This window comes from Streptomyces sp. NPDC045967, from assembly GCF_056430495.1.
Genome location: NZ_JBWKLE010000008.1, coordinates 57,672 through 112,359, shown reverse-complemented (window position 1 = coordinate 112,359; position 54,688 = coordinate 57,672). Strand labels below are relative to the sequence as shown.

Below are 54,688 nucleotides of genomic sequence, written 5' to 3'. Positions count from 1 at the left end.
GGCCGCGGCGGATGCCGCGGCCCCCTCCGCCGTGTGCGGGGACCGGACGCGCGGCAGCGGGCCCGCGCCACGTGAAACGGCGGGTGCCGGGAGCCTCCTGGGCTCCCGGCACCCGCCGGTAAACGTTTCTGCTGTGCCGCAGCCGGACGACCGGACTAGATGTCCTCGTGCGCCACGGCGCGCCGTGCGTCGGCGTCCAGCACGCCCCAGCTGATCAGCTGCTCGGTCAGGACCGAGGGGGACTGGTCGTAGATGACGGCGAGGGTGCGCAGGTCGTCCTGGCGGATCGAGAGCACCTTGCCGTTGTAGTCGCCGCGCTGGCTCTGGATCGTCGCCGCGTAGCGCTGGAGCGGGCCGGCCTTCTCGGCGGGCACGCCCGCGAGGCGCTCCAGGTCCAGACGCAGCTTCGGCGGCGGCTCGGCCGCTCCGCCCGGAGTGGTGCCCGGCAGCAGCTCCTGCACCGGCACCCCGTAGAAGTCCGCCAGCTCGGCAAGGCGCTGGACGGTCACCGCACGGTCTCCGCGCTCGTAGGAGCCGACCACCACGGCCTTCCACCGGCCCTGGGACTTCTCCTCGACACCATGGAGGGAGAGGCCCTGCTGGGTGCGGATGGCACGGAGCTTGGCCCCGAGCTGTTTGGCGTATTCGCTGGACATAACGCTCCCGGACGCTGTGACGCTGTGACTGCTTGGGACACTGCGACTACACGACTACGTGCGGCTCCGCCGCGCGGCTGGTAACTCACTGTGAGGTTACGCAGCGTTACTTGGATGCGTCAAGCCGAAGGGGCTCCCCGGCCCCCTCCCGGGCGGTCCGCGCAGGTCCCGCCGCACCCATGCCCGCCGCCCGGGTGCGGCCCGGGCGGGAGCCCCTGGTACCGTGGGACCCGTACATCCGACGTCCTTTAAGAACCGTCCCGTGAGGCGGAGAAGGAGGTCCTTTCCATGGACGCTCAGAACGCCCAGGCCCAGCCCGGTGACAGCGCCGACGCGGCGCGCCCCGTGCTCGAGGCGCAGGACATCGCCCGGGTCCTGACCCGCATCGCCCACGAGATCGTCGAACGCGCCAAGGGCGCCGACGACGTGGTGCTCCTCGGCATCCCCACCCGCGGCGTGTACCTCGCCCGCCGGCTGGCCGCCAAGCTCGCGGAGATCACCGGCACGAAGATCCCGGTCGGCTCCCTCGACATCACCATGTACCGCGACGACCTGCGGATGAAGCCCGCCCGGGCGATCGGCCGCACCGAGATCCCCGGCGACGACCTCGACGGCCGCCTCGTCGTCCTCGTCGACGACGTGCTCTTCTCCGGCCGCACCATCCGCGCCGCCCTCGACGCCCTCGGCGACCTCGGCCGCCCGCGCGCCGTGCAGCTCGCGGTCCTCGTCGACCGCGGCCACCGCGAGCTCCCCATCCGCGCGGACTACGTCGGCAAGAACCTGCCCACGTCGCTGCGCGAGACCGTCAAGGTCCAGCTCCAGGAGGAGGACGGCCGCGACGCCGTGCTGCTCGGCCAGCGGACCGCCCAGGCAGCCGGGCAGTAGCCCGCACCCGTGTACGGGCCCCCGCCGGGCCCGTGCCGACGCCTGCCCTGCCCCGACCCCGCCTGCCCTCCTGACCTACGGAGCCATCCAGATGAAGCGCCACCTCATCTCGGCCGCCGACCTCACCCGCGACGACGCCGTCCTGATCCTCGACACCGCCGAGGAGATGGCCCGCGTCGCGGACCGGCCGATCAAGAAGCTGCCCACCCTGCGCGGCCTCACCGTCGTCAACCTCTTCTTCGAGGACTCCACCCGCACCCGGATCTCCTTCGAGGCGGCCGCCAAGCGGCTCTCCGCCGACGTCATCAACTTCTCCGCCAAGGGCTCCTCCGTCTCCAAGGGCGAATCCCTGAAGGACACCGCGCTCACCCTGGAGGCGATGGGCGCCGACGCCGTCGTCATCCGCCACCACGCCTCCGGCGCCCCCTACCGGCTCGCGACCTCCGGCTGGATCGACTCCGCCGTGGTCAACGCCGGCGACGGCACCCACGAGCACCCCACCCAGGCCCTGCTGGACGCCTTCACCATGCGCCGCCGCCTCGTCGGTCGGGACGCGGGCCTCGGCAAGGACCTGAACGGCCGCCGCATCACCATCGTCGGAGACGTCCTCCACAGCCGGGTCGCCCGCTCCAACGTCCAGCTGCTGCACACCCTGGGCGCCGAGGTCACCGTGGTGGCCCCGCCGACGCTGGTCCCGATCGGCGTCGAGAGCTGGCCGTGCGAGGTCTCCTACAACCTCGACGAGGTGCTGCCGAAGTCCGATGCGGTGATGATGCTGCGTGTGCAGCGCGAACGCATGAACGCCGCCTTCTTCCCGACCGAGCGGGAGTACTCCCGCCGCTACGGGCTCGACGGCGACCGCATGGCGAAGATGCCCGAGCACGCCATCGTGATGCACCCCGGCCCGATGAACCGCGGCATGGAGATCACCGCCGAGGTCGCCGACTCCGACCGCTGCACGGCCGTCGAGCAGGTCGCCAACGGCGTCTCCACCCGCATGGCCGTCCTGTACCTGCTGCTCGGAGGTTCCGAGCCCGCCGTCACCCCCACCCCCGCCGCGCGCACCGAGGAGACCAAGTAACCATGAGCAAGATCCTTATCCGCGGCGCGAAGGTCCTCGGCGGCGACGCGCAGGACGTCCTGATCGACGGCGAGACCATCGCCGAGGTCGGCCGGGGCCTGTCCGCCGACGGTGCGACCGTCATCGAGGCCGAGGGCCAGGTCCTCCTCCCCGGCCTCGTCGACCTGCACACCCACCTGCGCGAGCCCGGCCGCGAGGACTCCGAGACCGTCCTGACCGGCACCCGCGCCGCCGCCTCCGGCGGATACACCGCCGTCTTCGCCATGGCGAACACCTTCCCCGTCGCCGACACCGCCGGCGTCGTCGAGCAGGTCTGGCGCCTGGGCAAGGAGTCCGGCTACTGCGACGTGCAGCCCATCGGCGCCGTCACCGTCGGCCTCGAGGGCAAGCAGCTCGCCGAGCTGGGCGCCATGCACGACTCCGCCGCCGCCGTCACCGTCTTCTCCGACGACGGCAAGTGCGTCGACGACGCCGTGATCATGCGCCGCGCCCTGGAGTACGTGAAGGCCTTCGGCGGGGTCGTCGCCCAGCACGCCCAGGAGCCCCGGCTGACCGAGGGCGCCCAGATGAACGAGGGCGTCGTCTCCGCCGAGCTGGGGCTGGGCGGCTGGCCGGCCGTCGCCGAGGAGTCGATCATCGCCCGGGACGTCCTGCTCGCCGAGCACGTCGGCTCCCGCGTGCACATCTGCCACCTCTCCACCGCCGGCTCCGTCGAGATCGTCCGCTGGGCCAAGTCCCGCGGCATCGACGTCACCGCCGAGGTCACCCCCCACCACCTGCTCCTCACCGACGAGCTCGTCCGCTCCTACAACGCGGTCTACAAGGTCAACCCGCCGCTGCGCACGGAAGCCGATGTCACGGCCCTGCGCGAGGCGCTCGCCGACGGCACGATCGACATCGTCGCCACCGACCACGCCCCGCACCCGCACGAGGACAAGGACTGCGAGTGGGCCGCCGCGGCCATGGGCATGGTCGGACTGGAGACCGCGCTCTCCGTCGTCCAGCAGACGATGGTCGAGACGGGGCTGCTCGACTGGGCGGGCGTCGCCGAACGGATGTCCTTCGCCCCGGCGCGCATCGGCAGCCTGGCGAACCACGGCCGTCCCGTCTCGGCAGGTGAACCCGCGAACCTGACCTTGGTCGATACCTCGTACCGTGGTGTCGTGGACCCCGCACACTTCGCCTCCCGCAGCCGCAACACGCCCTACGAGGGCCGCGAGCTGCCGGGGCGCGTCACTCACACCTTCCTGCGGGGCCGGGCAACGGTCGTGGACGGGAAACTGGCGTGACACCTGCAGTGATCCAACTGGCCGCCGAGGCCGCGGAGCGACAGTCGGCGGAGGTGACCAGCGTCGGCGCCCGCATCGCCTGGGTGATCGGCCTGATCGTCTTCATCGCGTTCGTGTACTGGCTGATGCGGCAGGGCTGGAAATGGCGCGGCGCCCTGCAGAACGACCTGCCGGAGCTGCCCGCCGCCCCCGAGGGCCTGCCCGCCCACCGGCTGGCCCTGACCGGCCGCTACCACGGGTCGACCACCGCCGGGCAGTGGCTCGACCGGATCGTCGCCCACGGTCTGGGCCTGCGCAGCCGGGTCGAGCTCACGCTCACCGACGCGGGCCTCGACGTGGTCCGTCCGGGGGCCGGCGACTTCTTCGTACCGGCCGCGCAGCTGCGCGGCGCCCGCCTCGACAAGGGAATCGCGGGCAAGGTACTCACCGAGGGCGGTCTGCTCGTCGTCACCTGGGCGCACGGCGACAAGCTGATCGACTCCGGATTCCGCTCCGACCGCGCGGCCGAGCACGCCGCCTGGGTCGAGGCGATCAACCTCATGAACTCATCCGACTCATCCATCACGACGGAAGGCGCCGAACGATGACGACCTCCACCAGGGGAGCAGCCAAAGCTCCCGCCGTACTCGTCCTGGAGGACGGTCGGATCTTCCGCGGCCGTGCCTACGGTGCCCAGGGGGAGACCTTCGGCGAGGCCGTGTTCTCCACCGGCATGACCGGCTACCAGGAGACCCTCACCGACCCGTCGTACCACCGCCAGGTCGTCGTGATGACCGCCCCGCACGTGGGCAACACCGGCGTCAACGACGAGGACCACGAGTCCTCCCGCATCTGGGTGGCCGGCTACGTCGTGCGGGACCCCGCCCGCGTCCCCTCCAACTGGCGCTCCCGGCGGTCGCTGGACGAGGAGCTGGCCGCGCAGGGCGTCGTCGGCATCTGCGGGGTCGACACCCGCGCCCTGACCCGCCACCTGCGCGAGCGCGGCGCCATGCGCGTCGGCATCTTCTCGGGCGGGGCCGTCGCCGACGACGCGACGCTGCTGGCCCGCGTCCAGGACGCCCCGCAGATGAAGGGCGCCCACCTCTCCGCCGAGGTCTCCACCAAGGAGGCGTACGTCGTCCCCGCGATCGGCGAGAAGAAGTTCACCGTCGCCGCCGTGGACCTCGGCATCAAGGGCATGACCCCGCACCGGATGGCCGAGCGCGGCATCGAGGTGCACGTGCTGCCCGCCACCGCCACCGTCGAGGACGTCTACGCGGTCCGGCCGGACGGCGTGTTCTTCTCCAACGGCCCGGGCGACCCGGCCACCGCCGACCACGCCGTCTCCGTCATGCGGGGCGTGCTGGAACGCAAGACGCCCCTGTTCGGCATCTGCTTCGGCAACCAGATCCTGGGCCGCGCGCTCGGCTTCGGCACCTACAAGCTGAAGTACGGCCACCGCGGCATCAACCAGCCGGTCCAGGACCGCACCACCGGCAAGGTCGAGATCACGGCGCACAACCACGGCTTCGCCGTCGACGCGCCCCTCGACAAGGTCTCCGAGACCCCCTACGGCCGCGCCGAGGTCTCCCACGTCTGCCTGAACGACAACGTCGTCGAAGGCCTCCAGCTGCTCGACCAGCCGGCCTTCTCCGTCCAGTACCACCCCGAAGCGGCTGCCGGCCCGCACGACGCCGCCTACCTCTTCGACCGCTTCACGTCTTTGATGAACACCGCCCCGATGGAGGCCGAGCGTGCCTAAGCGCACCGATATCCAGTCCGTCCTGGTCATCGGCTCCGGCCCGATCGTCATCGGTCAGGCCGCCGAGTTCGACTACTCCGGCACCCAGGCCTGCCGCATCCTCAAGGCCGAGGGCCTGCGGGTCATCCTGGTGAACTCCAACCCCGCGACGATCATGACCGACCCGGAGATCGCCGACGCCACGTACGTCGAGCCGATCACCCCCGAGTTCGTCGAGAAGATCATCGCGAAGGAGCGCCCCGACGCGCTGCTCCCGACCCTCGGCGGCCAGACCGCGCTCAACACCGCCATCTCCATGCACGAGCAGGGCGTGCTGGAGAAGTACGGGGTCGAGCTCATCGGCGCCAACGTCGAGGCCATCAACAAGGGCGAGGACCGCGACCTCTTCAAGGGCGTGGTCGAGGCCGTCAAGGCCAAGATCGGCTACGGCGAGTCCGCCCGCTCGGTCATCTGCCACTCGATGGATGACGTCATCAAGGGCGTCGACACCCTGGGCGGCTACCCCGTCGTCGTGCGCCCCTCCTTCACCATGGGCGGCGCCGGCTCCGGCTTCGCCCACGACGAGGAGGAGCTGCGCCGCATCGCCGGCCAGGGCCTCACGCTCTCCCCGACCACCGAGGTGCTCCTGGAGGAGTCCATCCTCGGCTGGAAGGAGTACGAGCTGGAGCTGATGCGCGACACCAAGGACAACGTGGTCGTCGTCTGCTCCATCGAGAACTTCGACCCGATGGGCGTCCACACCGGCGACTCGATCACCGTCGCCCCGGCCATGACGCTGACCGACCGCGAGTACCAGCGGCTGCGCGACATCGGCATCGCGATCATCCGCGAGGTCGGCGTCGACACCGGCGGCTGCAACATCCAGTTCGCGATCGACCCGGCCGACGGCCGCGTCATCGTGATCGAGATGAACCCGCGCGTCTCGCGCTCCTCGGCGCTCGCCTCCAAGGCGACCGGCTTCCCGATCGCCAAGATTGCAGCCAAGCTGGCCATCGGCTACACGCTCGACGAGGTCCCGAACGACATCACCGAGAAGACCCCGGCCTCCTTCGAGCCGACCCTCGACTACGTCGTCGTCAAGGCCCCGCGCTTCGCGTTCGAGAAGTTCCCGGCCGCCGACGCCACCCTCACCACCACCATGAAGTCGGTGGGCGAGGCCATGGCCATCGGCCGCAACTTCACCGAGGCCCTCCAGAAGGCCCTGCGCTCCCTGGAGAAGAAGGGCTCGCAGTTCACCTTCGTCGGCGAGCCCGGCGACAAGGCCGAGCTGCTCGCCACCGCCGTCCGCCCGACCGACGGCCGCATCAACACCGTCATGCAGGCCATCCGCGCCGGCGCCACCCAGGAAGAGGTCTTCGAGTCCACGAAGATCGACCCCTGGTTCGTCGACCAGCTCTTCCTCATCAAGGAGATCGCGGACGAGCTGGCCGCCGCCGACAAGCTCCACCCCGAGCTGCTCGCGGAGGCCAAGCGCCACGGCTTCTCCGACGCCCAGATCGCCGAGATCCGCGGCCTGCGCGAAGACGTCGTGCGCGAGGTCCGCCACGCGCTCGGCGTCCGCCCGGTCTACAAGACGGTCGACACCTGCGCCGCCGAGTTCGCCGCGAAGACCCCGTACTTCTACTCCTCCTACGACGAGGAGTCCGAGGTCGCCCCCCGCGAGAAGCCCGCGGTCATCATCCTGGGCTCCGGCCCGAACCGCATCGGCCAGGGCATCGAGTTCGACTACTCCTGCGTCCACGCCTCCTTCGCGCTCAGCGACGCCGGCTACGAGACCGTGATGGTCAACTGCAACCCGGAGACCGTCTCCACCGACTACGACACCTCCGACCGCCTGTACTTCGAGCCCCTGACGCTCGAGGACGTGCTGGAGATCGTCCACGCCGAGTCGCTGGCCGGCCCCATCGCCGGTGTCATCGTCCAGCTCGGCGGCCAGACCCCGCTCGGCCTGGCCCAGGCGCTCAAGGACAACGGCGTGCCCGTCGTCGGCACCTCGCCGGAGGCCATCCACGCCGCCGAGGACCGCGGCGCCTTCGGCCGGGTCCTCGCCGAGGCGGGGCTGCCCGCCCCCAAGCACGGCACCGCCACCACCTTCACGGGTGCGAAGGCGATCGCCGACGAGATCGGCTACCCGGTCCTGGTCCGCCCCTCGTACGTGCTCGGTGGCCGCGGCATGGAGATCGTCTACGACGAGACCCGGCTGGAGGCGTACATCGCCGAGTCCACCGAGATCTCCCCGACCCGCCCCGTGCTGGTCGACCGCTTCCTCGACGACGCCATCGAGATCGACGTCGACGCCCTGTACGACGGCACCGAGCTCTACCTCGGCGGCGTCATGGAGCACATCGAGGAAGCCGGCATCCACTCCGGCGACTCCGCCTGCGCGCTGCCCCCGATCACCCTCGGCGGCTTCGACATCAAGCGCCTGCGCGCCTCCACCGAGGCCATCGCCAAGGGCGTCGGCGTACGCGGCCTGATCAACATCCAGTTCGCGATGGCCGGTGACATCCTCTACGTCCTGGAGGCCAACCCGCGCGCCTCCCGGACCGTCCCCTTCACCTCGAAGGCGACCGCCGTCCCGCTCGCGAAGGCCGCCGCCCGCATCTCGCTCGGCACCACCATCGCCGAGCTGCGCGCCGAGGGCCTGCTGCCGAAGACCGGCGACGGCGGCACCCTGCCGATCGACGCGCCGATCTCCGTCAAGGAGGCCGTCATGCCGTGGTCGCGCTTCCGCGACATCCACGGGCGGGGCGTGGACACCGTCCTCGGCCCGGAGATGCGCTCCACCGGCGAGGTCATGGGCATCGACGCCGTCTTCGGCACGGCGTACGCCAAGTCGCAGGCCGGCGCCTACGGCCCGCTGCCCACCAAGGGCCGCGCCTTCATCTCCGTCGCCAACCGCGACAAGCGCTCGATGATCTTCCCGGCGCGCGAGCTCGTCGCCCACGGCTTCGAGCTGATGGCCACCTCCGGCACCGCCGAGGTGCTGCGCCGCAACGGCATCAACGCCACGGTCGTGCGCAAGCTCAGCGAGGGCGAGGGCCCCGACGGCGAGAAGACCATCGTCCAGCTGATCCACGACGGGCAGGTCGACCTGATCGTCAACACCCCGTACGGCACCGGCGGCCGCCTCGACGGCTACGAGATCCGCACGGCGGCCGTGGCGCGCAGCGTCCCGTGCCTGACGACGGTCCAGGCGCTCGCCGCGGCCGTCCAGGGCATCGAGGCCCTGAGCCACGGCGGCGTGGGCGTCCGCTCCCTCCAGGAGCACGCGGAGCACCTGACCGCAGCCCGCGACTGACCGCCCGAACAGCCCGGATGACACGGGGAGGGGGACACCGGCTTCACCGCGGTGTCCCCCTTTCCATGAGCGCTAGGGGATCCTCCCGACGATGTACAAACTCTTCTTCCACCTGGTCTTCAAGCGGATGGACCCGGAGCAGGCGCACCACCTCGCCTTCCGCTGGATCCGCCTGGCCGCCCGCGTCCCCGTGCTGCGCACCTTCGCCGCGGCATGGCTCGCCCCGCGCTTCTGCGAACTGCGCACCGAGGCCCTCGGCCTGCGCATGCACGGCCCCTTCGGCCTCGCGGCCGGCTTCGACAAGAACGCCGTCGCCATCGACGGCATGTCGATGCTCGGCTTCGACCACGTCGAGATCGGCACCGTCACCGCCGAGGCGCAGCCGGGCAACCCCAGGAAGCGGCTGTTCCGGCTGGTCGCGGACCGCGCGCTGATCAACCGGATGGGCTTCAACAACGAGGGCTCGGCGGCCGTCGCCGCCCGCCTGGCCGCCCGTAGCCCGGTCTTCAGGACGGTCGTCGGCGTCAACATCGGCAAGACGAAGGTCGTGCCCGAGGAGGAGGCGGTGGCGGACTACGTCGCCTCTACCGAGCGCCTCGCCCGGCACGCCGACTACCTCGTCGTCAACGTCTCCTCCCCGAACACCCCGGGGCTGCGCAACCTCCAGGCCACGGAGTCCCTGCGGCCTCTGCTGGCGGCCGTGCGCGAGGCCGCGGACCGCGTGGTGACCGACCGCCGGGTGCCGTTGCTGGTCAAGATCGCCCCGGACCTGGCGGACGAGGACGTCGACGCGGTCGCCGACCTGGCCCTGGAGCTCGGCCTGGACGGCATCATCGCGACCAACACCACGATCGCCCGCGAGGGCCTCGGGCTGACCTCCCCGCCCGAGCTGGTCAAGGAGACCGGCGGCCTGTCCGGCGCCCCGGTCAAGCAGCGCTCGCTGGAGGTCCTGCGCCGCCTGTACGCCCGTGTGGGGGACCGGCTGGTCCTCGTCGGCGTCGGGGGCATCGAGAACGCCGAGGACGCCTGGCAGCGGATCCTCGCCGGCGCCACCCTGGTCCAGGGCTACAGCGCCTTCATCTACGAGGGCCCGTTCTACGCCCGGGCCATCCACAAGGGTCTGGCGGCGCGCCTGGCCGCAAGCCCGTACGCGACGCTCGCCGAAGCGGTGGGCGCCGAGACCCGAAAGGCCGCGAAGTGAGCCCTGTGACCCCGTTCGGTACCCGCCTGCGCGAGGCGATGGACTCCCGCGGCCCGCTGTGCGTGGGCATCGACCCGCACGCGGCGCTGCTGGCCCAGTGGGGCCTGGACGACGACGTGGCGGGCCTGGAGCGCTTCTCCCGCACGGTCGTCGAGGCGCTCGCGGACTCGGTGGCGGTCTTCAAGCCGCAGGCCGCCTTCTTCGAGCGCTTCGGCTCGCGGGGCGTGGCGGTACTGGAGCGTGCGGTCGCGGACGCCCGCGCCGCGGGCGCGCTGGTCGTGATGGACGCCAAGCGCGGCGACATCGGCTCGACCATGGCCGCGTACGCCTCGGCCTTCCTGGACCCGGCCTCCCCGCTCTTCTCCGACGCGCTGACGGTCTCGCCGTACCTGGGCTACGGCTCGCTGCAGCCCGCCGTGGCGCTGGCGCGGGAGTCCGGGTCGGGACTGTTCGTGCTGGCCCTGACCTCGAACCCGGAAGGGGCCGAGGTCCAGCGGGCGGTCCGCGCGGACGGCCGGTCGGTCGGGGCGACGATACTGGCGCACCTGGCGGCCGAGAACGCGGGCGCCGAGCCGATGGGCTCCTTCGGCGCCGTCGTCGGAGCCACGCTGGGCGACCTGTCCTCCTTCGACCTGGACATCAACGGGCCGCTGCTGGCGCCGGGGATCGGGGCGCAGGGGGCGACGGCGGCGGACCTGCCGGCCGTCTTCGGCAAGGCCGTGCGCAACGTCGTGCCGAACGTGTCGCGGGGCGTGCTGAAGCACGGGCCGGACGGCGCGGCGCTGCGGGCCGCCGCGGCCGCCTTCGCGCAGGAGATCCGGGCCGTCGTGTCGGCGTAGCGGCGCCGCATCGCGTGACGTGCGTCACCATCGGCGCCGTCCGCACGGGGAGCTCCCGGAAGCTTTGACGAAAATCGAACGGCTTTCACCGGACAAAACAGGGGTATTTTGTCCGTGATGTACGGTTCAGTGGAGGCTGACCAGGACTTTTCGTCCGTTCTCGCTGACTGGAGCGGTGTTGGCCGCTAGTCTCCGAGCAGAGTGAACGAGCAGCGAACGAGCAAGACCGCTGTTCGGGAGCTTGCCAGGTGGGGTGCCCATGGGTTGCCCACCGGTCCGTATCCGACAGTTCGACATCCGAGGTGACGTAGGCGTGGCTCTTCCGCCCCTTACCCCTGAACAGCGCGCAGCCGCGCTCGAAAAGGCCGCCGCGGCTCGCCGGGAGCGGGCCGAGGTGAAGAATCGACTCAAGCACTCCGGCGCCTCCCTCCAGGAGGTCATCAAGACGGGCCAGGAGAACGACGTCATCGGCAAGATGAAGGTCTCCGCCCTGCTGGAGTCCCTGCCTGGCGTGGGCAAGGTGCGCGCCAAGCAGATCATGGAGCGCCTCGGCATCTCCGAGTCCCGGCGTGTTCGAGGTCTCGGCTCCAACCAGATCGCCTCTCTGGAGCGTGAGTTCGGCACTCCTGCCGGCTGACGCGTCGCCCGGAGTGCTTCCGGCGTTCTCAGGCAGTCTCTGGAACCTGGATAATCGCTCTATGGCAGCAGAGGTTCGTCCGCGGCTGACCGTGCTCTCCGGCCCTTCGGGGGTCGGCAAGAGCACGGTCGTCGCGCATATGCGCAAGGTCCACCCCGAGGTCTGGCTCTCGGTGTCGGCCACCACCCGCAAGCCGCGGCCCGGTGAGCGACACGGAGTCCAGTACTTCTTCGTCAACGACGACGAGTTCGACAAGCTGATCGCCAACGGCGAGCTGCTGGAGTGGGCCGAGTTTGCGGGCAACCGCTACGGCACACCGCGCGGCGCGGTGCTGGAACGCCTCGACAAGGGCGAGCCGGTCCTGCTGGAGATCGACCTCCAGGGCGCACGACTCGTCCGCGCGTCGATGCCCGACGCCCAGCTCGTCTTCCTGGCCCCTCCCGGCTGGGACGAACTGGTCCGCCGGCTCACGGGCCGGGGCACCGAATCGGCCGAGGTCATCGAGCGCAGGCTCGCGGCGGCCAAGACCGAACTCGCTGCCGAATCCGAGTTCGACACCACCCTTGTCAACACCTCCGTCGAGGACGTGGCCCGTGAGCTGCTAGCCTTGATGAATGTTGTCTGACCGTCGATCGATGTTCCTGAGTCATCAGTAGCCGATCGGCCCGGTCTTTCCCCCATCTTCGGAAGGTAGAGCGTGTCCTCTTCCATTACTGCGCCCGAGGGCATCATCAACCCGCCGATCGACGAGCTGCTCGAGGCCACGGACTCGAAGTACAGCCTCGTGATCTACGCGGCCAAGCGCGCGCGTCAGATCAACGCGTACTACTCGCAGCTCGGTGAGGGCCTGCTCGAGTACGTCGGCCCGCTGGTGGACACCCACGTCCACGAGAAGCCGCTTTCGATCGCGCTGCGCGAGATCAACGCGGGTCTGCTGACCTCCGAGGCCATCGAGGCCCCGGCCCAGTAAGCACCGATCATTCCTTGTCCCACAGGCCCGGCAGACCATCTGCCGGGCCTGTGGTGTGTCATGGGTACTGTCGAGCTTGTTCGAGCTTGTCGAAGGGATGTGTACGGATGGCCAAGCCCAAGGTCGTGCTGGGGGTGAGCGGCGGAATCGCCGCCTACAAGGCGTGCGAGCTGCTGCGCCGGCTGACCGAGTCCGGACACGAGGTGCGGGTGGTGCCCACGGCGGCCTCCCTGAACTTCGTCGGCGAGGCCACCTGGGCCGCCCTGTCCGGCAACCCCGCCTCCACCGCCGTGTGGGAGACCGTCCACGAGGTGCCGCACGTGCGCATCGGGCAGTCCGCCGACCTGGTCGTGGTCGCCCCGGCCACCGCCGACATGCTGGCGAAGGCGGCCCACGGGCTCGCCGACGACCTGCTGACCAACACCCTGCTCACGGCCCGCTGCCCGGTGGTCTTCGCGCCCGCCATGCACACCGAGATGTGGGAGCACCCGGCCACCCAGGAGAACGTGGCCACCCTGCGCCGCCGCGGAGCCGTGGTCGTCGAGCCCGCCGTGGGCCGGCTGACCGGCAAGGACACCGGCAAGGGCCGGCTGCCCGACCCCGAGGAGATCTTCGAGGTGTGCCGGAGCGTCCTGGCCCGCGGAGCGGCCGCACCGGACCTCGCCGGACGGCACGTGGTGATCAGCGCGGGCGGCACCCGCGAGCCCCTGGACCCCGTGCGCTTCCTCGGCAACCGCTCCTCCGGCAAGCAGGGGTACGCCCTCGCCCGCACCGCCGTGGCGCGCGGCGCCCGGGTCACCCTGGTGGCGGCCAACACCGCGCTGGCCGACCCGGCCGGGGTGGACGTCGTACGCGTGGGCACGGCCGTGCAGCTGCGGGAGGCGGTCCTGAAGGCCGCGGCGGACGCGGACGCCGTGGTCATGGCCGCGGCCGTGGCCGACTTCCGGCCCGCCCGGTACGCGGGCGGGAAGATCAAGAAGAAGGACGGGGAGGAGCCCGAGCCCGTCGCCCTGGTGCGCAATCCCGACGTCCTGGCGGAGATCTCCGCCGACCGTGCCCGGGAGGGGCAGGTCGTCGTGGGCTTCGCCGCCGAGACCGACGACGTGCTGGCGAACGGCCGGGCCAAGCTCCGGCGCAAGGGCTGCGATCTCCTCGTCGTCAATGAGGTGGGGGAGAGCAAGACCTTCGGTTCGGAGGATAACGAGGCTGTGATCCTTGCCTCGGACGGCTCCGAACTTCCTGTTCCCCATGGTCCGAAGGAAGCTCTGGCGGATCTGGTGTGGGACCAGGTCGGAGCCCGCCTGCCGGTACGACGCGCCTGACACGCCTCCCTTCTCCTCGCCACCCCGGTACGCCAGAATGGAGTGCCGCAGGTCACACGGCTCCCATAAGGCGAGACGGGTGGACCGCCGAACGGTGGCAACCGATAAACTGCATCCGGAACGTGATCAGGCGCAGCCTCTGGTGCGGTTCCACCACATGATCAGCCAGCAGCCGCTGCAACCCCAGGGAGCGTTGTGTCCCGTCGTCTGTTCACCTCGGAGTCCGTCACCGAGGGCCACCCCGACAAGATCGCTGACCAGATCAGCGACACGATCCTCGACGCCCTCCTCACCGAGGACCCCACCTCGCGAGTCGCGGTGGAGACCCTCATCACCACGGGTCTCGTGCACATCGCGGGAGAGGTGACGACGAAGGCCTACGCGCCGATCGCGCAGCTCGTCCGCGACAAGATCCTCGAGATCGGCTACGACTCCTCGAAGAAGGGCTTCGACGGCGCCTCCTGCGGCGTCTCCGTCTCCATCGGCGCGCAGTCCCCCGACATCGCGCAGGGCGTCGACACCGCCTACGAGAAGCGGGTCGAGGGCGATGAGGACGAGCTCGACAAGCAGGGCGCCGGCGACCAGGGCCTGATGTTCGGCTACGCCTGCGACGAGACCCCCGAGCTGATGCCGCTGCCGATCCACCTGGCGCACCGGCTCTCCAAGCGGCTCTCCGAGGTCCGCAAGAACGGGACCATCCCCTACCTGCGCCCCGACGGCAAGACCCAGGTCACCATCGAGTACGACGGCGACAAGGCCGTCCGCCTCGACACGGTGGTCGTCTCCTCGCAGCACGCCTCCGACATCGACCTGGACTCGCTGCTCGCTCCCGACATCCGCGAGTTCGTCGTCGAGCACGTGCTGGCCCAGCTCATCGAGGACGGCATCAAGCTGGACACCGAGGGCTACCGGCTGCTGGTGAACCCCACCGGCCGCTTCGAGATCGGCGGCCCGATGGGCGACGCCGGCCTCACCGGCCGCAAGATCATCATCGACACCTACGGCGGCATGGCCCGCCACGGCGGCGGCGCCTTCTCCGGCAAGGACCCCTCGAAGGTCGACCGCTCCGCCGCCTACGCCATGCGCTGGGTCGCCAAGAACGTCGTCGCCGCGGGCCTCGCCTCGCGCTGCGAGGTCCAGGTCGCCTACGCCATCGGCAAGGCCGAGCCCGTCGGCCTGTTCGTCGAGACGTTCGGCACCGCCAAGGTCGAGACCCAGAAGATCGAGGAAGCCATCGCCGAGGTCTTCGACCTCCGCCCGGCCGCCATCATCCGCGACCTCGACCTGCTGCGCCCGATCTACGCCCAGACCGCCGCCTACGGCCACTTCGGCCGAGAGCTGCCGGACTTCACCTGGGAGCGCACCGACCGCGTGGACGCACTGCGCGCGGCCGCGGGCCTCTAGGCCCCACCGCTCGCGACGGACGGCCCCGGACCCCTGTGGTCCGGGGCCGTCCGCATGCCCTGCCTGTCAGAGGTCTTTGGTAAGAATGCTGATGTGAGCAGCGCGAACGATTCCCCGCCGGAGCAGCTGGCGCTGATCCGGGAGATGGTCGCCGAGGCGAAGGCCAAGGCGCCCAAGGCGAAGCCCCGCACCTGGCGCGGCGCCGCCCTCGCCGAGGAACGTCCCGTGGCCCGCGTCCTCGTGAACAAGGGCGTGCTCCACCTCGACCAGCTCTGGGACTACGCGGTCCCGGCCGAACTCTCGGAGGCCGCGCAGCCCGGCGTGCGCGTCCGGGTCCGCTTCGGGGCAGGCGCCCACCAGGTGCACGGCGGCCGGCGCGAGGGCGGCGGCCTGATCGACGGCTTCATCGTCGAACGGCGTGCCGAGTCCGACTACAACGGGGCGCTGGCCGCCCTCGCCCACGTCGTGTCGCCCGAGGTGGTGCTCACCCCGCGCATGCTCGCCCTCGCCCGGGCCGTCGCCGACCGGTACGCGGGCAGCCTGGCCGACGTACTCCAGCTCGCGCTGCCCGCGCGCAGCGCCCGCGCCGAGGCCAAGCCGTCACCCGAGCCGCTGCCCCCGCCCGCCGCCCCCGAACCGGCCGGCTGGCAGCGCTACGGCGCGGGCCCCGCCTTCCTGCGGGCCCTCGCCACCGGCGCCGCACCGCGCGCCGTGTGGACCGCCCTGCCCGGCCCCGGCTGGGCCGACGAGCTGGCCCGCGCCATGGCCGCGACCCTCGCCTCCGGACGGGGAGCCCTCGCCGTCGTACCCGACGGACGCACCGCCGCGCGCGTGGACTCCGCGCTCACGGCGCTGCTCGGCACGGGACGGCACGCGCTGCTGACCGCCGAGTCCGGGCCGGAGAAGCGCTACCGGCAGTGGCTCGCCGTGAGCCGGGGCTCGGTGCGGGCCGTCGTCGGCACGCGCGCGGCCATGTTCGCGCCCGTACGGGACCTCGGACTGGTCGCCGTCTGGGACGACGGGGATTCCAGCCACAGCGACGACCGCGCCCCCTTCCCGCACGTCCGCGAGGTCCTGGAACTGCGCGCCGTCAGCGACGGCTGCGGCTTCCTGGCCGGGAGCACGAGCTGCACCGTGGAGGCCGCCCAGCTCGTCGAGACAGGGTGGGCGCGGCCGCTGGTCGCCGACCGGGAGACGGTGCGGCAGTACGCCCCGCGGATCAGGACGGTGGGCGACGAACTGCTGGCCCGCGACGAGGCGGCCCGGGCCGCGCGCCTGCCCAGCCTGGCGTGGGAGACCGTACGCGAGGGCCTGAAGACCGGGCCGGTCCTGGTCCAGGTGCCGCGGCGCGGCTACGTGCCCCGGCTGGCGTGCGAGCGGTGCCGCACGCCGGCCCGCTGCACGGCCTGCGCGGGGCCGCTGGAGGCGCCCGACGCGCAGGACCTCACCTGCGGCTGGTGCGGGCGGCCCGAACCCTCCTGGCACTGCGAGGAGTGCGGCTCTTTCCGGCTGCGGGCCCAGGTCGTCGGCGCCCGGCGGACCGCCGAGGAACTGGGCCGGGCCTTCCCGGCCGTGCCCGTACGGACCTCCGGGCGCGACCACGTCCTGGACGAGGTGCCGGACCGGCCGGCGCTGGTGGTGAGCACTCCCGGCGCCGAACCGGTCGCGGCCGGCGCCGGGTATGCGGCGGCCCTGCTGCTGGACGGCTGGGCCATGCTGTCCCGCCCCGATCTGCGGGCCGGGGAGGACGCGCTGCGGCGCTGGATCGCCGCCGCCTCGCTGGTACGGGGGGAAGGGCAGGTCGTGGTCGTCGCCGAGCCGACGCTGCGGCCGGTCCAGGCGCTGGTGCGGTGGGACCCGGTCGGACACGCCGTCCGGGAACTCGCGGAGCGGGCCGAGCTCGGGTTCCCGCCGGTGTCCAGGATGGCGGCGGTGGCCGGCCGGGGCGAGGCGGTGGAGGCGTTCCTCGCCGGAGCCGGACTGCCGCCGGACGCGGAGATCCTGGGCCCGGTGCCGTTGCCGGGGCGGCGCGGCGAGCCGTCGCCGGGGGAGCGGGCGCTGGTGCGGGTACCGCCGGGGAGCGGGGCGGCGCTGGCGGCGGCCCTGAAGGCCGCGCAGGCGGCGCGGATGGCGCGCGGGGTCCCGGCGGCGGACGCCGTGCGGGTCAGGATCGACCCGCTCGAGATCGGCTGACGGCCCACCGGACCGGCGGGGCTGCGACCCGAACCGGCGTCGGGGCTCCGGGCCCTCTGAACAACACGAATGAACAACACGAATGAACGACACGAACGCCGGGCGGAGCCGGCACATCGGCTCCGCCCGGCGTTCGCGGGCACGGGCATGGGCGCGGGGAGCGCCGGGCGGCGGTGTCCGGCAGGCGTCGGGGGTCGGCGACCCGACGCCCGGGGTCAGCCGTTGCGGGGGCCGGGGAAGGCGGGGGAGCGGGGGGCCGTCACGGCCTGGGACTCCTCGCGCACCGGCTGCGGCGGGACCGACCGGGCCGCAGGGATCGTCGGCAGCGGACCCATGGTCCTGGTCGTCGTCGCCTCGGCCGGCACCTCCGCGGCCTCGGCGGCCTGCGCGCGGCGCGCCCCGTAGCGCCGGTGCACCGCCTGCTTGGTGACACCCAGCGCCGAGCCGACCGCGTCCCACGAGAAGCCGAGTGAGCGGTCGAAGTCCACGGCCGCGGTGACCAGCGTCTCCACACTGTCCCGCAGCTCCTGGGCGAGGCGCACGGTGGGCGCGGGCGCCCGGCCGTAGACGACGAAACCCGTGGAGGGACCGGAGCGGCGCGGGCGGTACACATTGCCGAGCTGGGCGGTGAGCGTACGCAGGGCATCCACTTGCCGGCGAACCCGCTCGATGTCTCGCACCAGCAGGTGCAGGCTGGCCCGGGCTTGGGCGTCGTGGGTGGCGTGGTCGGCCATGAAGAAGCCTCTCGAACCGGTGCTGAAGGGCGGATCGGGCCGCGGCAACCGTGCGCGAAGGCGGCCCGTTGGGGTCAATCTCTCTTGACCAACGCCCCACCCGGCGAACAGGTCACGCTCGGGGGGCGTGTCGGTATATGCGAGGGGCGCGTGTGCGTGCGCACGCCCCCGGTCGCCCACCGGTGCGGTCCCGGGCGCCCGCCCCATAGACTGGTGCGCTGCTGACAGCCGAGAGAGCGAGGTAGGACCCAGTGAAGCTCGTCTTCGCAGGCACCCCCGAAGTCGCCGTGCCCGCCCTGGACGCCCTCATCGCCTCCGGGCGGCACGAGGTCGCGGCCGTCGTCACCCGGCCCGACGCTCCCGCCGGCCGCGGCCGCCGGCTCGTCGCCAGCCCCGTCGCCGAGCGCGCCGAGGAGGCGGGCATCGAGGTGCTCAAGCCGGTCCGGCCGCGCGACCCCGACTTCCAGGCACGGTTGCGCGAGATCGACCCGGACTGCTGCCCCGTCGTCGCCTACGGGGCACTGATCCCCAAGAGCGCCCTGGAGATCCCCCGGCGCGGATGGGTCAACCTGCACTTCTCGCTGCTGCCCGCCTGGCGCGGCGCGGCGCCCGTCCAGCACTCGATCATGGCGGGGGACCAGCTCACCGGCGCCTCCACCTTCCAGATCGAGGAAGGTCTGGACTCCGGCCCGGTCTACGGGATCCTGACCGAGGAGATCCGCCCGACCGACACCAGCGGGGACCTGCTCACCCGGCTCGCCTTCGCCGGCGCCGGGCTGCTGGCCGCGACGATGGACGGGATCGAGGACGGCACCCTGCGCGCCGTCGAGCAGCCCGCCGAGGGGATCTCCCTCGCTCCCAAGATCACGGTGGAGGACGCCCGGATCGACTGGACGGCCCCCGCCCTGCGCGCCGACCGCGTCGTGCGCGGCTGCACGCCGGCCCCGGGCGCGTGGACCGTCTTCCGCGGGGAGCGCCTCAAGCTGATCTCGGTGGGCCTGGTGCCGGACCGTACGGACCTGGCGCCCGGCGTGCTGGCCCCGGCCAAGAACAACGTCTACGTCGGCACCGGTTCGCACGCCGTGGAACTGCTGTGGGTCCAGCCCCAGGGCAAGAAGCCGATGCGCGGCGCCGACTGGGCCCGCGGGGTGCGGATCGCGCCCGGCGAGCGCGTCGGCGGCACGGACGTAGGCTGATCCCACCCGAGCCGGTCCAGCGGTCCCACCGCTTCCAGTAACTCAGGCAACGCCAGTACCTCGTACCTCCGGAGCACCTTTCACGTGAGCGAACAGCCCCGTAGCCGTCCCGCCGCAGGCGCGGGCGGCAAGCCGAAGAAGCCGGCCCGGCCCTACCGGCGGCCCCAGAAGGACCCCGTCCGGATGCTGGCCTTCGAGGTGCTGCGGGCGGTGGACGAACGCGACGCCTACGCGAACCTCGTGCTGCCGCCCCTGCTGCGCAAGGCCCGCCAGGACGAGAACTTCGAGGCGCGGGACGCGGCACTGGCCACCGAGCTGGTCTACGGGACGCTGCGCCGGCAGGGCACCTACGACGCAATCATCAAGGCGTGCATCGACCGCCCGCTGCGGGAGGTCGACCCGCCCGTGCTGGACGTGCTCTCGCTCGGCGCGCACCAGCTGCTCGGCACCCGCATCCCCACCCACGCCGCCGTGTCGGCGAGCGTGGAACTGGCCCGAGTGGTCCTCGGGGACGGGCGCGCGAAGTTCGTGAACGCCGTACTGCGCAAGATCGCCGCGCACGACCTGGACGGCTGGCTCGAGCGGGTCGCGCCGCCGTACGAGGACGACGCCGAGGAGCACCTCGCCGTCTGGCACTCGCACCCGCGGTGGGTCGTCAGCGCCCTGTGGGACGCGCTGGGCGGCGGGCGCGCCGGGATCGAGGACCTCCTGGAGGCCGACAACGAGCGGCCCGAGGTCACCCTGGTGGCACGGCCGGGGCGGTCCACCCCCGAGGAGCTGCTGGAGGCCGTGGGCGAGGAGTCCGCGCTCCCCGGACGCTGGTCGCCGTACGCGGTACGGATGGCCGAGGGCGGTGAACCCGGCGCGCTGGAGGCCGTGCGCGACGGGCGCGCCGGCGTGCAGGACGAGGGCAGCCAGCTCGTCGCGATGGCGCTGGCGGCGGTACCGGTCGAGGGCCGCGACGAGCGCTGGCTCGACGGCTGCGCGGGCCCGGGCGGCAAGGCGGCGCTGCTCGCCGCGCTGGCCGCGCAGCGCGGCGCGTTCCTGCTGGCCTCCGAGAAGCAGCCGCACCGGGCGCGCCTGGTGGAACGGGCGCTTGCGGGCAACCCCGGGCCGTACCAGGTCATCGCGGCGGACGGCACCCGGCCACCGTGGCTGCCCGGCTCGTTCGACCGCGTCCTGGTGGACGTGCCGTGCTCCGGTCTGGGCGCCCTGCGCCGCCGCCCGGAGGCCCGCTGGCGCCGCCGGCCGGAAGACCTGGACGGCTTCGCGCCGCTCCAGCGCGGGCTGCTGCGCGAGGCGCTCTCGGCGGTGCGCGTCGGCGGCGTCGTGGGGTACGCGACGTGCTCGCCGCACCTGGCGGAGACGCGGGTGGTCGTGGACGACGTCCTGAAGGGCCGCGGCGCGGGCATGGAACCGGTGTCGGCCGACATCCTCGACGCCAGGCCCTTCATGGCGGGCGTCCCGGGCCTGGGCGACGGCCCGGACGTCCAGCTGTGGCCCCACCTGCACGGGACGGACGCGATGTACCTGGCGCTGCTGAGGCGGACGGCTTAGCCGTATCGACGGGCAGGGCGGGGCGGGCCGCGGGGGCGGCCCGGAAGCCGTCCACCGGGCGGAACCCGCCCGCCGGCGGGGTCCCGCTCACCGGAGCGGAGCGCGCTGCGGCAGGGCCAGCACGCTCAGCCCGAACATCAGCACGCCCAGGGGGACGTGCAGCGAGGGGACGCGCGCGATCCCGAGCACCACCTGGGCGGAGGCGAGTACGAGGAAGCCCGTGGCGTACCAGGCGTGCCGGGGCGAAGCGCCGCCGGGCTTCCACGCGAGCACCGCCGCGAGGACGTACAGCATCGACGCCCCGTACATCACCCGGGCGCCGACACCGTGCAGCACCTCGCCGTAGGACGAGGTCAGCAGCAGGCCGGCGGAGACGGCCTGGAGGAATATCGTCAGCGTCTGCATGCCGATCGCGGCTCTCGGGAACGCAGAACCGTGCTGAGCGGTCGTCATCGTCGCCTCGGTGGCCATGTCGGGGTCTCCTCTTCCGCCCTCGGGCAGTGGATCATCGATAGGTCACAGTCCGACGACGCGGGCCGGTGAAAGGTAAGGCGAGGGGCGGGGGACAGGGCGTGGGGGTGGTCGGAAGCAGGGCGCGGGAGGTGGCCGGCGAACACCGCCGGCTGATCATGCGGCCTACCGGCTGCTCGGGTCGCTCACGGAGGCCGAGGACGGCGCACCCGGCCGGCTCCGGCGCGGTGGCCGGGTGAGCGGGCCGCGCAGGGCGGCTGAAGCGTCGTCCATGATCACTTAAGTCGCACTACAGGAAGACGAGTTCCGGGGTCATGGCCGGAAGCGTGCGGGGGCATGGCACGCTTGGGGCATGGCCGCTCAGATTTCTCCCAGCATCCTGTCCGCCGACTTCGCCAGACTCGCCGAGGAGGCGAAGGCCGTCGAGGGGGCCGACTGGCTGCACGTCGATGTGATGGACAACCACTTCGTCCCCAACCTCACTCTCGGGGTGCCGGTCGTGGAGTCCCTGAGCAGGGCCACGGACACCCCCCTGGACCTCCACCTGATGATCGAGAACCCGGACCGCTGGGCCCCGCAGTACGTCGAGGCCGGCGCCGGATCGGTCACCTTCCACGCCGAGGCGGCGGCCGCGCCGGTGCGGCTCGCGCGGGAGATCCGGGCGAAGGGCGCGCGGGCCGCCATGGCGCTCAAGCCCGCGACGCCCATCGAGCAGTACGAGGACCTGCTCCCCGAGCTCGACATGCTGCTGATCATGACCGTCGAGCCGGGGTTCGGCGGCCAGCCCTTTCTGGACATCATGCTGCCCAAGATCCGCCGCACCCGGGAGCTGATCGCCAAGCACGGCCTGGAGCTGTGGCTCCAGGTCGACGGCGGGGTCTCGGCCTCGACGATCGAGCGCTGCGCCGAGGCGGGTGCGGACGTCTTCGTCGCGGGCAGCGCGGTCTACGGAGCCGTCGACCCGGCCGCGGCCGTGCGCACCCTGCGCGAGCAGGCGGACGCGGCGATCGCCGTGGCGCCGTGGGCCTGCGACCACTGAACCGAGCGCGGGGGAACAGCTCGGTGAACGGGAGCTGTCCAGGCTGATCAACGGCCGTCGGATCTGACAGGATGAACGGCGAGTCGAGAGTGTGAACACGAGAGTGTGAACAGCAGTGAGGAGAGCGCGGTGTCTGCAATGTCGGCGGGACGGTCAGCCCTGCGGATGGGACCCGCGGAGCTCGTGCAGGCGGCCGCCATGGCGCGCCGTTTCTACCTCGAGGGGAAGTCCAAGATCCAGATTGCCGAGGAGTTCGGCGTGAGCCGCTTCAAGGTGGCCCGGGTCCTGGAGACCGCCCTCGAACGCGACCTCGTGCGCATCGAGATCCGGGTGCCGGCCGAACTGGACGCGGAGCGGTCGGACGCGCTCCGCGCCCGCTACGGCCTGCGGCACGCCGTCGTCGTGGAGTCGCCCGCCGACGCCACCGAGGACGCGCCCGACCCCGAGAACCTGGGCGCGGTCGCCGCCGATCTGCTGGGCGAGCTGGTCGACGAGGGCGACGTCCTGGGCCTGGCGTGGGGCCGCTCGACCATCCACATGGCCGCCTCCCTGCACCGGCTGCCGCCCTGCACCGTCGTACAGCTGACCGGTGTCTACGACGCGGGGACGGCCGAGCGGGGGTCCGTGGAGGCGGTACGGCGCGCGGCGCAGGTGTCGGGCGGGGACGCGCACCCCATCTACGCGCCGATGCTGCTGCCCGACCCGGCGACCGCGGCGGCGCTGCGCAACCAGACCGGGATCGCGCGTGCCTTCGAGTACTTCGACAAGGTGACGGTCGCGGCCGTCTCCATCGGGTCGTGGGAGCCGGGCATCTCGACCGTGCACGACATGCTGACCGATGAGGAGCGGGCGCACTACGCCTCGCTGGGCGTGGCCGCCGAGATGTCGGCGCACCTGTTCGACTCCGAGGGGCGGCGGGTCGGCCGGGACCTCGGCGAGCGGTGCATCACCGTCGAGGCCGACCGGCTGCGGCGCATCCCGGAGGTCGTGGCCATCGCGGGCGGACTGCGCAAGGCCTCCGCGATCGGGGCGGTGCTGCGGTCCGGGCTGGTGACCAGCCTGGTCACGGACACGGCCGTGGCCGACTACCTGCTGACCGAATCGGAGCCCGGGCTGCGTCCGGCGCTCGAGCGGGCGGATCCGGACGACCTGTAGGCGCCGCCGGAGCGGATGGTGCCGGAATTGAGATCCGAACGGCGGACCGCAGGGCGGGTTGCTGGGCGCATACTGGTCTCAATGACAAAGTCAGCAGTACCTCGCCGCCATTTGCCGTCCAGCCCGTTCAAGGCCCCCGTGGAACAGCCCATCAGGCAGTTCAGCGTCGGCGACCGGGTGTCCCACGACGAGCACGGCCTCGGCCGTGTCGTCGGAATCGAGGAGGGGATCGCCGTTCTCGTCGACTTCGGTTCGGTCCAGAAACGCGTCCTGAGCCCGTACACCAAGATGTCCGCGCTCTGACGTCGTAAACGCCGCACGGCGCGATTCGCGAGCGAATCGGATATTTGGCACGATCGGCGCATGATCCGTTGGAGCGTGCCCCGGTCGCTGGTGCGTGCGCTGGGGTCCGTGCTCCTGTGCGCCGCGCTGCTCGTCGGCGTGGCCGGGTGCGGTGGCGATGCGGTTCCGGGTGCCGTACCCAGTGGTGGGTCCGCCGCGCCCAGTGCCGGTATGCGGTCGGCCGCGCCCAGTGCGGCCGGAAGTGCTGCCCCGCCCAGTGCCGCGCCCAGTGCACTGCCCGGGTGGGCGAAGGGGATGGCCACGGTGCGGGCCGACGCCCTGCCGCCGCAGGCCCGGGACGTGCTCGCGCTCATCGACAAGGGCGGGCCGTACCCGTACCGACAGGACGGAACGGTCTTCGGGAACTTCGAGAAGGTCCTGCCCCGGCAGAAGCGCGGCTACTACCACGAGTTCACCGTGCGCACCCCGGGGGAACGGGATCGCGGGGCCCGGCGCATCGTGACGGGCCAGGGTGGCGAGTTCTACTACACGGACGACCACTACGACACGTTCAAGGCGGTTCTCCGATGACCCTGGACCCGCAGCCGCTCGCCCCCGCGCTCGCCGCAGCCGAGGAGGCGGGTTGGACGGCCCTGCGGCTCGACCTGGACGGCGTACGGGGCAAGGCCGCTCTGATGCGCAGGTGCGGGGACGCGCTGCGGGTGCCCGAGTGGTTCGGCGGGAACTGGGACGCGCTGGCCGACGCGCTACGGGACCTGTCGTGGCTGCCGGAGACCGGGCGGTCGGCCTCCGGCTCGGGACCCGGCTCGGGGCCGGATGGCGGGCGGCTGGTCGCCGTGACCGGGTGGCAGGGCTTCGCCGCCGAGCGGCCGGGGGACTGGGAGGTCTTCGTGGACGTGCTGGAGGAGGCGGTCGACTTCTGGCGGGAGGGCGAGGGGCCGCCGCTGGCGGTGCTGCTCGCGGAGCCGGCCGCCACCGGTGGGGCGACGGGCGCCGAGCGTCGCCGCGCCTGAAGGATCGGAGCTCCGTGCCGAGTGCCGGCGGGGGCCGGATGCGGTCGGAGTGGCTCACACGGGGCCGGTTGCGGAGGCATGCGGCCGGTTCCGGGCAGCCGGGTGCAGGAATGTGGGTAGCGTGTGCCGGGGGACGACGCACGGACGCCCCGGCTGTACGGGCGGGCGCCGGGGCGTGTGCGCGTGGGATCTGCGGGTCGCGGCCGTGCGTGCGGCGTGCCGGACCATCGTCCCCGCGTGGTGGCCGGGGGGCCGCCGGGCCCCGGGGCGTCCTCAGCGGGCGTGCAGGTATCGGATCTGGTCTGGTCGCAGGGGAGGCCCAGATGGCTCGCGCAGTCCTGCCGGCGGATTCCACGAAGGGGATCTCCGCGTCGGTTGACGTCCTCGTCCCTCTTCTCTTCGCATCCTTACCCCGGCGGGACCAGCGGAACTGGGCCCGCGTGTACCTGAACGGCCTCGTACGGACCGAAGGCAAGAAGACCATCCGGAACATCGCCGGATCGGGAGCCGGTTCCGTGGAGCAGAGCCTCCAGCAGTTCATCAGCAAGTCCCCCTGGGACTGGACTCCGGTCCGCCGCTCCCTCGCACAGCACCTCGAACGCACCGCGCCGCGCCCGCTGGCCTGGGTGCTGCGGCCCATGGTCGTGGAGAAGGCCGGTGACCACTCGGTCGGCGTCGGCCGGCAGTTCGTCCCGCAGCTCGGCCGCACCGCCAACTGCCAGCAGGCCACCGGAGTATGGCTGGCGTCCGGGGAAGCCAGCTACCCGGTCGAATGGGTCCTCACCCTCCCCGGCCCCTGGACCGGCGAACCCCTGCGCCGCCGCAGCGCCGGCATCCCCGACACCGCCCGCTCGCTCACCCCCGCCCAGGACGCCGTGGAGGCCGTGCGGCGGATGGCCGCCACCTGGCAGCTCCGGCGACGGCCCGTGGTGATGGAGGTCGCGGGCGACGACCTCCAGCAGAGCATCGAGTCCTTCGCCCGCCTCGACATCCCCTTCGTCTTCAAGGTCGACGGCTCGCTGCCCGTCTCCGTCTCCGTCGGCGGCCGCCGCGAGCCCGGCCCGCACACCGCGCCGGCCCGCGAACTCATCGACTCCCTGCCTGGGCGGAAGCCGCCCCGCCGCCCGCGGAGTTCTGGCTCACCAACATCGCCGACCGGCCCCTCGCCCAGCTGTTCCTGCTCGCCAGGCTCGCCGACCGCGTCTCCCTCGATTTCGCGCAGACGTGCGAGCCCGTGGGCATCAGGGACTTCGAGGGCCGCTCCTTCCGCGGCTGGCACCACCACGCCACCCTGGCGAGCGTGGCCCACGCGGCCCGGCTCCTCAGCGCCTCGCGGGACTCCGCGCCCGCCCTGCCGACCCGGCTCCCACCACCCGTCGACCCCGACCCGGTCCGGCCGCGGCCGGACCGGCACGGACCGGGCGCTACCCGGCCCGGCCCTTGACGTGGTCGATGACCTTGCGGAACTCGCCGGTCGGGGAGAAGTCCACGTACTCGGTGTCCGCCAGTGCCACGGGCACGTGACCGGGCCCCCAGTAGAAGGCGTCACCCTCCCGGTACTCCTCGTCCCCGTCGGCGGTGCGCATCCTCAGGCGGCCCTTGAGCAGGTACCCCCAGTGGGGGCACTGGCAGCTGTCGTCCTCCAGCCCCCGGAGCGCCTCGCTCATGTCCGTGCCCTCGGGCAACCGGAAGAACCCCACGCTGAGGTCGCCGCCGATCTCCCCGGTCCGGATCTCCAGTGCGCCGTCCTCGATCTCAACCGGCGTCTCTTCCCGCGTCGTCCTCGCCATGGCTCCTCCCGCCCGGCCGGTGGTCCCCCTCCCCTCCACTGTCCGCCCCCGCACCCGTTCCCGCCCCGCGGGCCGAAGCTCCCGTAGGAAGCCACCAGAGGGTCCGGAATGTCTCGGACGATCGGCCCGGGGAGTGGGAACCCCAGGTCGTGGGAGAATGAAGTACGTGCGTTTCCTCGGCTGCCCTGTCGAGGCCATAGATGGATCCTTCGATCGACTGGGATGTTCAGCACGTGCGTTTCCTCAATGACCAGAAGCCGCCGTACGACCTGACGTACGACGATGTGTTCATGGTGCCGAGCCGTTCCGCGGTCGGTTCCCGTCAGGGCGTCGACCTGTCCGCCCCCGACGGCACCGGCACCACCATTCCGCTCGTCGTGGCGAACATGACCGCCATCGCGGGACGCCGGATGGCCGAGACCGTCGCCCGCCGAGGCGGCATCGTCGTCATCCCCCAGGACATCCCGATCGAGGTCGTCACCGACGTCATCTCCTGGGTGAAGACCCGCCACCTGGTGCTCGACACCCCGATCACGCTGGCGCCCACCCAGACCGTGGCCGACGCGCTGTCCCTGCTGCCCAAGCGCGCCCACGGCGCGGGCGTCGTCGTCGACGGCGAGGGCCGCCCGGTCGGCGTCGTCACCGACCACGACCTCACCGGCGTGGACCGCTTCACCCAGCTCTCCGAGGTCATGTCGAAGGAGCTGCTGCTCATCGACGCCGACATCGATCCCCGCGAGGCCTTTAATAAGCTCGACGCGGGCCACCGCAAGCTGGCCCCGGCCGTCGACGGCAACGGCAAGCTCGTCGGCATCCTCACCCGCAAGGGCGCCCTGCGCGCGACCCTGTACACGCCGGCCACCGACGCGGGCGGCAGGCTGCGCATCGCGGCCGCCGTCGGCATCAACGGCGACTTCGCGGCCAAGGCCAAGCAGCTGCTCGACGCGGGCGTGGACACGCTCGTCATCGACACGGCGCACGGCCACCAGGAGTCGATGATCAGCGCGATCAAGGCCGTGCGCGCGCTGGACCCGCAGGTCCCGATCGTGGCCGGCAACATCGTCGCCGCCGAGGGCGTCAAGGACCTCATCGACGCCGGCGCCGACATCATCAAGGTCGGTGTGGGCCCCGGCGCCATGTGCACCACGCGCATGATGACCGGCGTGGGCCGCCCGCAGTTCTCCGCGGTGCTGGAGTGCGCGGCGGAGGCGAAGAAGTACGGCAAGCACGTGTGGGCCGACGGCGGCGTCCGCCACCCCCGTGACGTGGCGATGGCGCTGGCCGCCGGCGCCTCGAACGTCATGATCGGCTCCTGGTTCGCCGGTACGTACGAGTCCCCGGGCGACCTCCAGCAGTCCGCCGACGGCCGCCTGTACAAGGAGTCGTTCGGCATGGCCTCGGCGCGGGCCGTGCAGAACCGCACCTCGGAGGAGTCGGCCTACGACCGGGCCCGCAAGGGTCTGTTCGAAGAGGGCATCTCCACCTCGCGGATGTTCCTCGACCCGGCCCGTCCGGGCGTCGAGGACCTGATCGACTCGATCATCGCCGGTGTCCGCTCCTCGTGCACCTACGCCGGTGCGGGCTCCCTCGCGGAGTTCGAGGAGAAGGCCGTGGTGGGCGTCCAGTCCGCCGCGGGCTACGCGGAGGGCAAGCCGCTGCACGCCAGCTGGAGCTAGACCCGCCCGGTCCGCCGGCACTGCGCAGCCCCCGGCCCTCCGGTCGGGGGCTGCGGCGTTCCCGTCCGGCGGCCGGCCACCGGGGCGGCGGTAGGTCGTCAGGGCCCGGGCGGCGGGTAACTGTGCACGCCCGCGCGGTACTTGGGTATCCGCACGGTCACCTTCAGCCCGGCGCCGAGGCCCGTCTCGATCACCGGCCCGTACGCGTCCCCGTACACCTGCCGGATCCGCTCGTCGATGTTGGGCAGGCCGATGCCCGACGAGGAGCCGGCGCGTTCCCCGGCCAGGATCCTGCGCAGCCGCGCCGGGTCCATCCCGACCCCGTTGTCCTCGACGGTGATCACCGCCTCGGCGCCCGCGTCCCGCGCGGTGATGGTGATGCGGCACTCCTCGGGGGAGTCCTCCAAGCCGTGCTTCACGGCGTTCTCCACCAGCGGCTGAAGACACAGGAACGGCAGCGCCACCGGCAGCACCTCGGGCGCCACCTGCAAGGTCACCTTCAGCCGGTCCCCGAACCGGGCCCCGGCCAGCGCCAGGTACTGCTCGATGGAGCGCAACTCCTCGGCGAGCGTGGTGAACTCACCGTGCCGCCGGAAGGAGTAGCGGGTGAAGTCGGCGAACTCCAGCAGCAGGTCCCGGGCCCGCTCCGGATCGGTCCGCACGAACGAGGCGATCGCTGCCAGCGAGTTGTAGATGAAGTGCGGGGAGATCTGCGCCCGCAGCGCCCTGATCTCCGCCTCCATCAGCCGGGTCCGCGACCGGTCCAGTTCCGACAGCTCCAGTTGGACGGACACCCACCGCGCGACCTCCGTCGCGGCCCGCACCAGCACCGCGGACTCCCGCGACCCGTAGGCCACCAGCGCCCCCAGCAGCCCGTCCTCACCCGTGAGCGGAGCGACCACCAACCACTTCAGCGGACAGCCGGGCCGCTGGCACTCGGTCCGCACGCTCTGGCTCCGCCCCGACTCCAGCATCACCGCCACCCTGGCCAGCGCCTGCCGGTCGTGGTGGTCCGCGCCCGGGCCGTCCCACGCCAGCACCGACTCCCGGTCGGTCAGGCACAGCGCCTCCGTGCCCAGCAGCGACCGCAGCCGCCGGGCGGCCTTGCGGGCGGCGTCCTCGGTCAGGCCGGCCCGCAGCGGGGGAGCGGCCAGCGACGCCGTGTGCAGGGTGTGGAACGTGGCCCGCTCCACCGGCGTCCCCAGGTCCAGGCCGGCCGCCCGCTCACCGCGCCGGGCCTGCAGACGGCCGCCCAGCCAGCCCGCGCCCAGCAGCACGGCCCCGCCCGCGACCGCCAGCGCCACCACGACCGCATCGCTCACCGCACGCCTCCCCCCGGCCGGTCCCCGGCCACCACGTCCTCCGGCAGGTGCAGCCGGGCCAGGGTGGCCGCCGTCCCCGCCGGGATCCGAGACGGGGTGCCGAGGGACACCAGCACCATCGTCAGGAACCCGAGCGGCACCGACCAGACCGCCGGCCACGCCAGCAGCGTGTGCGCCCAGCCCACCGGGGCCAGCCCGCCCCGGGTCGCCAGCACCGCGCTCAGCGCCGCCCCGCCGCCCGTGACCAGCCCGGCCACCGCCCCCGGCGGGGTCAGCCGCCGCCACCAGATGCCCAGCACCAGCAGCGGACAGAACGAGGAGGCCGACACGGCGAAGGCCAGCCCCACCGCGTCCGCCACCGGAACGTCACGGGCCGCGACGCTCCCGGCCAGCGGCACCAGCACCGCGAGCAGCACCGCGAAGCGGAAACTGCGGACCCCGCGCGCCGGAAGCAGGTCCTGGTGCAGCACCCCGGCCACCGCCATCGTCAGCCCCGACGCCGTCGACAGGAACGCCGCGAAGGCACCCCCGGCGAGCAGCGCCCCCAGCAGTTCCCCGAGCAGCCCGCCCAGCATCCGATCGGGCAGCACCAGCACGGCCGCGTCCGCGTCGCCGGTGAGGGCCAACTCGGGCGTGTAGATCCGGCCCAGCGCCCCGTACACGGGCGGCAGCAGGTAGAACACCCCGACCAGGCCGAGGACGACCAGCGTGGTCCGTCGCGCGGCCCGCCCGTGCGGGCTGGTGTAGAACCGCACCGCCACGTGCGGCAGGCCCATCGTCCCCAGGAAGGTGGCCAGGATCAGCCCGTAGGTCGCGTACAGCCGGTGCTCCCAGCGGTCCCCCGACAGCGGCTCCGACCAGCTCGACACGCCGAGGCCGGCCTCCGCCCGGGTGTCGGGGACGGGGGCGCCGGGGGCGAACTCCAGCCGCGCGCCGGCCCGTACGGAATGCTGCCCGGCCCCGAGGGCCAGCGGGACCGCGTCGTAGGTCCGGCCGTCCACCTGCCCGGTCACCGTGAGCGTGAGCGGCGCCCCCACGGACAGCCGGACGTCCTCGGCCACCGTCACGGCGGTGTGCTCGCGGAAGACGGCCGGAGCGTCGAAGGTGGCGCGCGGCGCACCGTCCCCGACCCAGGCGGCGACCAGGAAGAAGGCCGGGACCAGCAGCGCGGTGAGCTTGAGCCAGTACTGGAACGCCTGCACGAAGGTGATGCTGCGCATCCCGCCGGCGGCCACGGCCGCGCTCACCACGAACGCCACCACCACCCCGCCCGCCCAGTGCGGGGCCCCGGTGAGGATCTCCAGGGTCAGGCCCGCGCCCTGCAGTTGCGGCAGCAGGTACAGCCAGCCGACCCCGGCCACGAACAGCACCGCGATGCGGCGCACGGCCGGGGACTCCAGCCGGGCCTCGGCGAAATCGGGCAGCGTGTACGCGCCGGAGCGGCGCAGCGGAGCCGCGACGAGCGCGAGGAGCACCAGGTACCCGGCGGTGTACCCCACCGGGTACCAGAGCAGCTCGGGGCCCTGGAGCAGCACCAGCCCCGCCACCCCGAGGAAGGACGCGGCGGAGAGGTACTCCCCGCTGATCGCGGCCGCGTTGAGGCGGGGGCCGACGGTGCGGGAGGCGACGTAGAAGTCGGAGGTGGTCCGGGATATGCGCAGGCCGAGCGCGCCGACGAGGACGGTGGCCAGGACGACGACGGCGACCGCGGTCAGCGCGTACGTCTGGTTCACGGTGGTCCTTCGGCCGGGGGAGGTGACGGGAGTCTATGCACGCCCCCGGCCGCGCGACAGGCGCCCTCCGGCCCGTGCGCCGCCCGGGGGCCGCTCGGCGCTCCCGCGCCCGCCCGTGACCGGGAGACCGCCGCGGACCCTCGGGGGTCAGACGGCCGGGTCGCGGTGTTCCGCGCAGTCGCGCAGGGCGATCTCCAGTTCCACGTACGACTCCTCCGCCCGGCGGAAGGCCAGCGTGAGCGCGGCCTCCGCACGCGGCGGAACCCGTCCCCGCACCCCCTCGCCCGCCTCGTAGAGGACGTCGGCCCAGCGCGCGGCGGCACTGCGGAGCCGCGCCAGCAGCGCCTCGGCCTCGGCCGGCCCGGCCGGCACGCCGCGCGGCAGCCCGCTCAACGCGTCGAGCAGGGCTTGGATTTCGGACATCGCGCTCCTCCCGCGCCGGAAGATCCACGATACGCGGGCCGGGGGCGGCCAGCGGCGGACCGCTGCGCCGGATCGCCCGGTGCCGCGCGCCGTGCGGCGAACGGCGGCCCGCCGCCGCCGGACGGTCACCCGACCGCCGCCGGACGGGCCCCGCGCCGTGGCGTACGGCCGCCCGCACGGGAAGGCGTACGGCGGCCGGTCCGTTCAGCCCGTCGCCTGCCGCATCAGCAGGTCGCGCAGCTCCCGCACGTGGCGGCGGCTCACCTGGAGGTCCGCCGTCCCCACCCGGACGCTCGTCGTGCCGCCCTCCAGCCGGAGCTCGTCGATGCGGCCCAGGGCCACCAGGTGCCGGCGGTGGATCCGCACGAACCCGCGCGCCGCCCACCGCTCCTCCAGTGTGGACAGCGGGATGCGGACCAGATGGCTGCCCCCGTCGGTGTGCAGGCGGGCGTAGTCGCCCTGCGCCTCGACGAAGGCGATGTCCGCGATGGCCACGAACCGCGTGACACCGCCCAGCTCGACCGCTATCTGGTCCGGCGCGCGGTCGGCGGCGGCCTCGGCCCCCTGCCGCGCGGACAGCGCGGGCGGGGCGGGCAGCGCAGGCGCCGTTGCCTCCGCGGGCCGCCCGAGCAGTGCGCAGGCCCGGCGCACCGCCTCGGCCAGCCGCTCCGGGCGCACGGGCTTGAGCACGTAGTCCACCGCCTTGAGGTCGAAGGCCTGTACGGCGAACCCCTCGTGCGCGGTGACGAACACGATCAGCGGCGGCCGCGCGAACCCGGCCAGCAGTCGGGCGATGTCCAGTCCGGTCAGCCCGGCCATGTGGATGTCGAGGAAGACCACGTCGATGCCGTCCGCGCCGTCCGGCCCGGCCTCCAGCGCGACCGTGATCCGGCGCAGCGCCTCGGTGGCGTCCGAGGCGCCCTCGGCGCTGCGGATCCGCGGATCGGAGCGCAGCAGGTAGAGGAGCTCCTCCAGGAGCGGCTTCTCGTCGTCGACGGCCAGTACGCGCAGCATGCGGGGAGTGTAGGAGAGCTCCCGCCGGGGCGGAACGGCGCGCACCGGCCGCCGCACCTCCGCCCGCCGCTCACCCTGCGGCGAACCCGGCCCGCCGCGCACCGCCCGCCGCACCTCCGGCCGCCGCACCTCCGGCCGCCGCGCACCGGCCGCCGCTCACCCTGCGGCGAACCCGGCCCGCCGCAGGGCCGTGGCCACGGCGAGGCCGAGGACCCGGTGTCCGTCGTCGTTGGGGTGCAGCCCGTCCGCCAGGTGCTCGGGGCCGAGCAGGTCACGGCCCGGGAGCACGGTGAGCCGCTCGTCCCCGGCGGCGATCCGGTCCCGGGTGGCGCGCTCCATCGCGTCGCGCAGGGCGCCCAGGGTGGCGCCGAGCCGGTTCGGGGTGCGCTCGGCGTCGGGCCGCAGGAGGGGGGAGAGCAGCAGGAGCGGGGTCCGCGGATGCCCCTGGCGGACCAGGTCGAGGAAGGCGCGGGTCGTCTCGTACAGCAGGGGGGCGGTGAAGGGCACCCGGGTCCAGCAGTTCGTCCCGAAGGCGAGGGTGAGGACGTCGGCGGGCAGGGCGGCGAGCTGTTCGGCGCTGGCGAGCTCGCCGCGGGCGGCCCCCGCGTAGCCGAGGTTCACCGGGTCCCAGCCGAGGGCCCGGCCGGCGACGGCGGGCCACCCGTGGGCGGGCCGGGTGGACCACCAGCCTTCGGTGATGGAGTCCCCGTGCACCACCCAGCGCGGCGCGGGCGGCGCGGGGGTGAGCGGGCCGCCGATCCCGCGCAGGCCGAGGATCAGCGGGGACTGGTTCTCGGGCGGGTAGATGATGAACGGGCCCTGTCCGCCGCCCAGTTCCATCCGTACGACGGCCTCCGCGGCCGGTTCGGTGAACACCTCGTGGACCACCCCGTGGCGGTCCCACAGGGCGAAGCCGTGCGCGAGGTCGCGCAGGGCGTCGGTGGGGCCGGGCAGGGTGGCCCGGTAGCGGATCTCCACCGCCCGCGCGCCGTCGGTGGTGAACTCCAGCCGCACCCCGATGGGCAGCGTGGCCCGCTCGCCGGTGTCCCAGGGCAGGCGCATGGTGTCGGCCGGGTCGGCCCGTACCGGCCGCCCCTTGTCCAGCCAGGCCACTCCCCGCAGGAAGGGCTGCGGGTCCTGCCACAGATCCAGGTCCATGGCGGCACGCTGCGGGACAGCTGATGAGCTGTCAAGAACGCCGTTCGAGGTCCCCCGTGCAGCGATCGATCATCCTCGCGCAACAAAGGACCATCCGGGACAGATCCGCGCAACGATCGTGCGGCAATGTGCAAGGATGGTGCATTACGGGCGGTATCACTCAGCTCGTAGGCTCACTCGCTGTACGTGGAGTGGCGCGGACCGCCTGCTCGGCGGTCCTCCCATGCCCAGGCTGGTTTCCCCTCCTGCCGCGCTCCGGACCGCTGCGGTCGACGCCTTGGATCCCCACCCGCAGCAAGAAGGAGTCACCCCGTGCTCGACCACGGCCAGGCGCCCCCCGCCACGACCGAGGCCCGCAGGCCCGCCCACCCGCTGCTCCGCCGCAAGCCGGTCGAGCAGCTTGTCGCCGAGGGCGGCCAGGGCGAGGGCGGTACGCTGCGCCGCTCGCTCACCATGTGGCAGCTGACGATGATCAGCATCGGCGCGACCCTGGGCACCGGCATCTTCGTCGTCCTCGGCGAAGCCGCTCCCAAGGCCGGCCCGGCCGTGACGATCTCGTTCATCATCGCCGGCCTGACCGCGCTGTTCTCGGCCCTGTCCTACGCCGAGCTCGCCGGCTCCGTCCCCGTCTCCGGCTCCTCGTACTCCTACACCTACGCCACCATGGGCGAGCTCGTCGCCTGGATCTGCGGCTGGTGCCTGGTCCTGGAGTACGCCGTCTCGGTCGCGGCGGTCGCCGTCGGCTGGGGGCAGTACCTCAACGAGCTCCTCGACGGGACCGTGGGCTTCACGATCCCCGAGGGCCTCTCCGCCCCGCTGGGCGAGGGCGGCTGGATCAACCTGCCCTCCCTGGTCGTCGTCCTGCTCGCGATGGTCTTCCTGATGCGCGGCGCCAAGGAGAGCGCCCGCATCAACACGATCATGGTCGCGGTGAAGATCGTCACGCTGCTGCTCTTCATCGGCATCGGCGTCATGGGCATCAAGGCGGGCAACTACGCCCCCCTCGCCCCGCTCGGCGTCACCGGCATCAGCGCCGCCGCCTCCACGCTCTTCTTCTCCTACATCGGCTTCGACGCCGCCTCCACCGCCGGTGAGGAAGCCAAGAACCCGAAGAAGGACCTGCCCCGCGCGATCATGCTCTCGCTGGGCATCGTCACCGTCCTGTACGTGCTCGTCGCCTTCGTCGCCGTCGGCGCCATGCCCTGGCAGGACTTCGAGGGCACCGAGGCCGCGCTCGCCCAGATCATGACCGACGTCACCGGGCACAGCTTCTGGGGCGTCGTCCTGGCCGCCGGCGCGGTCGTCGCCATCGCGTCGGTCGTCTTCGCCGTCCTCTACGGGCAGACCCGCATCCTGTTCGCGATGTCCCGCGACGGGCTCGTCCCCAAGGCGTTCGCCAAGGTCGACGCCAAGACCGGCGCCCCCCGCGTCAACGTGCTGATCGTCTCGCTCTTCTGCGGCGCGCTCGCCGCGTTCATCCCGCTGGGTGAGCTCGCCAACGCGACCAGCATCGGCACGCTCTTCGCCTTCGCCCTGGTGAACGTCGCCGTCGTGATCCTGCGCCGCACCAAGCCCGACATGCCGCGCACCTTCAAGGTGGCGCTCTTCCCGGTGACGCCGATCCTCGGCTTCCTCGCCTGCGCCTACATGATGTACAGCCTGCCGGTCGCGACATGGGTCGCTTTCGGTGTCTGGATGGCCGTCGGCATCGTGGTCTACTTCCTGTACGGCATCCGCCGCTCCCGACTGGCCACGGCAGAGAAGTGATCCACCCGCAGTGCGACTGAACGATCTCGACGAACGCATCGTGCACGCCCTCGCCGAGGACGCCCGCCGCTCCTACGCGGACATCGGCTCCGAGGTCGGGCTCTCCGCCCCCGCCGTGAAGCGGCGCGTGGACCGGCTGCGCGCCGAAGGGGCCATCACCGGCTTCACGGTCCGCGTGGACCCGGCCGCGATGGGCTGGGAGACCGAGGGCTTCATCGAGATCTACTGCCGCCACAACACCTCGCCGGACGACATCCGGCGGGGGCTCGAGCGGTACCCCGAGGTGGTGTCCGCGTCGACCGTCACCGGCGACGCGGACGCCCTCGTCCAGATCTTCGCCTCCGACATGCGGCACTTCGAGCGGGTTCTGGAGCGCATCGCGGGCGAGCGCTTCGTGGAGCGCACCAAGTCGGTCCTGGTGCTCTCCCCGCTGCTGCGCCGCTTCACATCCGGCGCGCCGGCGTAGCTCCCGCACCCGCGAGCCGGCGGTACCGCAGCGAGCGGCGCTCCTCCTCCGTCAGCCCGCCCCAGACCCCGAACGGCTCTCGGGTGCGCAGCGCGTGGTCCAGGCAGGCGGCGCGCACCGGGCACACCGCGCAGACCCGCTTCGCGGCCGCGTCCCGCTCCTCGCGGTCCTCGCCGCGCTCTCCGGCGGGATGGAAGAAGCGTGCGGATCCCAGGTCCCGGCAGGCGGCCCCGGACTGCCACTCCCAGAAGTGGTGGGTGGCCCCGGGCAGGCGGGTGACGTCCGTCATGGCAGTTCCTCTCCGTGGGTTGCTGCGCGTCTGACCGCTGGGCGGGCCGCGAAACCCGGCGACGCCCGCCCGAAGGCCCCGGCGGGCCCCGCCCCCGGCCGCCCCGCCCCCGGCCGTCCCGCTCCGTCCAGGCCGCCCCGCGCCGTCCGGGCCGGGTCCGCGCGCCGCCTGCGGGTACGGCGTACGGGCCGCCCGACCCCGGTGATCTTCGTTTCCCGGCCGGTCACCCACCCTTCCGGCCCCCGCGCAACGAATCTCCGCAAGCACAGCGCAACACGCAACAGATCGATGCTCGGAGCGCAACGGTGACGGCTTGTCCCGGTCGAACGCCCGAACGTACCGTTTTACGACCCCACCCCTCCTGTCACAGAGGTAGTCCATGCCCCCGCTGCGCACCGCCCTGCTCCAGAGCTCCGGACGGCTCGGCGACACCGCCGAGAACCTCAAGGCGCTCGACGAGGCCGCTGCGCGCGCCGCACAGGGCGGGGCCGGGCTCCTGGTGACCTCGGAGATGTTCCTCACGGGCTACGCCCTGGAGGTCCAGGACATCGCCGCGCTCGCCGAACCCGCCGACGGCCCGTCCGCCGCCGCCGTCGGCGAGATCGCCCGCCGCCACGGCGTCGCCGTCCTGTACGGCTACCCCGAGCGCGGCGGCGACGCGGTGTTCAACGCGGCGCAGCTCATCGGGCCCGACGGGGTGCCGCTCGCGAACTACCGCAAGACCCACCTCTTCGGCTGCTTCGAGCAGGACGCCTTCACCCCCGGCGACACCCCCGTCGTCCAGGCGGACCTCGGCGGTCTGCGCATCGGGATCATGATCTGCTACGACGTGGAGTTCCCCGAGAACGTCCGGTCCCACGCGCTCGCCGGCACCGACCTCCTCCTGGTGCCGACCGCGCAGATGCACCCCTTCCAGTTCGTCGCCGAACAGCTCGTCCCGGTACGGGCCTTCGAGAACCAGATGTACATCGCGTACGTCAACCGCACCGGTCCGGAAGGCGAGTTCGAGTTCGTCGGGCTCAGCTGCCTGGCGAGCCCCGACGGGGTGACCCGCACCCGGGCCGGACGCGGCGAGGAGCTGGTGTTCGGCGAGGCCGACCCCGAGCTGCTGAGCGCGTCCCGCACGAACAACCCCTACCTGCGCGACCGCCGCCCCGGGCTCTACGCCTCCCTCGTCTGACCTCCCCGCTCCTCCGCTTCCCCAGCCCTGCCCGCAAGGAGACGTACCCCCATGACGTCCACGGTGCCCACCACCGCCGTCCCGCACAGCGACGGACAGCCGCCGATCACCATGTTCGGCCCGGACTTCCCGTACGCGTACGACGACTTCCTCGCCCACCCGGCGGGGCTGGGCCAGATACCCGCGACCGAGCACGGCACCGAGGTCGCCGTCATCGGCGGCGGGCTGTCCGGCATCATCTCGGCCTACGAGCTGATGAAGATGGGCCTGAAGCCCGTCGTCTACGAGGCCGACCAGATCGGCGGCCGGCTGCGCACCGTGGGCTTCGAGGGCGCGGGCACCGAGGAGCTGACCGCGGAGATGGGCGCCATGCGCTTCCCGCCGTCCTCCACGGCCCTCCAGCACTACATCGACCTCGTCGGCCTGGTCACCGAGCCCTTCCCGAACCCGCTCGCCGAGGCCACCCCCTCGACCGTCGTCGACCTCAAGGGCGAGACGCACTACGCCGAGACCATCGCCGACCTCCCGCAGGTCTACCGCGACGTCGCCGACGCGTGGAACGCCTGCCTGGAAGAGGGCGCCGACTTCTCGGACATGAACACCGCGATGCGCGAGCGGGACGTCCCGCGCATCCGCGAGATCTGGGCCAAGCTCGTCGAGAAGCTCGACGACGAGACCTTCTACGGCTTCCTCTGCAAGTCCGAGGCGTTCCAGTCCTTCCGCAAGCGCGAGATCTTCGGCCAGGTCGGCTTCGGCACGGGCGGCTGGGACACCGACTTCCCGAACTCCATCCTGGAGATCCTGCGCGTCGTCTACACCGAGGCCGACGACCACCACCGCGGCATCGTGGGCGGTTCCCAGCAGCTCCCGCTGCGCCTGTGGGAGCGCGAGCCGCAGAAGATCATCCACTGGGCCCAGGGCACCTCGCTGTCCTCCCTGCACGACGGCACCCCCCGCCCGGCGGTCACCCGGCTGCACCGCACGGCGGGCAACCGCATCACGGTCACCGACGCCTCCGGCGACATCCGCACTTACCGTGCCGCGATCTTCACCGCCCAGTCGTGGATGCTGCTGTCCAAGATCGCGTGCGACGACACGCTGTTCCCGATCGACCACTGGACGGCGATCGAGCGCACCCACTACATGGAGAGCTCGAAGCTCTTCATCCCCGTGGACCGGCCGTTCTGGCTGGACAAGGACGAGCAGACCGGCCGCGACGTCATGTCGATGACCCTCACCGACCGCATGACCCGAGGCACCTACCTGCTGGACAACGGCCCGGACAAGCCCGCCGTCATCTGCCTGTCCTACACCTGGTGCGACGACAGCCTGAAGTGGCTGCCGCTGTCCGCGAACGAGCGGATGGAGGTCATGCTGAAGTCCCTCGGCGAGATCTACCCGAACGTCGACATCCGCCGCCACATCATCGGCAACCCCGTCACCGTGTCCTGGGAGAACGAGCCCTACTTCATGGGCGCGTTCAAGGCGAACCTGCCGGGCCACTACCGCTACCAGCGCCGCCTGTTCACGCACTTCATGCAGGACCGCCTCCCCGAGGACAAGCGCGGCATCTTCCTCGCGGGCGACGACATCTCCTGGACGGCCGGCTGGGCCGAGGGCGCCGTGCAGACCGCCCTGAACGCCGTCTGGGGCGTCATGCACCACCTCGGCGGCTCCACCGACGCCACCAACCCCGGCCCCGGCGACGTCTACGACGACATCGCCCCGGTCGAACTCCCGGAGGACTGACCTCCCCCTCCCGGTCCCCGTGGGCACCACCCCCGCCCCGGACCCCCTGGCCACGGGCCGCCCCCGCGCGAACAGCGCGGCGGCGGCCCGTACTCATGAGCGCACCGGAGCCGTGCGACCAGCGCGGCGGCCCGTATGCGGAGCGTCCCGGAGCCGGCCCGACCGGAAAAACGGGTGCGGACCCCTGCCCGGCCGGGCAGGGTAAGGATCATGGATGCCCCGCACCGCCCCAACGGCCCCGGCCCGTCGATCACCACGCCCGTCGAGGCGCACCTGCTGCGCGGCGCCCTCGACGTGGAACGCACCGCGCACGGCGTGCTCCCGCACCGGTTGCCCGCCCGCGCACGCGAGCAGTTCCCCGATGCCGACCTCGCCGCGAAGGAGGCCCAACCCTCCGGGGTGCGGCTGGCCTTCAGGACCGCCGCCACCGCCGTCGAACTGGACGTGCTCCCGACGAAGACGGCCTACCGGGACGGGCCCGAACGCCCGGACGGCGTGTACGAGCTGCTCGTCGACGGGCGCCCGGCCGGCCGCGGCACCGTGGCGGGCGGCAACGTCCGCCTGGTCGACATGGCCACCGGCTCCGAGGAACTGCTCCCCGGCCCGCCCGGCACCCTCCGCTTCACCGGCCTCCCGGCCGGGACGAAGGACGTCGAGATCTGGCTGCCCCACACGGAGGCCACCGAGCTCATCGCGCTGCGCACCGACGCCCCGGTCGAGGCCGCGGCGGACGGGGACCGCAGGGTGTGGCTGCACCACGGCAGCTCCATCAGCCACGGCTCCTCCGCCACCGAACCGACCGGCACCTGGCCGGCGCTGGCGGCCGCCCGGGGCGGGGTGTCGCTGATCAACCTGGGGTTCGGCGGCAACGCCCTGCTCGATCCGTTCACCGCGCGCGCCATCCGGGACACCCCCGCGGACCTGATCAGCATCAAGATCGGCATCAATCTCGTCAACCACGACGCGATGCGCCTGCGCGCCTTCGTCCCGGCCGTGCACGGGTTCCTCGACACCGTCCGCGAGGGCCACCCCACCACCCCGCTGCTGGTCGTCTCTCCCGTCCTGTGCCCCATCCACGAGGACACCCCGGGCCCCACCGCGCCCGACTTCGAGGACGGGCAGCTGCGCTTCAAGGCCCTCGGCGACCCGGCGGAGGCTCCCACCGGACGGCTGACGCTCGGTGTCATCCGCGAGGAGCTGGCCCGCCTCACCGCACGGCGGGCGGCGCAGGACCCGAACCTGCACCACCTCGACGGCCGCGCCCTCTACGGGGCGGCGGACTTCGCCGAACTGCCCCTGCCCGACCGGCTCCACCCGGACTCGGCCGGCCACCGCCGCATCGGCGAGCGCTTCGCGGACCTGGCCTTCGGCGACGGCGGCCCGTTCGCCGTCACACGCGGCTGAGCCGGCCCGGGGCCGGGGTCAGCAGGCAGCGGCCGACCAGTCCCACGCCCGCGTCGAGGGATTCGCGGAACTCCTCGGCCAGCTCGGGGGAGCGGCGCAGGGTCCACAGCAGCCGGGCCGACGCCCAGGCGCTCGCGCGGGCCCGCTCCAGGCTCCACGAGCCCAGGAGGTGGGTCAGCGGGTCGGCGATCTCCAGGAAATCCGGGCCCGGCATCAGCTCCTCGCGGATGTGCTCCTCCAGGGCGACCAGGGTGTCGCCCACCCGTTCGAAGTCGGCCTCCAGGGCGCCCGGTTCGCAGTCCAGGACCTGGCACGTGGACACCACCGCCACCGCCAGGTCGTGGCCGATGTGCGCGTTGATCCCGGCCAGCGCGTGCTGGAGGGGGCGGATCCCCGGATGGCGGCGGTACTGGAACAGGGGACGCCAGCAGGCCGGGGCCCGGTCGGCGTCCACCGCCGCCAGGTAGCGCTCGGCGAACCGCACGCTGAGGATCTGCGCCCGCCGGGGCGCCGGGAACCCGCCGTGTTCGATCCGCCGGTGCAGGGTCTGCGTCACCGTCAGGTACACCCGGTTGAAGACGGCGACACCGTCCTGCGGCGGGAGCCGCTCGTCCAGGGCGCGCATCCGCGCCAGCACCGCTTCCATGTCAGGCAGCGTCGCAGGGACCGGCGCGGATGCGGGGAACTTGGCCGTGCGCTTCGCCGGTTCGGGCGAAACACCGTCAACGCGGCGTGTCCCGGCCGTCCTGATGATCGTAGGCCGAGGTGCCCGCGTCGAGCAGGGGCTCCTGCCGCTTGAGGTGCGCGGGGGCGAAGTACCGCAGCGTGTGGTAGCCCGTGATGACGACGACGGTGCCCAGCGCGATGCCGCCCAGTTCGAAGGTGTCGGTGATCCGCAGCGTCACCCCGCCGACGCCGATGATGATGCCCGCCGCGGCCGGCACCAGGTTCAGCGGATTGCGCAGGTCCACCCGGCCGGTGATCCAGATTTGGGCGCCGAGCAGCCCGATCATGCCGTACAGGATGACGGTGATGCCGCCCAGCACCCCGCCCGGGATCGCCGCGACGACCGCCCCGAACTTCGGGCACAGTCCGAAGAGCAGCGCGAATCCGGCGGCGGCCCAGTACGCGGCGGTGGAGTAGACCCGGGTGGCCGCCATCACCCCGATGTTCTCGGAGTAGGTGGTGTTGGGCGGGCCGCCGACCGCCGTGGACAGCATGGACGCGGCGCCGTCGGCGGCGATGGCGGTGCCGAGCTCGTCGTCCAGCGGGTCCCCGGTCATCTCGCCGACGGCCTTGATGTGCCCGGCGTTCTCGGCGATCAACGCGATCACCACCGGCAGGGCGATGAGGATGGCGGACCACTCGAAGTCCGGTGCGTGGAAGGTCGGCAGTCCGATCCAGTCGGCCCTGGCCACCCCGGAGAGGTCCAGGCGCCAGTGGTCCACGGCCTCGGGCCCGCCCATCGTGGAGTGGATCTTGCCGAAGATCCGGTCGAGCACCCAGGACAGCCCGTACCCGAAGACCAGGCCCAGGAAAATGGCGATCCGCGACCAGAAACCGCGCAGGCAGACCACGGCCAGCCCGGTGAACGCCATCACCAGCAGCGCCGTCCACTGGTCCTGCGGCCAGTAGGTCGAGGCCGTCACCGGCGCCAGATTGAAGCCGATCAGCATCACGACCGCGCCCGTCACCACCGGCGGCATCGCCGCGTGGATGATCCGCGCGCCGAAGAGCCGCACGGCCAGCCCGGCCAGGAAGAGCGCCACGCCGACGGTGAAGACGGCGCCGGTCACCACCGCGCTGTCCCCGCCCGACGCCCGGATGGCCGCGGCCACACCGACGAAGGACAGCGAACAACCGAGGTAGGAGGGGACCCGCCCGCGCGTCGCGAGCAGGAAGATCACCGTCGCGACGCCGGACATCATGATGGCCAGGTTCGGATCCAGGCCCATCAGGACCGGCGCGACGAAGCTCGCGCCGAACATCGCCACCACGTGCTGGGCGCCGAGCCCCGCGGTGCGCGGCCACGACAGCCGCTCGTCCGGCCGCACCACCGCGCCGGGTGCCGGGGTCCGCCCGTCACCGTGCAGGGTCCAGCGCACGCCGAGGCCGCCCATGGTCCACCCTTTCCGTTCCGCCGCCGATCGACACCGAGCCCCCCGGTCGCCCCGTCCTGCGGAGCCGGGCAGGGCCCCCGACATGCTACGGGCGGATACCGGCGGTTTCGTCGCGACCGGCCCCGGCGGCCTGCGGGGCGGCCGGCTTCCGGCGCAGTACGGAGGCCCCCACCACCAGCATGAAGGCCAGCAGGGTGACCAGCCCGAAGGAGACCACGAGCGAGGTCGCGTCGGCCACCGCACCGATCGCCGACGGCGCGATCAGCCCCGACGTGTAGGTGATCGTCGCGACGCCCGCGATGGCCTGCGCCGGCGCCGGCCCGCTGCGCCCCGCGGCCGCGAAGGCCAGCGGGACCACCACGGCGATGCCCAGCCCGATCAGCCCGAACCCGGCCAGCGCGGCCACCGGTTCGCGGACCGCCACCACGACCAGCCCGCCCGCAGTGGCCAGTACGCCGCCGGCCCGGACGGTCCGCACCGGACCGAACCGGTCCACCACCCGGTCCCCGACCAGCCGGGCCACGGCCATCGTGAGCGCGAAGGCGGTGGTGGAAGCCGCTGCCAGACCCGCGTCCGTACCCAGCACGTCCCGCAGGTAGACCGCGGACCAGTCCAGGCTCGCGCCCTCGGCGAAGACAGCGCAGAAACCGACGGCCCCGATCAGCAGTGCCGACCGCGGAGGCAGGGTGAAGTGCGGCGGAGCCTCCTGGTCCTGGTCGCTCCTGAGGTCCAGCACCCCCTGTACGGCGGCCAGCCCGGCCACCGTGAGCAGCAGTGCGGCGACCAGGTGGTGCAGCCGGGCGTCGACCCCGGCGTGCGCGGCGACCGTGCCCGCGGCCGAGCCGATCAGCGCGCCCACGCTCCACATGCCGTGCAGCGAGGACATGACCGAGCGGCCCAGCCGGTTCTCCGTCTCCACGCCGAGCGCGTTCATCGCCACGTCGGACATGCCGGCGGTGGCCCCGTAGACGAAGAGCGCGCCGCACAGCGCGGGCAGGTTCGGGGCGAGGCCCGGCAGGACCAGGGAGAGGGTCCACAGCGCCAACAGCCCCCGCAGCGCGGCGCGTGCGCCGAACCGGTGGTTGATCCGGCCCGCCAGCGGCATGGCGACCGCCGCGCCGAGCGCGGGGAAGGCCAGGGCCAGGCCCAGGGCGCCGGCGCTGAGCTGGGCGTGGTCCTGGATCCATGGGATCCGGGTGGCGAAGGAGCCCGTCACCGCGCCGTGGGCGCAGAAGACGGCGGCGATCGCGAAACGGGCATGGCGCAGCCGCGCCGGGCTGAGGTCGGTTTCCCCGGTCATGGACGTAAACTATCAGGGACCCTGCCTGATGGTTAGTGGCCCCGACTGCCTAGGATGGGCGCCGTGACCCCAGCCCCCACCTCGACGCCGGCACCGTCCCCCGCCTCGCCCAGCACGGCCCGCGCGATCAACGACCGCCTCGCCCTGCAACTCCTCCAGGAGGCCGGGCCGCTGACGGCCACCCAGCTCAAGGCCAGAACGGGCCTGTCCCGCCCCTCGGTCGCCGACCTCGTCGAGCGGCTCACCGAAGCCGGGCTGATCGAGGTCGTCGGGGAATCGGGCGCACAGCGGCGCGGCCCCAACGCCAAGCTCTACGGGATCGTCGCCCGCCGCGCCCACCTGGCCGCCCTCGACGTGCGGACCGACAGCGTCACCGCCGTGGTCACCGACCTCCTCGGCCACCCGCTGGCCGAGGCCGCCCTGCCCGTCGGCGCCCCCGCGGACGCCGTCGCCGCCCTGCTGCGCACCGCCCGCGAGGCCGGGGCCGGCCCGCTCCACACCGTCGTCGTCGGAGCCCCCGGCCTGGTCGGGCCCGCCACCGGCGAACTCCGCGACACCGAGGGCCTGCCCGCCTGGCACCGGGACCTGGTGTCCGCCTTGCGGCGGACCCTGCCCGCGGTGGTCGCCGTCGAGAACGAGACCAACCTGGCGGCGCTCGCCGAGCAGCGCCTGGGCGCGGCCCGCGACCTCGACTCCTTCGTCCTGCTGTGGCTCGGCGCGGGCGTGGGCGCGGCCGTGGTCCTGGACGGGCGGCTGCGCCGCGGCGCCTCCGGCGGGGCCGGTGAGATCGGCTTCCTGCCCGTCCCCGGCACCGGCGCGCTGCCGTCCGCCACCGACTGCGGCGGCGGCTTCCACGCCCTGGCCGGGCGCGGGGCCGTGACGGCGCTGGCCCGGGCACACGGCTTCGCCGGTCCCGCCGAGGAGGCCGTCGCGGGCGGTGCGGGGGAGGACTTCCTCGAAGCCGTGGCCGAGCGCCTGGCCCTCGGCGCGGCGGCGGTCACCGCGGTCCTGGACCCCGGCTGCGTGGTCCTGGGGGGCGAACTGGGCCGGGCGGGCGGCCCCGCGCTCGCCGCCCGGGTGGCCCGCCGCCTGGCGGCGCTGACCCCCGTACCCACCGAGGTCCGCGCCACCACCCTGGGCGGCCCGGCGGTCCTGACGGGGGCCCGACTGGCGGCGCGGGAGGCGGCGCAGGAGGTCCTCTTCGGCGGCTGGAGCGCGGCGAAGGGCGCGGCTCCAGCGCCGTGACGAGACCGCGGAGCCCTGACCGGCCCCGCCCGAACGCCCGTGTCCCGTGCCATGTGCGAGGACCCGGTGGCCGCCGGGCCACCGGGTCCTCACGCGCGGGGCTCACCCATGGCCGTCAGCCATGGCGGGCCGGGGGTGTCAGCAGGCGCCCTGGTCCCTCCAGACGCCCCATTCGCCCGTGGTGCCCGGCTCCTCGTTCTGCGTCCACCACTGGGCCTTCCAGGTGCGGCCCTTGTGGGAGACGAGGCTGCCGCCGCCGTAGGTCCGGCCGGCCACGTACGCCGGAGCGGTGCACGCGCCGCCCGTCGGCGGGGTCGTGGTGGGCGGCGGAGAGGTCGGCGGGGTGGTGGGCGGCGTGGTCGGCGGGGTGGTGGAGCCGGGCTGGACCACCGTGACACCGCGCGCCAGGTCACCGGCGAGCGCGTACGTCGTGCCGGAGATGTTCACCGTCCAGTTGGAGGGCGTGGACACCGGCAGGTAGTAGTTGAACGACAGGTCGACCGAGGCGCCCGGGGCCAGCGTCTGCCAGGCCGGGAGCTTCAGGGAGACCCGGTGGAAGTCGCCCTTGAGGCCGCCTGCGTTGCCGCCCGTGTGATCGCTGCGGATCACCTTGGTCCCGAAGCCGGACTGGTCGGAGGCGTTGCTCGGGGCGGCGGTCGCGTAGTCGAACTGGAACTCCGTGCCGCCCGGCAGGGTCGCCGCGGTGTTGTTGGTGATCTTCAGCTTCGGGGTGATCGGGTAGTTGGAGTCGCCGAGCTTGAACTCGGTGAACTCCGTCTTGATGTCCACGGCCTGCGACGGCAGCGCGGTGTTCGACTTCTTCGCGCCGTACGGCGCCGCCGCCTTGAACTTGTCGTACATCAGCGAGGTGAGCGTGTCGCCCATCTCGTACTGGCCCTTGGCCGCGTTCCAGTCGTAGTCGCCGGCCATCTCCCAGACCATCGTGCCGCCGATGCCGCGGTCGACCACGTAGTCGGCCTTGGCCGCCACCGACTGCTCGTCCTCGGTGGACAGGAAGACCTTCTTCTGCGCGTTCCACAGCCACGGCGCGACCAGCGTCGCGTCGTACTTGCGGGCGTAGGTGCCGGTCAGCGTGATGTTCGCGGGGAAGCCGTACGTCGTGACGTAGTCGCCGACGATCCCCTTCTCCAGGTTCTTCGCGTGCCACATCGGGTTGGAACCGGCCGGCGACTCGACGCCGTTGGTGTCCTTGTCGTGCCACAGGTTGTCGATGCCGACGGCGCCGTCACCGCACTTGGTCAGGCCCGCGCCGGCCGGGCAGGCGGTCGCGGGGGCCCTGCCCCACAGGCCGTCCGTACCGCCCTGCACGTTCTTGTGGCCGCGCGTGTAGTACGGCAGGCCGATGTTGATGCGGCCGGCCGGCATCGAGCCGCGGAAGTAGTGGTACGCCCAGTCGGTGTTGAGGTAGCCGATGTTCCCGTACTGGGAGCTGCCGTAGACGTTCGCGGCGGCCAGCTCGGCGTCCTTGCCGTCGTCGAAGAGCGAGGCGTTCGGCCCGACGAACTCGTTCCAGGCCCCGTGCAGGTCGTAGGACATGATGTTGACGTAGTCCAGGTACTTCTGCATCTGGAAGGTCTCCATGCCCCGCAGCAGGTACCCGGAGGACGGCGCGGCGACGGTGAGCAGGTAGTGCTTGCCGTCGGCGGCCCCGGCCCGGTCGAGCTTCTCGCGCAGGCTCTTCATCAGGGCGTCGTAGCCCTTGACGAGACCGGCGCGGCGGGCGTTGGACAGCTGCCAGTCCAGCGGGTTGCCCGCGTCCTTCATGGTGGTCGGGTACTCGTAGTCGATGTCGACGCCGTTGAAGCCGTAGGTGCGGATGAACTCGACCGAGGAGTTCGCGAAGGTGTCGATGCCCGCCTGGTTGACGGAGCCGTCGGCGTTGGTGGCCATCGAGTAGAAGCCGCCCGAGGCGACCCGGTTGCCGTCGTCCCCGAAGTAGCCGCCGGTCTCCGCCCAACCGCCGACGGAGATCAGGGTCTTGACGTTCGGGTGCTGCTTCTTGAACTTCGTCAGCTGGTTGAAGTGGCCCTTGTAGGGGAGCGCGGGGTCCATCTCGGCGCCCGCGACGCCCGGCCAGGTCATCCCGGTGGCGGCGTTGTTCGCGTTGTCCGCACCGACGGAGATCTTGTTGTCCGCGCCCACGTGGGCGAAGGCGTAGTTCAGGTGGGTGACCTTGGACCACGGGATGTCGTGGGCCAGGTAGGCCGGCTGGCCGTTCTTGCCGGTGCGCCAGCCGGTGAAGTAGCCGATGACCCGGCGCTGATGGTCGGCGCCCATCTTCTCGCGGCCTTCGGCGTCGTACACCGAGCAGTACGGGACGTCGACGCCGGCCGTCTTGTAGAGGCCGTCGGGGCGACAGCTCTCGTTGTCGGCGGCGTGCGAGACGCCCGTCGAGAGCCCGGCCACCAGCAGTCCGGCGATTGCGGCGCCGGATGTCAGGAGCATCGCTCTCATACGTGTGGGGGACAGCATCGTGCCTCCTGGGGAGGGGAGGAAGGCGGGACACAACAGGACACAACATGCGGAGATATGAAGCGCGTTGGCCCGTGACGTGCGCACATCTGACGGGCTGCTCCCGGGGAAGATGAAGGGAACGTTAAGAGGACTAGACCACCCCGTCAATAGGTCTGGACCAATCCGGTCGCCACTCGGCCGGGTCCGCGCCCCCGCCGTCCGCGTTCTCCTCCGCCCCCTCCTCCACTCCCTGCTCCACCCCCTCCCGCGCCGCCTCCCGGCGTGTGAGCCAGGCCACACGCCCTCACCCGCCTGGCCGAGGATCACCCATGGCAAACTGGCTGGAGTACCAGTAAGCAGCGCACTCCGGGGTCGGTGTAATTCCGAACCGGCGGTTATAGTCCGCGACCCGTCCGCAGCCAGCGGCCGGTTGACCAGGTGGGATTCCTGGACCGACGGTTAAAGTCCGGATGGGAGGCAGTGCGCGGCGGGCCAGTCACACCGGTACGCCGCCGTCGGCGGTTCCTCGGCACATCCCTCGGGATGTGGCGCAGCGGACCGTTTTCCGGCCTTGGCGTCCCCCTGTGCGCTGTACCGCTTCATCTGTCGTATCCCGACAGGCCCCGGAGTCCGTGCCCGATGAGGCAGGAGGACCCGGTGGCGACACACGCCGCGCAGACAGCACCCGACGCGGACACCCGCGCCATGCGCCGAGCCGTCGAGCTCGCCGCCCGCGGCCTCGGCTCCACCAGCCCCAACCCCGTCGTCGGCTGCGTCATCACCGACGCCTCGGGCACCGTCGTCGGCGAAGGCTGGCACGAACGCGCCGGCGGCCCGCACGCCGAGGTCCACGCCCTGCGCGAGGCCGGTACCGCCGCCCGCGGCGGCACCGCCTACGTCACCCTGGAACCCTGCAACCACACCGGCCGCACCGGCCCCTGCGCCCGCGCGCTCGTCGAAGCCGGGATCACCCGCGTGGTCCACGCCGTCCGCGACCCGGACCCGCAGGCCCGCGGCGGGGCCGACACCCTGCGCGCGGCCGGGATCGCCGTGGAGGCCGGGCTGCTCGCGGACGAGGCCGAGGCCGGCAACGCCGCCTGGCTGACCTCCGTACGGCTGGGACGCCCCTACGTCCTGTGGAAGTACGCCGCCACCCTCGACGGCCGCATCGCCGCGGCCGACGGCACCAGCCGCTGGATCAGCTCCCCGGAGTCCCGCGCCGACGTCCACCGGCTGCGCGCCGAGTCCGACGCCGTCGTCGTCGGCTCCGGCACCCTGCGCGCCGACGACCCGCACCTCGCGGTCCGCGGGATCGAGGGCGCCCGGCAGCCCCTGCGCGTCGTCCTCGACACCCGCGCCACCGTCCGGCCCGGCGCCCGCGTCCTCGACGGGGCCGCCCCCACCCTGATCGCCGTCGCCGACCACCTCGACGACGCCGCCGTCCGCCACCTCGCCGGCGCGGAGGTCGCCCGGCTTCCGTCCGACCGGCACGGGCTGCGCGTGGACGCCCTCCTCGGCGAACTCCACCGGCGCGGAGTCCGCTCCGTCCTCCTCGAAGGCGGTCCGACCCTGGCCGGAGCCTTCGTCGCCGCGGGCGCCGTCGACAAGGTCGTCGGCTACCTCGCCCCCGTCCTCCTCGGCGCCGGGCCCGCCGCCCTCGCCGACGCCGGCATCGCCACCCTCACCGACGCGCTCCGCCTCCGCATCACCGAGACCGTCCGCATCGGCACCGACCTCCGCATCACCGCCGTCCCCACGGCGCCCGCCGTCCCCGCCGCCCCCAAGGAGCGCTGAAGTGTTCACCGGAATCGTCGAAGAACTGGGCGAGGTCGCCGAGGTCGAGCACCTCGAGGAAGCCTCCCGCTTCCGCCTGCGCGGCCCCCTCGTCACCGAGGGCGCCAAGCACGGTGACTCCATCGCCGTCAACGGCGTCTGCCTCACCGTCGTGGACACCGCCGACGGCGAGTTCACCGCCGACGTCATGCAGGAGACCCTCAACCGGTCCAGCCTCGGCGTTCTGGCCAAGGGCTCCCGCGTCAACCTGGAACGCCCCATGGCCCTCGGGGGGCGGCTCGGCGGCCACCTGGTCCAGGGCCACGTGGACGGCACCGGCGAGATCCTCTCCCGCACCCCCTCGGAACACTGGGAGATCGTCAAGGTCGCCCTCCCGCGGCACCTCTCCCGCTACGTCGTGGAGAAGGGCTCCATCACCGTCGACGGCGTCAGCCTCACCGTGGTCGAGGCCGCCGCCGACTGGTTCACCATCAGCCTCATCCCCACCACCCTCGCGCTGACCACCCTGGGCACCAAGCAGCCCGGCGACCCGGTCAACCTGGAGGTCGATGTCCTCGCCAAGTACGTCGAGCGCCTGCTCGCCGCCGGAGTGGACCCGCTGCACCCGACGGGAGACGCCCGGTGACCGCCCTGACCTGGCTCAACGCCGAAGCCTTCACCGTCTTCGGCCAGAAGGTCATCTGGTCCGACATGATCGGCAACCTGATCGGCCTGGCCGCCCTCGCCCTCGGCTGGCGGCGCTCCCTGTGGACCTGGCCCGCCCAGCTCCTCTCCGGCCTGATCCTCATCGCCGCCTACGCCTCCGCCCACCTCTCCGGCGGCGTCGGCAAGCAGCTCCTGGTCATCGGCGTCGCCCTCTTCGGATGGCGCGCCTGGCAGCGCGGCAGGCAGCAGGCCCAGGACGGTTCCATCGCCGTCCGCACCGCCTCCTGGAAGGAGCGCGGACTGCTCCTCGCCGGCGCGGCCCTCGGCACCCTCGCCGTCGGCGGCCTCTTCACGGCCTTCCCGCACCTGTCCTGGAGCCCGTGGGCGGACGCCTACATCTTCGTGGGCACCATCGTCGCGATGGTCGCCCAGGCCCGCGGTCTGGTCGAGTTCTGGTTCGCCTGGCTCCTGGTCGACCTGGTCGGCGTCCCCCTCGCCTTCAACAACGGGCTGGCCTTCTCCGGCCTCGTCTACGTCGTGTACTTCGCCCTCGTGCTGTGGGGCGCCCACGACTGGTACCAGCGCTCGCGCACCACCCCCGGCCCGGCCCTGGAAGGAGCAACGGCATGACCAGCCTCAAGCCCGTGCCCGCCGTCCCCGAGAGCTTCGACGAGCCCTTCCGCCTCGACCCCGTCGAGCAGGCCGTGCGCGACATCGCCGCGGGCCGCCCCATCGTCGTCGTCGACGACGAGGACCGGGAGAACGAGGGCGACCTCGTCATCGCCGCCGAGAAGGCGACCCCGGAGATCATCGCCTTCATGATGAGCGAGTGCCGCGGCCTGATCTGCGCCCCCATGGAGGGCCCCGAGCTGGATCGGCTCGAACTTCCCCAGATGGTGCAGAACAACACCGAGTCGATGAAGACCGCCTTCACCGTCTCGGTCGACGCGAGCGCCGCCCACGGCGTCTCCACCGGCATCTCCGCCGCCGACCGCGCCACCACCCTGCGACTCCTCGCCGCCGGGACCTCCGAGCCCGGCGACTTCGTCCGCCCCGGCCACGTCTTCCCGCTGCGCGCCAAGCCCGGCGGCGTCCTGGCCCGCAACGGCCACACCGAAGCCGCCGTCGACCTCGCCCGGCTCGCGGGCCTGCGCCCGGCCGGCGCGATCGTGGAGATCGCCGGCGAGGACGGCGTCATGCTGCGCCTGCCCGAGCTGATCCCCTTCGCCCGCAAGCACGGCCTGACGATCATCTCCATCGAGGACCTGATCGCCTACCGCCGCTCCGCCGAGCCGACCGTGCGCCGCGAGGCCGAGGTCAACCTGCCCACCGCCTTCGGCGCGTTCACCGCCTACGGCTTCCGCTCCACCGTCGACGGGGTCGAGCACGTCGCCCTGGTCCACGGCGAGATGGGCGACGGCAACGACGTGCTCGTCCGGATGCACTCCGAATGCCTGACCGGCGACATCTTCGCCTCCCAGCGCTGCGACTGCGGCCCCCAGCTGCACGCCTCCATGGAGCGCATCCAGGCCGAGGGGCGCGGGATCGTCGTCTACCTGCGCGGCCACGAGGGCCGCGGCATCGGCCTGCTGTCCAAGCTGCGCGCGTACGAGCTCCAGGAGCGCGGCCGCGACACCCTCGACGCCAACCTGGAACTGGGCCTGCCCGCGGACGCCCGCGACTACGGGGCCGGCGCCCAGATCCTCGCCGACCTCGGCGTGCGCAGCGTCCGGCTGCTGACCAACAACCCCGACAAGGCCGCCGCCCTCGTCCGGCACGGCATCGAGGTCTCCGGCCGGGAGTCCATGCCGATGGAGGCGGGCGAGCACAATCTGCGGTACCTGCGCACCAAGCGGGACCGGATGGGCCACGACCTCCCCTGGCTGGACGCGGCCGCCGCGGCCGCCTCCTCCACCTGCGGCAACCAGTAGCAGAAGCAGCAGAACCGGCACCAAGAGCACCACGGCACCACCGGCACCACCGGTACCACCCGTAACCATCCACCCGGACACGAACCACCGAGGAGCAGAGCTGTGAGCGGCAAGGGCGCACCCGAACTGAGCGTGAAGAACTGCGGAGACCTGCGAGTCGCGGTGATCGCCGCACAGTGGCACGAGAAGGTCATGGACGGCCTGGTCGACGGCGCCCTGCGGGCCCTGCACGAACTCGGCATCGACGAGCCGACCCTGCTCCGCGTCCCCGGCAGCTTCGAGCTCCCGGTCGTGGCCAAGGTACTGGCCGGTCGCGGTTACGATGCCATCGTCGCCCTCGGAGTGGTCATCCGCGGCGGCACCCCGCACTTCGACTACGTCTGCCAGGGCGTCACCCAGGGCCTGGTGCAGGTGTCGATCGACACCGGAGTCCCCGTCGGCTTCGGCGTCCTGACCTGTGACAACGACGAGCAGGCACTGGACCGCGCCGGCCTCGAGGGGTCGAACGAGGACAAGGGGCACGAAGCGGTCACCGCCGCCGTCTCCACCGCCATGACCCTGCGGACGGTCAGCGAACCCTGGCGCTGAGTGGCGCGCGGGAACCCCGTATTCTGAGGACCATCATGGCGAACACACCCTCCAAGACCTTCGAGGAGCTCTTCACCGAGCTCCAGAGCAAGGCCAACGGCGACCCCAGCACCTCCCGTACCGCCGAGCTCGTCGGCAAGGGAGTCCATGCCATCGGCAAGAAGGTCGTCGAAGAGGCCGCCGAGGTCTGGATGGCCGCCGAGTACGAGGGCCCGGAAGCCGCCGCCGAGGAGATCTCCCAGCTGCTCTACCACGTCCAGGTGATGATGGTGGCGCGCGGGATCTCCCTCGACGACGTCTACGCCCACCTCTGATCCGGGCGCGGGCCCGACACCGCCCGCGTGACCCGTTCACCCGTCCGTGTATCCGCGTACCCCACGCACCGAAGGAAGCCCCATGCTGCGCATCGCCGTCCCCAACAAGGGTTCACTCTCCGGACCGGCGTCGGCGATGCTCCATGAGGCCGGCTACCGGATGCGCAAGGAGTCCAAGGAGCTCGTGGTCGTCGACCCCGAGAACGAGGTGGAGTTCTTCTACCTCCGCCCCAAGGACATCGCGATCTACGTCGCCTCCGGCCGCCTCGACATCGGCATCACCGGCCGCGACCTGCTCCTGGACTCCGGCGCCAGCGCCGAGGAGATCCTCGCGCTGAACTTCGGCCGCTCCACCTTCCGCTACGCGACCCTCCCCGGCACCGCGAAGGGCCCCGAGGACTTCCACGGGATGACCATCGCGACCTCGTACGAGGGAATCGTCGCCAAGCACCTCGCCGAGAAGGGCATCGACGCCTCCGTCGTCCACCTCGACGGGGCGGTCGAGACCGCCATCCAGCTCGGTGTCGCCCAGATCATCGCGGACGTCGTCGAGACCGGCACCAGCCTGCGCAACGCCGGACTCGAAGTCATCGGCGAACCGATCCTCACCTCCGAGGCCGTCGTCATCCGCGGCAACGGAACCGACGTGGAAGACCCCCGCGCCCAGCAGTTCCTGCGCCGCCTCCAGGGCGTCCTGGTCGCCCGCAGCTACGTGATGATGGACTACGACTGCCGCGCCGAGCACCTGGAGCGCGCGGTCGCCCTCACCCCGGGCCTGGAGTCGCCGACCGTCTCCCCGCTGCACAACGAGGGCTGGGTCGCGGTCCGCGCCATGGTCCCGGCCAAGGAGGCCCAGCGGATCATGGACGACCTCTACGAGCTCGGCGCGCGCGCGATCCTCACCACCTCGATCCACGCCTGCCGGCTCTGACCCTCCGCCGCCCCCCAAACGCCGGGCCTCGCGCAGAACACCTCGCTGGCGCCGCAGGAACCTCTCGCAGAACCTCTCGCAGAACCGAGCGCACACCATGACCGAGCCCGCCGCCCAGCCCGCACCGCCCGCCCTGCCGGTCACCTTCCGGCCGACCCGCACCCGGGCCGTCCTGCTGAGCGTCGGGCTCGTCATGTTCGCCACCATCACGACGATCGCCTTCCTGCTGGAAGCCCTCAGCCCGGGGGAGCGCATCAGCTTCGTCTTCACCGCGGCCCTGCTGAGCTCCGTCCTCATCCTGCTCAGCCGCCCCAAGGTGGTCGCGGACGAAGCCGGGGTCACCGTCGTCAACCTCACCACCACCCGACGCCTGGAGTGGGCGCAGAT

Annotated in this window: 51 protein-coding genes, 1 pseudogene and 1 riboswitch (1 of these 53 running past the window's edge); of the genes and pseudogenes, 38 read left to right on the top strand and 14 right to left on the bottom strand. The window is 72.6% G+C overall.

The window, feature by feature from the left end; translation table 11 throughout:
- Positions 1 to 155: 155 nt before the first annotated feature.
- Entirely contained in the window at positions 156 to 656 is a 501-nt protein-coding gene (gene bldD / locus AC07FY_RS18210; protein ID WP_007263032.1) for a transcriptional regulator BldD, read from the bottom strand.
- 288 nt (positions 657 to 944) lie between these two features.
- Here bldD and pyrR point away from each other — a divergent pair, with 288 nt between their 5' ends.
- From pyrR to AC07FY_RS18140, 14 genes are all read left to right on the top strand, one after another.
- Positions 945 to 1,541, top strand: coding sequence for a bifunctional pyr operon transcriptional regulator/uracil phosphoribosyltransferase PyrR (pyrR, locus tag AC07FY_RS18205; protein ID WP_479007352.1), 597 nt, complete (start codon positions 945 to 947; stop codon positions 1,539 to 1,541).
- A 91-nt stretch (positions 1,542 to 1,632) separates the two neighbouring features.
- Positions 1,633 to 2,622, top strand: a complete 990-nt coding sequence (locus AC07FY_RS18200; RefSeq protein WP_479007350.1) for an aspartate carbamoyltransferase catalytic subunit — start codon at positions 1,633 to 1,635, stop codon at positions 2,620 to 2,622.
- A gap of 2 nt (positions 2,623 to 2,624) precedes the next feature.
- Positions 2,625 to 3,911: a dihydroorotase gene (locus AC07FY_RS18195; protein WP_479007348.1), complete on the top strand. Its 1,287-nt coding sequence runs from the start codon at positions 2,625 to 2,627 to the stop codon at positions 3,909 to 3,911.
- Entirely contained in the window at positions 3,908 to 4,498 is a 591-nt protein-coding gene (locus tag AC07FY_RS18190; RefSeq protein ID WP_479007346.1) for a PH-like domain-containing protein, read from the top strand. The genes AC07FY_RS18195 and AC07FY_RS18190 overlap by 4 nt, the downstream gene beginning before the upstream one ends.
- On the top strand, positions 4,495 to 5,652 hold the full coding sequence (gene carA / locus AC07FY_RS18185; protein WP_479007343.1) for a glutamine-hydrolyzing carbamoyl-phosphate synthase small subunit: 1,158 nt from the start codon (positions 4,495 to 4,497) through the stop codon (positions 5,650 to 5,652). The genes AC07FY_RS18190 and carA overlap by 4 nt, the downstream gene beginning before the upstream one ends.
- Complete coding sequence (gene carB / locus AC07FY_RS18180) at positions 5,645 to 8,953, top strand: carbamoyl-phosphate synthase large subunit (protein WP_479007340.1); 3,309 nt, start codon at positions 5,645 to 5,647, stop codon at positions 8,951 to 8,953. Before carA ends, carB begins: the two co-directional genes overlap by 8 nt.
- A gap of 91 nt (positions 8,954 to 9,044) precedes the next feature.
- Positions 9,045 to 10,154 carry a quinone-dependent dihydroorotate dehydrogenase gene (locus AC07FY_RS18175; RefSeq protein WP_479007337.1) on the top strand — a complete coding sequence of 370 codons (1,110 nt, stop codon included), beginning with the start codon at positions 9,045 to 9,047 and terminating at the stop codon, positions 10,152 to 10,154.
- Positions 10,151 to 10,993: an orotidine-5'-phosphate decarboxylase gene (gene pyrF / locus AC07FY_RS18170; RefSeq protein WP_479007335.1), complete on the top strand. Its 843-nt coding sequence runs from the start codon at positions 10,151 to 10,153 to the stop codon at positions 10,991 to 10,993. The genes AC07FY_RS18175 and pyrF overlap by 4 nt, the downstream gene beginning before the upstream one ends.
- A gap of 313 nt (positions 10,994 to 11,306) precedes the next feature.
- On the top strand, positions 11,307 to 11,630 hold the full coding sequence (locus tag AC07FY_RS18165; RefSeq protein WP_008740406.1) for an integration host factor: 324 nt from the start codon (positions 11,307 to 11,309) through the stop codon (positions 11,628 to 11,630).
- 61 nt (positions 11,631 to 11,691) lie between these two features.
- Positions 11,692 to 12,255: a guanylate kinase gene (gmk, locus tag AC07FY_RS18160; RefSeq protein ID WP_479007332.1), complete on the top strand. Its 564-nt coding sequence runs from the start codon at positions 11,692 to 11,694 to the stop codon at positions 12,253 to 12,255.
- Positions 12,256 to 12,327: 72 nt separating this feature from the next.
- Positions 12,328 to 12,600 carry a DNA-directed RNA polymerase subunit omega gene (gene rpoZ, locus AC07FY_RS18155; RefSeq protein WP_004948662.1) on the top strand — a complete coding sequence of 91 codons (273 nt, stop codon included), beginning with the start codon at positions 12,328 to 12,330 and terminating at the stop codon, positions 12,598 to 12,600.
- A 107-nt stretch (positions 12,601 to 12,707) separates the two neighbouring features.
- A complete protein-coding gene (gene coaBC, locus AC07FY_RS18150; protein ID WP_479007330.1) occupies positions 12,708 to 13,922 on the top strand; it encodes a bifunctional phosphopantothenoylcysteine decarboxylase/phosphopantothenate--cysteine ligase CoaBC in 1,215 nt (404 codons plus the stop codon).
- A 195-nt stretch (positions 13,923 to 14,117) separates the two neighbouring features.
- Positions 14,118 to 15,326 carry a methionine adenosyltransferase gene (gene metK, locus AC07FY_RS18145; RefSeq protein ID WP_479007327.1) on the top strand — a complete coding sequence of 403 codons (1,209 nt, stop codon included), beginning with the start codon at positions 14,118 to 14,120 and terminating at the stop codon, positions 15,324 to 15,326.
- 54 nt (positions 15,327 to 15,380) lie between these two features.
- Positions 15,381 to 17,519 (top strand): primosomal protein N', encoded by a 2,139-nt coding sequence (locus AC07FY_RS18140; RefSeq protein ID WP_479007324.1) that lies wholly within the window; start codon positions 15,381 to 15,383, stop codon positions 17,517 to 17,519.
- Positions 17,520 to 17,734: 215 nt separating this feature from the next.
- On the opposite strand, the gene AC07FY_RS18135 is transcribed toward AC07FY_RS18140, so the two are convergent.
- Positions 17,735 to 18,253, bottom strand: a complete 519-nt coding sequence (locus AC07FY_RS18135; protein ID WP_479007321.1) for a hypothetical protein — start codon at positions 18,251 to 18,253, stop codon at positions 17,735 to 17,737.
- A gap of 251 nt (positions 18,254 to 18,504) precedes the next feature.
- Between AC07FY_RS18135 and fmt the strand changes: the two genes are divergently transcribed.
- On the top strand, positions 18,505 to 19,449 hold the full coding sequence (gene fmt / locus AC07FY_RS18130) for a methionyl-tRNA formyltransferase (protein ID WP_479007318.1): 945 nt from the start codon (positions 18,505 to 18,507) through the stop codon (positions 19,447 to 19,449).
- Between the two features lie 84 nt (positions 19,450 to 19,533).
- On the top strand, positions 19,534 to 21,006 hold the full coding sequence (locus AC07FY_RS18125; RefSeq protein ID WP_479007315.1) for an RsmB/NOP family class I SAM-dependent RNA methyltransferase: 1,473 nt from the start codon (positions 19,534 to 19,536) through the stop codon (positions 21,004 to 21,006).
- A gap of 87 nt (positions 21,007 to 21,093) precedes the next feature.
- Here the strand turns inward: AC07FY_RS18125 and AC07FY_RS18120 are convergent, their stop codons facing one another.
- Positions 21,094 to 21,477: a hypothetical protein gene (locus AC07FY_RS18120; RefSeq protein WP_479007312.1), complete on the bottom strand. Its 384-nt coding sequence runs from the start codon at positions 21,475 to 21,477 to the stop codon at positions 21,094 to 21,096.
- A 352-nt stretch (positions 21,478 to 21,829) separates the two neighbouring features.
- Here AC07FY_RS18120 and rpe point away from each other — a divergent pair, with 352 nt between their 5' ends.
- The 7 genes and pseudogenes from rpe (at position 21,830) to AC07FY_RS18085 (ending at position 26,431) form a co-directional block, all read left to right on the top strand.
- On the top strand, positions 21,830 to 22,516 hold the full coding sequence (gene rpe / locus AC07FY_RS18115) for a ribulose-phosphate 3-epimerase (protein WP_479007309.1): 687 nt from the start codon (positions 21,830 to 21,832) through the stop codon (positions 22,514 to 22,516).
- A gap of 138 nt (positions 22,517 to 22,654) precedes the next feature.
- Positions 22,655 to 23,671 (top strand): sugar-binding transcriptional regulator, encoded by a 1,017-nt coding sequence (locus AC07FY_RS18110; RefSeq protein ID WP_479007611.1) that lies wholly within the window; start codon positions 22,655 to 22,657, stop codon positions 23,669 to 23,671.
- 81 nt (positions 23,672 to 23,752) lie between these two features.
- Positions 23,753 to 23,974 (top strand): CarD family transcriptional regulator, encoded by a 222-nt coding sequence (locus tag AC07FY_RS18105; protein WP_329387870.1) that lies wholly within the window; start codon positions 23,753 to 23,755, stop codon positions 23,972 to 23,974.
- A 60-nt stretch (positions 23,975 to 24,034) separates the two neighbouring features.
- The gene (locus tag AC07FY_RS18100) at positions 24,035 to 24,544 is read left to right on the top strand and encodes a guanyl-specific ribonuclease (protein WP_479007306.1); all 510 of its coding nucleotides are present in this window, start codon (positions 24,035 to 24,037) and stop codon (positions 24,542 to 24,544) included.
- Complete coding sequence (locus AC07FY_RS18095; RefSeq protein WP_479007303.1) at positions 24,541 to 24,987, top strand: barstar family protein; 447 nt, start codon at positions 24,541 to 24,543, stop codon at positions 24,985 to 24,987. Before AC07FY_RS18100 ends, AC07FY_RS18095 begins: the two co-directional genes overlap by 4 nt.
- Positions 24,988 to 25,025: 38 nt before the next feature.
- Positions 25,026 to 26,057 (top strand): annotated as a pseudogene (locus AC07FY_RS18090) (IS701 family transposase); the annotation flags it as partial.
- Between the two features lie 164 nt (positions 26,058 to 26,221).
- Complete coding sequence (locus AC07FY_RS18085) at positions 26,222 to 26,431, top strand: hypothetical protein (protein ID WP_479007301.1); 210 nt, start codon at positions 26,222 to 26,224, stop codon at positions 26,429 to 26,431.
- Here the strand turns inward: AC07FY_RS18085 and AC07FY_RS18080 are convergent.
- Positions 26,412 to 26,777 carry a cupin domain-containing protein gene (locus AC07FY_RS18080; RefSeq protein ID WP_479007298.1) on the bottom strand — a complete coding sequence of 122 codons (366 nt, stop codon included), beginning with the start codon at positions 26,775 to 26,777 and terminating at the stop codon, positions 26,412 to 26,414. The genes AC07FY_RS18085 and AC07FY_RS18080 overlap by 20 nt on opposite strands.
- 200 nt (positions 26,778 to 26,977) lie before the next feature.
- Between AC07FY_RS18080 and AC07FY_RS18075 the strand changes: the two genes are divergently transcribed.
- Positions 26,978 to 28,453, top strand: coding sequence for a GuaB1 family IMP dehydrogenase-related protein (locus AC07FY_RS18075; protein WP_479007295.1), 1,476 nt, complete (start codon positions 26,978 to 26,980; stop codon positions 28,451 to 28,453).
- A gap of 98 nt (positions 28,454 to 28,551) precedes the next feature.
- Here the strand turns inward: AC07FY_RS18075 and AC07FY_RS18070 are convergent, their stop codons facing one another.
- The 5 genes from AC07FY_RS18070 to AC07FY_RS18050 form a co-directional block, all read right to left on the bottom strand.
- Complete coding sequence (locus tag AC07FY_RS18070; protein ID WP_479007292.1) at positions 28,552 to 29,775, bottom strand: sensor histidine kinase; 1,224 nt, start codon at positions 29,773 to 29,775, stop codon at positions 28,552 to 28,554.
- Positions 29,772 to 31,508 (bottom strand): sodium/solute symporter, encoded by a 1,737-nt coding sequence (locus AC07FY_RS18065; protein ID WP_479007289.1) that lies wholly within the window; start codon positions 31,506 to 31,508, stop codon positions 29,772 to 29,774. Before AC07FY_RS18065 ends, AC07FY_RS18070 begins: the two co-directional genes overlap by 4 nt.
- 147 nt (positions 31,509 to 31,655) lie before the next feature.
- On the bottom strand, positions 31,656 to 31,931 hold the full coding sequence (locus tag AC07FY_RS18060; RefSeq protein WP_479007287.1) for a hypothetical protein: 276 nt from the start codon (positions 31,929 to 31,931) through the stop codon (positions 31,656 to 31,658).
- Between the two features lie 204 nt (positions 31,932 to 32,135).
- Positions 32,136 to 32,945 carry a LytR/AlgR family response regulator transcription factor gene (locus tag AC07FY_RS18055; RefSeq protein WP_479007285.1) on the bottom strand — a complete coding sequence of 270 codons (810 nt, stop codon included), beginning with the start codon at positions 32,943 to 32,945 and terminating at the stop codon, positions 32,136 to 32,138.
- Between the two features lie 156 nt (positions 32,946 to 33,101).
- On the bottom strand, positions 33,102 to 34,103 hold the full coding sequence (locus AC07FY_RS18050; protein WP_479007282.1) for a GDSL-type esterase/lipase family protein: 1,002 nt from the start codon (positions 34,101 to 34,103) through the stop codon (positions 33,102 to 33,104).
- A 312-nt stretch (positions 34,104 to 34,415) separates the two neighbouring features.
- On the opposite strand from AC07FY_RS18050, the gene AC07FY_RS18045 reads away from it, so the two are divergent.
- Together AC07FY_RS18045 and AC07FY_RS18040 are read left to right on the top strand one after the other, a co-directional pair.
- Positions 34,416 to 35,870 carry an amino acid permease gene (locus AC07FY_RS18045; RefSeq protein ID WP_479007279.1) on the top strand — a complete coding sequence of 485 codons (1,455 nt, stop codon included), beginning with the start codon at positions 34,416 to 34,418 and terminating at the stop codon, positions 35,868 to 35,870.
- A gap of 10 nt (positions 35,871 to 35,880) precedes the next feature.
- Entirely contained in the window at positions 35,881 to 36,336 is a 456-nt protein-coding gene (locus AC07FY_RS18040; protein WP_069919364.1) for an Lrp/AsnC family transcriptional regulator, read from the top strand.
- Here the strand turns inward: AC07FY_RS18040 and AC07FY_RS18035 are convergent.
- On the bottom strand, positions 36,314 to 36,625 hold the full coding sequence (locus AC07FY_RS18035; RefSeq protein ID WP_479007275.1) for a WhiB family transcriptional regulator: 312 nt from the start codon (positions 36,623 to 36,625) through the stop codon (positions 36,314 to 36,316). The genes AC07FY_RS18040 and AC07FY_RS18035 overlap by 23 nt on opposite strands.
- 379 nt (positions 36,626 to 37,004) lie before the next feature.
- Here AC07FY_RS18035 and AC07FY_RS18030 point away from each other — a divergent pair, with 379 nt between their 5' ends.
- The 3 genes from AC07FY_RS18030 to AC07FY_RS18020 all read left to right on the top strand — a co-directional run bounded on the left by AC07FY_RS18030 (position 37,005) and on the right by AC07FY_RS18020 (position 40,958).
- Entirely contained in the window at positions 37,005 to 37,805 is an 801-nt protein-coding gene (locus AC07FY_RS18030) for a carbon-nitrogen hydrolase family protein (protein ID WP_479007272.1), read from the top strand.
- Positions 37,806 to 37,856: 51 nt separating this feature from the next.
- Positions 37,857 to 39,554 (top strand): flavin monoamine oxidase family protein, encoded by a 1,698-nt coding sequence (locus tag AC07FY_RS18025; RefSeq protein ID WP_479007269.1) that lies wholly within the window; start codon positions 37,857 to 37,859, stop codon positions 39,552 to 39,554.
- A gap of 210 nt (positions 39,555 to 39,764) precedes the next feature.
- Complete coding sequence (locus AC07FY_RS18020; protein WP_479007266.1) at positions 39,765 to 40,958, top strand: GDSL-type esterase/lipase family protein; 1,194 nt, start codon at positions 39,765 to 39,767, stop codon at positions 40,956 to 40,958.
- On the opposite strand, the gene AC07FY_RS18015 is transcribed toward AC07FY_RS18020, so the two are convergent.
- The 3 genes from AC07FY_RS18015 to AC07FY_RS18005 all read right to left on the bottom strand — a co-directional run bounded on the left by AC07FY_RS18015 (position 40,945) and on the right by AC07FY_RS18005 (position 44,378).
- Entirely contained in the window at positions 40,945 to 41,604 is a 660-nt protein-coding gene (locus AC07FY_RS18015; RefSeq protein ID WP_479007264.1) for a DUF5995 family protein, read from the bottom strand. The two genes, AC07FY_RS18020 and AC07FY_RS18015, sit on opposite strands and share 14 nt — an antisense overlap.
- A gap of 76 nt (positions 41,605 to 41,680) precedes the next feature.
- Positions 41,681 to 43,078 (bottom strand): uracil-xanthine permease family protein, encoded by a 1,398-nt coding sequence (locus tag AC07FY_RS18010; protein WP_479007261.1) that lies wholly within the window; start codon positions 43,076 to 43,078, stop codon positions 41,681 to 41,683.
- 85 nt (positions 43,079 to 43,163) lie between these two features.
- Positions 43,164 to 44,378, bottom strand: coding sequence for an MFS transporter (locus AC07FY_RS18005; protein WP_479007259.1), 1,215 nt, complete (start codon positions 44,376 to 44,378; stop codon positions 43,164 to 43,166).
- Positions 44,379 to 44,441: 63 nt separating this feature from the next.
- On the opposite strand from AC07FY_RS18005, the gene AC07FY_RS18000 reads away from it, so the two are divergent.
- Positions 44,442 to 45,623, top strand: coding sequence for an ROK family transcriptional regulator (locus AC07FY_RS18000; RefSeq protein ID WP_479007256.1), 1,182 nt, complete (start codon positions 44,442 to 44,444; stop codon positions 45,621 to 45,623).
- Between the two features lie 138 nt (positions 45,624 to 45,761).
- On the opposite strand, the gene AC07FY_RS17995 is transcribed toward AC07FY_RS18000, so the two are convergent.
- Positions 45,762 to 48,116: a chitinase C-terminal domain-containing protein gene (locus AC07FY_RS17995; RefSeq protein ID WP_479007253.1), complete on the bottom strand. Its 2,355-nt coding sequence runs from the start codon at positions 48,114 to 48,116 to the stop codon at positions 45,762 to 45,764.
- A 339-nt stretch (positions 48,117 to 48,455) separates the two neighbouring features.
- A riboswitch (FMN riboswitch) is annotated at positions 48,456 to 48,586 on the top strand.
- A 151-nt stretch (positions 48,587 to 48,737) separates the two neighbouring features.
- Here AC07FY_RS17995 and ribD point away from each other — a divergent pair.
- From ribD to AC07FY_RS17955, 8 genes are all read left to right on the top strand, one after another.
- Complete coding sequence (gene ribD / locus AC07FY_RS17990) at positions 48,738 to 49,892, top strand: bifunctional diaminohydroxyphosphoribosylaminopyrimidine deaminase/5-amino-6-(5-phosphoribosylamino)uracil reductase RibD (protein ID WP_479007250.1); 1,155 nt, start codon at positions 48,738 to 48,740, stop codon at positions 49,890 to 49,892.
- A gap of 1 nt (position 49,893) precedes the next feature.
- On the top strand, positions 49,894 to 50,517 hold the full coding sequence (locus AC07FY_RS17985) for a riboflavin synthase (protein ID WP_479007247.1): 624 nt from the start codon (positions 49,894 to 49,896) through the stop codon (positions 50,515 to 50,517).
- Positions 50,514 to 51,167 carry a nicotinamide mononucleotide transporter family protein gene (locus tag AC07FY_RS17980; RefSeq protein WP_479007245.1) on the top strand — a complete coding sequence of 218 codons (654 nt, stop codon included), beginning with the start codon at positions 50,514 to 50,516 and terminating at the stop codon, positions 51,165 to 51,167. The genes AC07FY_RS17985 and AC07FY_RS17980 overlap by 4 nt, the downstream gene beginning before the upstream one ends.
- Positions 51,164 to 52,468 (top strand): bifunctional 3,4-dihydroxy-2-butanone-4-phosphate synthase/GTP cyclohydrolase II, encoded by a 1,305-nt coding sequence (locus AC07FY_RS17975; RefSeq protein WP_479007243.1) that lies wholly within the window; start codon positions 51,164 to 51,166, stop codon positions 52,466 to 52,468. The genes AC07FY_RS17980 and AC07FY_RS17975 overlap by 4 nt, the downstream gene beginning before the upstream one ends.
- 102 nt (positions 52,469 to 52,570) lie before the next feature.
- Positions 52,571 to 53,056 (top strand): 6,7-dimethyl-8-ribityllumazine synthase, encoded by a 486-nt coding sequence (gene ribH, locus AC07FY_RS17970; protein WP_007262951.1) that lies wholly within the window; start codon positions 52,571 to 52,573, stop codon positions 53,054 to 53,056.
- A 35-nt stretch (positions 53,057 to 53,091) separates the two neighbouring features.
- Positions 53,092 to 53,370 (top strand): phosphoribosyl-ATP diphosphatase, encoded by a 279-nt coding sequence (locus AC07FY_RS17965; RefSeq protein ID WP_479007241.1) that lies wholly within the window; start codon positions 53,092 to 53,094, stop codon positions 53,368 to 53,370.
- A gap of 82 nt (positions 53,371 to 53,452) precedes the next feature.
- Positions 53,453 to 54,301: an ATP phosphoribosyltransferase gene (gene hisG / locus AC07FY_RS17960; RefSeq protein ID WP_479007238.1), complete on the top strand. Its 849-nt coding sequence runs from the start codon at positions 53,453 to 53,455 to the stop codon at positions 54,299 to 54,301.
- A gap of 97 nt (positions 54,302 to 54,398) precedes the next feature.
- Positions 54,399 to 54,688: the 5' portion of a PH domain-containing protein gene (locus AC07FY_RS17955; protein ID WP_479007235.1), read on the top strand. 175 nt of this gene lie beyond the right edge of the window; 290 of the gene's 465 nt are visible here — the first part of the coding sequence; it begins with the start codon at positions 54,399 to 54,401; its stop codon lies beyond the right edge, outside the window.

Bases quoted from the DNA above. Each gene is read 5' to 3' on its own strand.
- AC07FY_RS18175 (WP_479007337.1), top strand. From the start codon at position 9,045: ATGTACAAACTCTTCTTCCACCTGGTCTTCAAGCGGATGGACCCGGAG.
- AC07FY_RS18005 (WP_479007259.1), bottom strand. From the start codon at position 44,378: ATGACCGGGGAAACCGACCTCAGCCCGGCGCGGCTGCGCCATGCCCGT.
- carA (WP_479007343.1), top strand. From the start codon at position 4,495: ATGACGACCTCCACCAGGGGAGCAGCCAAAGCTCCCGCCGTACTCGTC.
- AC07FY_RS18200 (WP_479007350.1), top strand. From the start codon at position 1,633: ATGAAGCGCCACCTCATCTCGGCCGCCGACCTCACCCGCGACGACGCC.
- coaBC (WP_479007330.1), top strand. From the start codon at position 12,708: ATGGCCAAGCCCAAGGTCGTGCTGGGGGTGAGCGGCGGAATCGCCGCC.
- AC07FY_RS18105 (WP_329387870.1), top strand. From the start codon at position 23,753: ATGACAAAGTCAGCAGTACCTCGCCGCCATTTGCCGTCCAGCCCGTTC.
- AC07FY_RS18195 (WP_479007348.1), top strand. From the start codon at position 2,625: ATGAGCAAGATCCTTATCCGCGGCGCGAAGGTCCTCGGCGGCGACGCG.
- pyrR (WP_479007352.1), top strand. From the start codon at position 945: ATGGACGCTCAGAACGCCCAGGCCCAGCCCGGTGACAGCGCCGACGCG.
- AC07FY_RS18025 (WP_479007269.1), top strand. From the start codon at position 37,857: ATGACGTCCACGGTGCCCACCACCGCCGTCCCGCACAGCGACGGACAG.
- AC07FY_RS18075 (WP_479007295.1), top strand. From the start codon at position 26,978: ATGGATCCTTCGATCGACTGGGATGTTCAGCACGTGCGTTTCCTCAAT.
- AC07FY_RS18020 (WP_479007266.1), top strand. From the start codon at position 39,765: ATGGATGCCCCGCACCGCCCCAACGGCCCCGGCCCGTCGATCACCACG.
- AC07FY_RS18015 (WP_479007264.1), bottom strand. From the start codon at position 41,604: ATGGAAGCGGTGCTGGCGCGGATGCGCGCCCTGGACGAGCGGCTCCCG.
- AC07FY_RS18120 (WP_479007312.1), bottom strand. From the start codon at position 21,477: ATGGCCACCGAGGCGACGATGACGACCGCTCAGCACGGTTCTGCGTTC.
- AC07FY_RS18030 (WP_479007272.1), top strand. From the start codon at position 37,005: ATGCCCCCGCTGCGCACCGCCCTGCTCCAGAGCTCCGGACGGCTCGGC.
- AC07FY_RS18055 (WP_479007285.1), bottom strand. From the start codon at position 32,945: ATGCTGCGCGTACTGGCCGTCGACGACGAGAAGCCGCTCCTGGAGGAG.
- AC07FY_RS18035 (WP_479007275.1), bottom strand. From the start codon at position 36,625: ATGACGGACGTCACCCGCCTGCCCGGGGCCACCCACCACTTCTGGGAG.
- bldD (WP_007263032.1), bottom strand. From the start codon at position 656: ATGTCCAGCGAATACGCCAAACAGCTCGGGGCCAAGCTCCGTGCCATC.
- AC07FY_RS18140 (WP_479007324.1), top strand. From the start codon at position 15,381: ATGCCCTGCCTGTCAGAGGTCTTTGGTAAGAATGCTGATGTGAGCAGC.
- hisG (WP_479007238.1), top strand. From the start codon at position 53,453: ATGCTGCGCATCGCCGTCCCCAACAAGGGTTCACTCTCCGGACCGGCG.
- AC07FY_RS18135 (WP_479007321.1), bottom strand. From the start codon at position 18,253: ATGGCCGACCACGCCACCCACGACGCCCAAGCCCGGGCCAGCCTGCAC.
- AC07FY_RS18010 (WP_479007261.1), bottom strand. From the start codon at position 43,078: ATGGGCGGCCTCGGCGTGCGCTGGACCCTGCACGGTGACGGGCGGACC.
- AC07FY_RS17995 (WP_479007253.1), bottom strand. From the start codon at position 48,116: ATGCTGTCCCCCACACGTATGAGAGCGATGCTCCTGACATCCGGCGCC.
- AC07FY_RS18095 (WP_479007303.1), top strand. From the start codon at position 24,541: ATGACCCTGGACCCGCAGCCGCTCGCCCCCGCGCTCGCCGCAGCCGAG.
- AC07FY_RS17965 (WP_479007241.1), top strand. From the start codon at position 53,092: ATGGCGAACACACCCTCCAAGACCTTCGAGGAGCTCTTCACCGAGCTC.
- gmk (WP_479007332.1), top strand. From the start codon at position 11,692: ATGGCAGCAGAGGTTCGTCCGCGGCTGACCGTGCTCTCCGGCCCTTCG.
- AC07FY_RS18060 (WP_479007287.1), bottom strand. From the start codon at position 31,931: ATGTCCGAAATCCAAGCCCTGCTCGACGCGTTGAGCGGGCTGCCGCGC.
- AC07FY_RS18080 (WP_479007298.1), bottom strand. From the start codon at position 26,777: ATGGCGAGGACGACGCGGGAAGAGACGCCGGTTGAGATCGAGGACGGC.
- AC07FY_RS17975 (WP_479007243.1), top strand. From the start codon at position 51,164: ATGACCAGCCTCAAGCCCGTGCCCGCCGTCCCCGAGAGCTTCGACGAG.
- rpe (WP_479007309.1), top strand. From the start codon at position 21,830: ATGGCCGCTCAGATTTCTCCCAGCATCCTGTCCGCCGACTTCGCCAGA.
- AC07FY_RS18050 (WP_479007282.1), bottom strand. From the start codon at position 34,103: ATGGACCTGGATCTGTGGCAGGACCCGCAGCCCTTCCTGCGGGGAGTG.
- AC07FY_RS18100 (WP_479007306.1), top strand. From the start codon at position 24,035: ATGATCCGTTGGAGCGTGCCCCGGTCGCTGGTGCGTGCGCTGGGGTCC.
- ribD (WP_479007250.1), top strand. From the start codon at position 48,738: ATGAGGCAGGAGGACCCGGTGGCGACACACGCCGCGCAGACAGCACCC.
- AC07FY_RS18110 (WP_479007611.1), top strand. From the start codon at position 22,655: ATGTCGGCGGGACGGTCAGCCCTGCGGATGGGACCCGCGGAGCTCGTG.